Here is a 57,542-nt window from a genome sequence, read left to right on the forward strand (position 1 = left end):
CTTCGACCTTGAGGAAAACGAGGGTCGTGTCGTCGTCGGCGGGGGTGGCGGGGGTGTCGTGGTCGTCCACGGCTCGCTCCTGTGGGGCTGAGTTCATGGGCAGGTGCCGCCGCACAAACCGCAATATCCACAGAAACCCGGGGGAGGGTCGTTGACCTGCGGTGTTGTGGTGTGCGGGTGGTGGTGGGCGGTGCTCCGCAGAAACCCGCGATATTCCGCGAAAATCAGGGGCGGCCGTCGGCCGGCCGCCGGGTGCGGGGGTGGTGCTCGGTTTTTTGCGGAATATCGCGGGATTGTGCGACGGGACCCCGTCCGGGGTCGGCGTGGGGTCCGTCGCAGGTCAGCGGGGGTGTCCGGGGTTTTCTGCGATTTCGCGGTTTGTGCGAGGGGGGTTGTGTGCGCGGGCGGGGTCACCGGCCGCCGTGGCGCAGGGACGGGTGGGCCTGTAGACGGGGCGCCGGGGGGCGTCCGCGCTTGCCCGTGCGCTCGGGTTGGTAGGACCGCAGGTATCCGTGGTCTTCCAGCAACGCAAGGGCCGGTTCGAGGTCGGCAACGGTCGGCACCTCGCTGCGGGACAGGACGCTGAAGACGTCCCGTCGGCTGACGTCCTCCCACCCGTTGTCCCTCAGCGCTTCCAGCACGCTGCGGGCGCGGGACAGGACCGGATCGGCGCCCATGACGTCGAACACGGCGAGGGCATGGGCGGTGTAGTACTCCCCCAGCTCGATCGCCGCTCGCATAGTGTCTTCGGTGACGGGGTGGGCGTAGCCGTTGCCGCCGTGTTCGGCGAGGTGCAGCAACGCGGCCATGCGGGCGGTCGCCCCGGCCAGCTTTCCGGCCCAATTTGAGATGTGGCCCAGCTTGCCGCCGCGCGCCTTGAGCTGCGGTTCGATGCGCTTCTGATAGGCGATCAAGGCCGCGTCCGCGTCCGGGGTGAGCTGGATGACGGCCGGGTCCGTCCACTCCGCCAGGGACAGGGCGAGGTCGATGACGCGGGCGGTGTAGGCGGCGGCCGTCTCTTCCGGCACCGGGTCGGTGATGATCTCGCGGTCACCGACCGTGGACACCGGCAGGGAGTACAGGAAGCGGGCCAACAGTCCGCGTCCATCGAACCCCTTCACCTTCCCGATGTCCCGCAACACATCCGGCTGCACGGCGAGGCCGATGGTCAGCGCGGGGGCGTCGATGTACTCGCGGCGGGTCTGCCGGTTCACCCGCAGCCGGTCCCCGGCATGCCCCTTGAGGAACACCTCCATATTGGGGGCGCCTGAGTAGCGGCCGGCGATGATGTCGAAGATGCCGCCCTCAGCGCTCATCACCGACAGTCGGCCGCCCTGTTCGGCCATGAGCGAGGTGACCGTCTCGGGTGTCGAGTCGTCCGCCAACAGGACCGGTTCGGCGGGGACGGTGAGCGTGTCGGCGGTCTGCGCGAGGCCCACGGCGGTGGCCACCATGTCATCGCGCTTGTCGCCGTCGGCGGACGCGGCCTTGGCGGCGGCTTTGTCGGCCGCTTCCTTGGCCAACCGCGCCGTGAGTTCCGCTTCCACGATCACGGGCTTCATGGCCGTCTTGAGCTGCTTTTCCGCCTCGTAGAGGGGGTTGGTCAGCAGGGCGAAGACGGCGGACTTGCGGTTGGCGGGCGGGAGGGCCACCACGGTGTAGAGGTTGGTGGGCTCGCGCCAGTTACCGCGTACGTGGACCACCGACCGGCCGCCGGCCGCCGTGGCGAGCACGGCGAGGGCGATCGATCCGGCGAGGTCCACGGGGGTCTGCGTCTCTTCCGCGACGGCCGTCACAAACTCTCCCAGCCAGGCAGGGAGGACGTGGGCGGGGAACGGGGGACGCTCGCGGCGTCCGGTGAGGGGCATGGGGTTCTCCCACACGTCCGGTGCCGCGTCGTCCTCGCCGTGCGGGTCTTCCAGGGTGGGCAGTCCGGCCCACAGGTCGGGGCTGTCCACAGGCTGTGGAGTCATGAGGCGGCCCTCCCTTCGGCGGTGGTGGTGTGGGGGCAGACGTCGATGCGGACGCGGGCGGTCAGCCTGGCGACGGCGGCGCGACCCCGGGCGCGTTCGTGGTGCCCGCAGGCACAGAGCCAGTCCGCGACGGGTACGCCCTCGCACTGGATCTGAAGCCCCGGGGTGATGCCGGTGACCGTGACCGTCTGCGGGTCAGAACGAACGACAGAAAGGACGCCCTTGCGGGCGGCGACCTTCGGTTCGCCTACGCGCGGCCGTGGCGGGCGCTGTACGGCGCCCTGAGGGCCTTTCATGAGGGTTCGGGATGCTTTGTTCATGCCGCGCACTCCACAGCCGCCTCAAGGCCGTTGGCGACCGCGCGACGCGCGTAAGCTTCCGGGACCCCCACGGAGACGGCGGCCATCACGATCTCCTCGCCGATCGCGGCGAGGCCGCACGGTCCCGGGCATGCGGTGTGCTGGGCGGCGAGGAACCGGGCGACGCCGAACGCCTGTGATCCGGCGCCGGATTCGGTGCGGGCCCGAACCAGGGCAAGGCCGCGTTCCAGTCCGGTGCGGACATAGCGCTCGGTGTGGCGGCACCCGGTGGCCACCTGCCGCGACCACAGGGCGCGGGCGGGGAGAGAAGACACCACCCCGCGCCGGGCGGGGGTGGTGTCTTCCTTCACGACCAGGGCGCGCACGGCCGCCGGGAGGACGGCCATGGGGCCGGTTCCGGGTCCGAGCCAACGGGCGTACTGAATGAGGGACTTGATGTCGACGCCCGGCCGGACTGCGTTCGATGACGGCATGGCGCCCCGGTAGAGCCAGTGTTCGCCGCGCGTCGTCGGCACGGTTCGGGTGGCGGGCAGGGTCTCGCGGGCCCATGCGACGGCCGCGGCGTTGTCGAGGTCGACCACGGTCAGCCCGGCCCCGCCGGGGTGGTAGGCGACCGCCACCGCCTCACGCCACACCGGCGCCCACACTGGTGAGGCGAGGACGTCCCGGTCGGTCGTCGCGGCGGCCCACGCGTGGCACGGGGCAGGGCATACGCAGGGGCCCGCCGTCTTCATGTTGGGCCGTCCGCCGCACGCATTCCCCTTGCATGTACGGCAGTTGCCGAACGGGACCTTGCCCGCCCGCAGGGGCAGGACCGGGACCCCGGCCGCCGCGAGGGCGAGGGCGGTGCGCAGGTGGCTCCCGTCCGGGTGATTCCCGCCGGCGGGCCGCCGGGCCTTGCAGTCAGGTGTCATGCTGTAGGTCTCCTGTTCTGCTACGTCTGGATACGGAGACCGTGGGCGGCGGGCTGTCCTTGTCCGGGAGTGCCGCCGCCCACGGGCGAAGCTAGAAGGGCGGTTCGTCGCTGTAGCCGTCCGGCCCCCACGGGTCACGGACGGTGTGGCGCCGGCGCAGCCACCGGGGCCGACGCGGCAGGGGAAGCAGCGGCCAGCGACGGTTCTCGTTCCAGCAACCGCAGGGGTCCCAGTCGGTACCGGCATACTCGCCGTTGTGGTCGCCGTAGTCGTACTCGAAGCCGCCGATGCCCTCGCAGTCGCGGCAGTCGGGGCGGGGCGTGTCGGTCAGGACCAGGGCCCGGCGGGGCCAGTGGGCGACCTGAATGCGCAGACGGATCACGGGTGTTGGCCTCCTCAGCCGTTGAAGGTGCTGCGCTTGATCACGGCCTTGCGGATGTTGACCGTGCTGCCGTTGCGCCCGCCGGTCATGGCGCGCACGGGCATGCGCCAGGCGAGGACGGCAAGGGCGATCCACATCGCGGCACCGGAGGTGAACCCGGCGGCGGCGTTGATGACCTCGCCCACACCCCAGCCGACGCCGGCCGCGAGGGCGCCCCCGCCGATCCCTGCGCCGACGAAGCGCTGAGCAATCGGGTCAAGCAGGGGAAGTGGGGTCAGGTCGCGCGGCTCCGGCATGGCCAAGGGCAGCGGGGCGAGGTGCTTGGGCATGGGGACCATGCGGCCGTAGGCGTCGGGCACCCAGACGACCGGGCCGCGTTCGGCGGCGAGTTCGACGGCGGCCGGGGCGGGTGCGTACAGGTCCAGCGATGCCGGGTCGTACGCCGGAGCGGTGGACGTGTCCGGCCGCAGGGTCGGGAGGTGTTCGTTCACGGGTCGGTCTCCTCTCACTTGCCGAGTGCGGAGAGGGCGTCGGCGGACGCCTGCACGAGGTTGTGGATGGGCTCGTATGCGCCGGTCCCGGCGACGAAGAACCCGAACAGGAACAGGACGATGGCGGAACCGCCCCCGGCGGACTTGGTCTTGACGGCGAGGGCGGACGCGGCGCCGAACAGCAGGACGGCGGAGATGTTGAGGACCATGAGGAGCCTTCCGGTCAGGGGGTGTCGGTGCCGGCGCGGTAGATGCGGGCCCAGCGGTTGTAGAGCCAGCGGCCTACGCGTATGCGCTTGCCGGTCGCCTTGCAGCGGCGGCAGTCCTTGCCGCGCTTCAACCGGCCCTTGCGGTCGTGCTTGAGCTTGTGGCCCATGCCGTGGCACTTGCGGCAGTCGCCGAACGGCGAGGCCGCACACAGCCCGGCGTAACCGAGCGTGATGACGAGTAGGCAGGCGATAGCAAGGAGGATGGGGGTCACGAGGGGCCCTCCGGGGCGGTTTTCGAGGGTTTCCGCAGGTGGGCCGCTATCCGCTAGCGGCCTGATCAGGGCGGGTTTGGGGCGCTAGCGGGGCCGCTAACGTTAGCGGGGTGTGCCGCTAGCGCTAGCGGCCCCGGAGCGTCAGCCCGCGTCCCGGTTTCCGTCACGCTCCGCAATCACCGTGACGATGTGGGAGCGGTCGATGCCGCGCCGGTTGACGACCTTGCCGTTGACGCGGCGGCCCACCTGGATGGTGGCGATGCCGTGCGGCTTCAGGGCGGCGGCGAGTCCTTCGGGGTCCCAGCCGTCGTAGACCTCCGGCCGCAGTTCGGCGAGGCGGGCGACGACGGTTTCGGACCACACCTTGGGCTCATCGGCCGCCACGACGGCGAGGATGTCACGCAGCAGGTCATACGCCGCGCTCTCGTCCGGCTGCGGCTCTTCCCCGAGCGCGTAGCCGGACAGCGTGCCGGCGAGTTCGCGGGCCTTGCGGGCGCGGGCGCCGATGGCTTCGGCGGCCGGGGCGTCCACGTACACGGAACCGACGATCCGGGCGTCTGAGCCCTCGCCGACGAAGTAGTGAATGCCCTTGTCGGCCCAACTGAACATGGTGGCGCGCACACCCCGCTTGTAGGCCGACGTGCCGAGCACCATGTCGTTCTCCAACTGGCCCATGACCTTCAGGCAGAACCGGGCCGACGCGTTCGCGCTGATGCCCGTGGGCAGCGCCTTCGCGTCCGGGCGCTGCGTCGCGAGAAGCAGCACGATCCCGGTCGCCGGACCGCGTTTGACCAGGTCAGTGCAGATCTCTTCGAGTTCCTTGCCGTACTTGTCGTGCTCGAACCAGACCTGGCACTCATCCACCCCGACCACGATCGGGTGCAGTCCCAGCGACGTCTTGTTCGCCAGCTCCGACGTCACCTTGGACTCGGGGCAGATGTCCCGGGGCAGTGAGCGGATCATCTTCGCGCGGCGCCGCAGTTCCTCGCGCAGCGCGCGCAGGTCCCGCACCGCGTACTCGATGTCCTCCTCTTCGTCCCCGGCGCGGTGCCGGTAGCTCACGGCGTTGCCGACCGGGTCAAGGTCGCCGGTGCCCTTGAGGTCGTAGGTGTGCAGCTCAGCACGCGGGTCCAACGCCGCGATGAGCAGCAGGAGACGGAGCAGGAAGGTTTTGCCCATGCGTGGGATCGCGCCGATGACGGCCGCGATGTACATGAGCGTGATCTCGACCCAGCGTCCGCGCTGGTCGGTGCCGAACGCGACCGGCTTGAACAGGTCGACCGAACCGGACTTGAGCAGTGGCCAGACGGGCTTCTTGGCCTTGGACATGTCCTGGTCGCCGACCCACAGCACGAGGTGCCCGGTGTGCTCGTTCGGTACGGCTTCCGGCCACACGCACCCGAGCGGGCGGCGCAGACCCGAGGCGAGCCGCTCGCGCCGCTCGATGATGTCCGTCACCGTCACTCCGAAGGGGAGGTTGCCCTCCGCACGCCAACCGGGGCCGTCCCGGGTGATCGGGGCGGTGAACTCGAACCCGTCCCGGCCCTTGCCCTGCGCCTGGTTGATCGCAGGGATGCCGAGCGAGCCGAGCGCCCGCAGCACGATGTCCGAGGTGAGCTTGGACGCCGTGGGCAATTCCACCGCCCGATGGATGACCGGGTCATCCGCCTTGCGGCCGGCGTAGCCGAGCGCGAGCACCACCGCGCCGACCGACAGCGCCTGAAGCCAGTCGGGGGCGAGCACGTAGATGGCGAGCGCGGCACCCAGCCCGACGAACATCGCCAGCACGGCGACGAGGGTGCGCAGCCGGACCCGGCCGTCACGCTGCCGCGACAGCTTCAGGTACTCCGCCGCGTCCTCGCGCCGCACGGCGGCGAGGCGGACCGGTTCGCCCTCGCGGTCGGCCGCCCACCGCATCGTGCCGCCCACGAACTTCGCGGCCCCCGCGGGGGCTTGCAGGGTCAGGCGGGCGGCGTAGATCGGGGAGCGCAGCGCGTGATAGCCGACCGAGTGGGCGTAGTGGCGGGCCACCCATGCGGCGGCGGTGCGCAGTTCGGCAGTCGACCGCAACCAGACCGGGACCACGTCCCGGCGCTTCGCGGCGGCCAGTCGACCCAGGTAGCCCGGACCGGTCGCGGTCGGGGCGGGTCGGTCGACCATGACGGCCGTGGTCGGGTCATCCGATGCCGGGTCGGTCGGGGTCGACTCACGCGCGGCCCGGGCCTTGTCGAGGTCGACCACATCGGCCCCGGAGTCGGCCGTCATCTCGGCTTCCAGCCGGTTGAACAGTTCGTTGTCGTCGTCGGGGTGCTTCACTGAGACTTCCTTCCAGATGCATGGAGGGTGGGCCCGGCCGGACGCTGTAGGAGGTGGGCGGCCGGGCCCGAGGTTTCCGTCAGGGTCAGGTTCTGGTGGCTCTTGGAGACGCGGCCACCGACGTGTGCGGTGCCCTCCCAGTCGACGCCGGGTTCGACCTCAAGCCGTCTAGGGCGGAGCCGTGGCCGTGGATGAACACGCAAGTTGGGTGGTTCAGGCGGCGCGCTGTTCGTCGGCGCGGGTGAAGGTTGCGAACTGGTTGGGGGTGATCAGGCCGGTGTCACGCCATTCGCTGAGCAGATCGGTTTGACCGTCGATGACGTCGCACTTAGCGCACAGCCGCCCAGCGGACCGGCGTCGGCGCGAGCCAGGCGGGCGCTCGCCCCACTTGCATGCGATCAGCCCGGTTGCTTCCGCCTCGCGCTCCAACTCCCGCAGTGGCTTGGTCGCGTGGGGGTAGAAGAACTCGATCTCATCGAGTTCGCCGGGCTTAGCGAACGCCCCGCACAGGCATTCCCCGGACATGTGCAGGTGAACGGTGACCTCGTTCAGCGGCAGCGCTTCAGGAGTGCACAACAGGTGTGGGGCATGCTCGTGCGGCAGGTTGCAGCGGTGCCGGTCCCGGTATTCGCGCATGTGGGCGTCGGTCCAATGCACGATCGGGGACACCCAGATCAGGGCGCCCTCGCGGTCGACCTCTTCGGCGTTGCGGAACCGCCGGTCGGTCTCCGCCCATCGCATGCCGCCCAGGTAAACGACGTTGCGGCTACGCCCTTGCCTGCCGATGATCTGTCCTCGCAGACGCTGAAGCGGTTCGTCCTTCAGTCGGCGATACATCACCGAATGTCCTGCCGGGCCGGGGAAGCCCTTCCATACCTGCCGCCCGATGTTCTTGCCCCGCGTAGACAACACCCGCCCGAGGACCAAGTCCCGATAGCTGTGCTTGGGGCGGAGTTCATGCAAGGGCAAGCCCCACGAGGCGACCACATCGCGCACGTGCTGAGTGGTCTCCGGAATGCCGGTACCTGTGTTGACGTGGGCGATTGCATCCACCCGGCGGCGGAAGAGGTGGTTGACGACCACCGAGTCGTTCCCGCCGGAGAACAGTCCGATCGTGGCCACCACCGGGAAGGCGTTCAGGACCCGATCCAGGATCGCGAATGATCGGAGGATCGCTTGATCCAGGGTCATGGCTTCCGGCTCGACGTCCGCTTTCGGGGGGCGGCCGACGATGCGGTCGGCCATGCCGGGGAACATGTCCCCGGCCGGCTGACGGCGCTTGTTGCGGGCAGTCATGCAGCCACCTCGCCATTGCTCTCTGCCCGCTCGGCAAGGATCGTGTCCCGCAGCATCCGCGCGTTCGCCGGCGAGGTGCGGACCGTGCGGCGGATGCCCTCCGCCGTGATCCGGTCGGCGGGCCAATCGGCCGTAGCGGTACGGGCCTCAGCGAGCAGCTGTTCCGTCGTGCGCTTCGGCCGGGGCGACCGTGCCACCTCCGGAACCCGGCCGGTCGCCCGACGGGATCGGGGGGAGTCGGCCGCCACCGCCCGACGTCCGGTCGGCGCAGGATCGGCCTTGACCGGGTCGACCGCCGGGGCGATCGCGGCCACCGGCTTGAGCGGGAGAGTCGGCTTCACGAAGTCGACCGCCATCGAATCAGGCACCGACAGCCGGGACAGCACCACCGACGGCGCCGAGGTCGATTCCCGCAGATCAGCCGTAGACCGATTCCTCACGGTCTCGGTAGATTCCTCCGCATTCGCGTCCGTGTCGAGAATCGGGGCGAGGGCGGGGGCGGTGCCGCCGAACATCGACGCGAGGGCGGCATCCGCCCCGTCCGTGATCCGGTCGCGCTGGACATCCAACAGCCTCGATCCGAGCGCCGCGTCCCCGACCCCGACCTTGCGGGCCAGACGCCACGACGCCCGATCGGACCGCTTCCTGACCCGGTCGACCGGGTGATGAGCGGCACGGGCGCGGTGGTAGGCGAGGGCCTGAACGATGTCGGCGGTGCGCCGCTCGTTCTCCGCGTCCCGGCCGTCGGTGTGGACGACGATCCGGCGGGCGAGGAACGCCATGCCCTCCGCTGACACAGACATGCCCATCGGGGTCAGGGCGTAGATCACGGTCCGCCCCGGGTCGGGCGCGGCCATGGCGCCCATGACGGCGGCGGCGGCCGGAAGCGCCCACAGTCCGATCCGGACGATGCGCGGCGAGGACTGGCCCAACATGGTCAGCCCCAACAGGACCAGGGCGAGTACGGCCGTGGCGCCCTCGCCGGCACCGAGCGCACCGAGCGCGGTCCCCGTGCCGTAGGCGTGCCCGATGTTGCTGTACGTGCCGATCCCGCCGACCACGCCCGTGGCGAGCATCGGCGCGAACGCAGCGGTCAGGACCCCGATCTGAACCTTTGTCAGAGGCTTGCGGGTCTCGTTCACGCCGCTTCCCCCGTCCCCGACCGGTGGCCGCGCACGGAGCGCAGGAACGGCACCGTACGGGTCAGCGCGTCGGCGTACAGGGCGTCCCAACCGGCGATCTCGTCACCGGCCTCCGCCTCCGCCCGCAGGTCGGCGAGGACGTCACGGGCCGCGTCCTCGCGGGCGGCACGCTCGCCGTCCGTCTCGGCCTCCAGCGGGCCCCGGAACAGGTCGACGTCGATACCGAGCGCCAGTTCCGCGAACTCGATGTCGCCGTGGGCTTCCTGTCCGGCGACGAAGGTGCGCATACGCATGGTGGGTCTCTCCTTGATACGTCGGGAAGGGCGCGGGGCGGTCGGCTGTCCTGTCCGGGAGTGCGACCGCCCCGCGAGGGGCGAGGGAGAGGGTTAGCTGATCTGCACGTGGCCGCTGGTCACCCGGCGGCGGACGTTCAGGTGACCGGCGCCGGTGACGCGGACGCTGCCGGATGTGCCGTTCACGGCCAGACGGCCGCTGGCCTGCGAGGTCGCGGCCATGCGGACGCTGCCGGAGGTGACGTTCAGGCGGGCGTGATGGCCGCTGTAAGCGCCGACGTTGACACTGCCGGACGTGAGGCTGATGTCTAGCGGGCCGCTCACCTCGCCGACGATGACGCTGCCGCTGGTGACCGTGGCTTCCAGGTCGCCGACGCGGTCAGCGGTCAGCATCCCGGAAGTGCCGTCGTACTCCAGTCGGGCCAGCGCGCCCGTGACGACGGTGTTCGCAGTGTGCGTACTGATCGCGGCCACCGACTTGGCGGGCAGGTGGACTTCGGCGTTGATCGGTGTGACCGCGTCCCCGGCCGGACCGGTCGCGGTGACCTCGCGGCCGTTGACGAACACCTTGCCGCCGCCGTGGCCGGTGATGTGGACGTTGCCGTTGATGATCTGCACGCCGTTGCCGCCGGAGAACGTCATCGTGTAACCGCCCCGGCTGATGGTGGTGGTGCCGCCCATGGCGCCGGCGACGTCCGGGACGCGGACCCTGAGGCTCTGCCCGTTGAGGCTGACGGTGGTATCGCGAATCGCGTCGGCCGACGGGCCGGAAGCGGCCTCCGTCGTCAGCACCATGCGCGCCTGCTTCAGCGTGGGGTCGACGACGACGCGGATACTGCCGGTGTTCATCGTCAGATCCAGGGCGATCGGGCCGAAGACGTCCACGGGAATCGTGCGCTCGGTCATGGGAGAACTCCTGACTGCGTCGGGATAGAGAGACCAGGCGCGGCGGGCTGTCCTTGTCCGGGAGTGCCGCCGTACCGGAAGTCATTGATGAGGTGCGCGCCCGCGCATCGGGCGGGCGATCAGGCGCGAGGGTCTGCCCTCGTCAAGGTTCTGCGGGCTTTGGTTCAAGAAGTGCCGACTGTCACCCCGAGAGGCGGAGTCGGGCAGGTCACCCGGCCCGACATGGGCGGTCGGGGTGGTGACCCGCACCCATCGACCACCCGTGTTCAGGTGGCTGGGTCGGCACTCTGTTGAGTTCTTCGCAGGGCGGAATCCGGGCCTTGCTCTCCGGACCCTGCATGAGGGACATGTATTACATGTTCCTCATCTTGCAGAGGAAGGTTCGCCCCGTCAAGCCCTTCGGCTTTGTGGAGTTCGGCGAGACCCTCGCGCTCGATGTACCTACAGAGTGGCGCCGACGACCGCGACGCTCGACTTCGCACCTGTACGACTCAGGTCGTTCTTAGCTAGCGTGAAGTCGTACCAAGTCGTCCCGAGTGAGCGGAGGTTGGACGTGGCGAACGAGCGACTGCGCGGCGCGATAGTCGACTTGGGTCTGACCCTTGATGAGGTGGCCGAATGTCTCGGCGTCTCGGCCAAGACGGTCGAGCGCTGGATCAACGACCCGGAGCGCAAGCCGTATCGCCGCTTCCAGTACGCGACCGCTTCACTTTTGAAGTGCGAAGTCTCCTACCTCTGGCCGGACGAACGGACGTCGGCCGAAGTGTCCGCCGCTGGCAACGCAGAGTTGGTCAGGCTGTATCCGCACCGGTCCGTCGTGATGCAGACCCTTTGGACGAACCTGTACTCCAAGGCGACCCGGCAGTTTGACCTACTGGTGTACTCGGGGTTCTGGCTCACCGAGGACGCGACGTTTCATCGCATCGTGAAGGAGAAGGCGGCCGACGGAGTACCCATCCGCTTCATGCTGGGAGAGCCCACGTCGCCGGCCGTGGCCGTCCGCGGCGAGGACGAAGGGATCGGCGCCGCAATGGCGGGCAAGGTTCGCAACGCCCTCATCAACTACGGCCCACTCTTCGGCCTCCCCGGTGTCGAGTTCCGCTTGCACGGCACCACGCTCTACAACTCGATCTACCGGGCCGATGACGAGATGCTGGCGAACGGCCACCTCTACGGGGTCGGCGCCTACATGGCTCCCGTGCTCCATCTGCAACGCGTCCCCGGCGGTGAACTGTTCGACGCCTACGCTGAAAGCGTTGAAAAGGTGTGGCAGTCGGCCCGTCCGATCTCGTCACCCGCCGATTGGGAAGGCACACGCTGATGAGCCGGATTGACTACTTTCGCGACCCTCACGCCCCTAAGGCCAACTCGGTCGTCCCGTCTGTGACGGCGGTTGTCCGGGACGCTGCGGGGCGGCTGTTGCTCATCCACAAGACCGACAACGACCTGTGGGCCCTGCCCGGTGGTGGTCACGACATCGGCGAGCGCATCGCGGACACGGCCGTTCGCGAGGTCCGGGAAGAGACCGGTATCGACGTTAAGGTCGACAACATCGTCGGGCTCTACACCGACCCCGAGCACGTGTTGGCGTACGACGACGGCGAGGTCCGGCAACAGTTCTCCATCTGCTTCCGGGCCCACCCAGTCGGCGGTTCGCTACGCACAAGTAGCGAGTCAAAAGAGGTCCGCTGGATTGATCCGGCGGACCTTGACGGACTAGACATCCACCCTTCGATGATGCTGCGTATCAGGCACGGCCTCGATAACGCGCGGCGGGAGCCCTACATCGGCTGACCGCCAACGGAGACTTCCGCCATCCGATCCCCGATGCGCTTCGACGCTGCATGGATTTCGGGGGCCGCGCGTTGGATGAACCGCCCAACGATCGTGTCCGGGCCGTATCGCTGCACGATCTCATCCAGCCGCTCAGCCGGCGTCGTCCGCGTCCCGTCCGGTGTCGTCGTCATGTCGCAGTACAGCAAGGCGTCGACCAGGTCGGGACGCTCTAGCTCGAACTCGCCCTCAAGTTCCTGACGAAGTCCGCGTTCCTCCGCTTCCAGCAAGGCACAGGAGTGATGCGCCACGAGACGAACAACCCGTTCGTCTGCACCTTCCTGATCCCTGAGGAACCGGGCGCCGTCCAAGGGATGGAAGCCCGTGGCAGCAATGGCCGGCGAGTAGCCGATGTCATGCAGCACGGCCGCCGCTTCCAACAGCTCCGCGTCGTCCCCCAGGATCGGGCTCAGGGAGCGAGCCCGCTTGGCGACCCCGAGTGAGTGCGCCCACCGGCGCGGAAGCGGATCGGAAAGCAACGATTTAGAGAGCGTGTACGCCCACTCAGTCAGTCCCATGGCGGCCAAGACTACGGCCGGGCGGCGGACGCCGGGAGAGCGCGAACGGTCCGCCCCTTGCCGTGCACGGTGGCGAGCAAGCCGTTTCCCTCCATCTGAGCAAGGACACGGCGCACGGCGGTCCGGGACGCTCCAAACCGCTCACACAGCTTCGCTTCGGACGGGTATGCGTCTCCTACTGAGAGTGAATCCTCTTTGATCACGTCCGTCATGCGCTCCGCGAGCGACCGCCGGTCACCCCCTCGGACTACGCGCCACCCGATCCCGGGGGCGGACTCGACAACCCCGTCAGCTTCGAGAACCTTGAGCGCGCGGCGGATCGTGTTCCGGGAGACGCTGTGCGAGTCCATCAGGTCGGCTTCCGAGGGCAAGGTATCCCTGCCACCCTCCGCCTGGATCTCGCTTCGCAGCGTCTCGGCAATGATCAGGTAGGTTCCGCGCGGACTGGCCTCCGGCACCTCTGCCCCTCTCGCATCGCTCCATTGTTCGCTGCCAAGGGTCGCATGGCCGCGCCACACGCGGACCGGAGGCCTGGCCGGCCGCTCAACGCCGCGGGCCCTACTTCTTCTTTTCTCGCTTGAATGTCATTTGTATACGGGCAAGGGTCGGCACTGAACCGAGCATCTTTACGCGCTTACTGAAGCTCCGTAGATTGACTTTACTGAAGGTTGGCAAATCCTGCGGTATGCGCTGACTCCCGTCGAAGGCAACAACGTATGTGACGAACTTGGGCGGCACTTGAGATGCGGCCTCAACAAGGTCAGGATTGATTGATCTTACGGCCTCAATGAAATCGCTTCGATATTTGGCGTCAACGATTATAGTTTGCGCCGACACGAATCCCTGAGAGAAGAGATGACTTAGGGTCTGGCTCCCCGAGTAGGGTTTGACATGCACAAAATACCCATCGACATGCAGCAAGTCGCACGCCTCGATCTCGTCACCGTCTTCACTGTACAGCTTTTCCCTGTCGAGGCAGATTAGATCTGAACGACCTTTTACTGCATTGCGATTGTAGTGCTTCTCCCAATTGTTTTGCGCACCCCAGTCGTCCCAAGATATCAACTGTAGAGCGTCCGTGACATCCTCAAGGAGGGACAAATCCTGATCGAGCTTTTCCGTGTACTTCTCCGCAAGCGCATACCATTTGCCTAGCGTCAGAAGATAGCGCCTGTGCTGATCGCCCGCCTCGAAAACAAGCCAATGCTTCAACGGCTTAGCCGGACTCGCCGAATCACCATTCGCATCACGAGCCAATATTTTAATGTCACTCAAGCAAGAGACACCAAATTTACCCGGGAATGAGAACAGAGCAGCCCGTAGCGCGTCGAGGCCCATCGCCTCGAAAGTTTCCTCCAGGTCGCCTCTATAGATGAGGAAGTCGTGCACGTTCTCTACGGAAACATCGTCTGGTGGAGCGAACGAGAGTACGTGAACATTCAGCGCACTAACGGTAAGCTGCGCCAGTGGCTGCCCTTGCGGCTTCCGGGCACGCTCACCAAAAAGCTCATCCACTAGGAGCTTCTCCAGGTCCTTCACGATCTCGCTCTTGACCCGCAGCGGTTCAAGCGAGTCGATGAAGGCTAGATCCTTATGAGCGGTACCGCTTTCCGCGGTTTCCAGCATCTTACCCAAGATTTCGCGAACCTTATTCAAGTCCGTGTCAACTTTGAACGAGACTGAGTCTGTCGCTACTACGGCTCCCAGGTCAGGGAAGTCCAAGCCCGCATCAAGCTTGCCAACAAGTTTCTTCGTGAACTCGCCGTCCAGCTCAATCTCGAAGTCGCTGATTCGCGTGTTAGCCGGTATCTGCACCCATTGCGAACGGGAGGAAGCATCGATTCTGCGGCTACCGACCGCATTCATCGCCTGACTGTCGAACCGGCGAGCCGCGAACTTCAAACCAAAATTCGCTTCGACCCATGACCATTCGAGAGTGCTACTTCCATAACCGAAGCAGACAGCAAACACTCGTTGGGCCACCGGGAGAAAAATGACCAACCGATTCGAATAGTTTAGAACCGCCTCAAGTTCCTGGAAAACGGGAGCGAGAAGCTTGGCCCACGCCGGCTGCTTCTCCGACATATCCCTTAGGTAAGCCGCGCACCCTTTTGGAGCCAAAGGTGCGTCAGCAAGCTTCCTCATACCGTTCGGCTTCCCCGGCCGATACTGCGGCCGAAAAGCCTCCTCGTATGAATCGAGCCCCTCCCGCAAGAGGAAGCAATTGAAACGGAGCGTCGAAGCGTTACCGGCCATGGCTCACACCACCCCCCAGCGACGTAAGGGGATTTTTGTATCACACAGTGTCCAGCAATGGAATAGTTTCCGTCGCCACGCGCTCGCATGCGAACAAGAGTTCGCAGCGCGCCTGCAACACCACCCCGCCGCACACGAGGCCGATCGGCCCGTTCGGTGCGGTGGTGTCGCCCGGCACGTTGCTGTCTAGTCTTCCTTCTGAGCGAGTCCGGCGCTCACGGCCTCCGGTGATCCAGCCCAGCCGTTCTCTGTAGGCCAGACCGATGCGATTCCCTGGTGACTTAGTAGGCGCACATACACGTCACCGATAGCTTCAGTGAAGAGCGCCATACGGTGAGGCTGAGCATCGGCCGGGTAGAGCAGGAAGGCGTAGGTGGCGAGTTGTCCGATCGCCTCACGCACAGCGTGACTGACGTTGGGGTCTGCCGCACGATCGGGTGACATCTGAACTGGCTTGCCCTGTGGGGCGGGTGGGAAGGATGTCGCTGTGCCCAAGCCATATCCGGAAGAGTTCCGCCAGGACGTCGTGCGGGTCGCGAGGAACCGCGGGCCGGGTGTGACGGTCGAGCAGGTGGCCACCGACTTCGGAGTCCACCCGATGACGTTGTGGAAGTGGATGCGTCGCGCGGACATCGACGACGGGACCAAGCCCGGAACGGCCAGCCAGGACAGCGCCGAGCTTCGGGAAGCGCGTCGGCGGATCAAGCTGCTGGAGCAGGAGAACGAGGTTCTGCGGCGGGCCGCGGCCTATCTGTCGCAGGCGCATCTGCCGGGAAAAGGATCTACCCGCTCGTGAAGGAGCTGGCCGGGGACGGGGTGCCCGTCACGGTTGCGTGCCGGGTGCTGAAGCTCGCCAGACAGCCCTATTACCGCTGGCTGGACCAGCCGGTGACCGGTGCCATGCTGGAGGAGGCGTATCGCGCGAACGCGCTGTTCGACGCGCACCGTGACGACCCGGAGTTCGGCTACCGCTTCCTGGCCGACGAAGCCCGCAGCGCCGGGGCCGTGATGGCAGACCGGACTGCATGGCGGATCTGCCGGGACAACCGCTGGTGGAGCGTGTTCGGCAAGAAGCGCGGCAAGGGCAAGAAGGCCGGCCCGCCAGTGCACGACGACCTGGTCCGCCGTGACTTCACCGCGACCTGCGCGAACCGGCTGTGGCTCACCGACATCACCGAGCACGCCACCGGCGAAGGCAAGCTCTATCTCTGCGCGATCAAGGACGCCTTCAGCAACAGGATCGTGGGCTACTCCATCGACGGGCGGATGAAGTCTCGCCTGGCCGTGGCCGCCCTCGACAACGCCGTGGCCCGGCGTGGAGACGTCGACGGGTGCATTCTGCACAGCGATCGCGGATCGCAGTTCCGCTCCCGGAAGTTCGTCCGGGCGCTCGACCGCCACCGGATGGCCGGATCGATAGGGAGGGTCGGAGCTGCCGGCGACAACGCGGCCATGGAGTCCTTCTTCAGCCTTCTGCAGAAGAACGTCCTCGACCGCCGGGTCTGGGCCACCCGCGAAGAACTCCGGATCGCGATCGTGACCTGGATCGAGCGGACCTACCACCGACGCCGCAGACAAGCCTCACTCGGCCGGCTGACCCCCATCGAATTCGAGACCGTCATGACCACGCCGGCCCTCCAGGCCGCGTGACCGAACCTGTCACCCGAAGTTGCATCAGACCCTTGCCACGTCGGACCACCTTGGCTTCGATGAGCCAGTCGTCACCATCGCGCCTGGCGACAAGGTCACGCGGGTGCACGTTCGTCCCGGCGGTGAACCCTGTCTCAGCCAGGAATGCCCCATAGCGCTTAACCAGGGTCTCGTGCTTGCGGCTCTTCTTGATCAAGCGGGCGGTGATCTTCTGAACGTACTCGTCGTCGCTCTTGGGGGCGAAGTAGAGCAGCGGGTCTTGGTCGCCGCTCTCCTTCGGCTTGATCGTAGTGATCAGGTCGCGCGTAGTGCTTCGCAGGTCTTCCCGCAAAACCAAAGCGTCCTGGTAGAGCTGGATCATCCTGCGAAGGTCGGCCTTCAGCACCTCGTCGGTCGGCAGAGAGCCGATCTCGTAGGCGCGGGCGAGGATGTTCCCCGCCTCGTAGGCCCGTGGAAGGCCAGCCCTCCCACCCAGGTCGATGACGTCCACCAGCCCTCCGGTCATTTCGCCTGGGACTGCGTCTCGGATGGCCGCGGCCTCGCCTCGGAGGCGCTTCTCTGCCTCGGCGGCTCCGAATGTCGCACGCAACTCTGTGACGCCCTGGTTCAGGCTCAGTGAGACCGTCTTCATGTCCTCCGCGAAGAGGTAGACGAGGTACATACCTCGCGTAGCGGTGGTTGTCTCGTCGGGATCGAAGAACGACACCCACGGGCAGAACGCTCCAGCGCCGTTCCCCGCGCTTCCTTTGATGATGTAACTCGCGGGAACGTAGGGCTCGAAGACCATGGGCGCCGACCTGAACAGCTTCGCGGCCGGAGACCCGGTACCAGCCGTCCGGTCGTAGGTAGAAGCGACTTTATGCAAGTACTCCCGGAGTGTCATGGAGAGGATGCTATGCGGCCCCACTGACAGTAGGGCCCCTCTTGCGAAGGTTAAGGCGTCACTATCTACGTTCAGTTGACGAACCTCACCGCGTCCACCGAGATGGCTGGAGGCTTCCCGGCCGGCCCACCCGCCAATGCCCGGCCCTACGGGGGTTGTAGGGCCGGGCATTGGCTACGCGAGCTTCCTTCCTGGCGTGTCAGTCGTCCTCGGCATACTCATCGTCTTCGCCATCCTCCGGCGCCTCGCTGGCGATGAAGCCGGCCTGCGGGTCGGGTTCGTGCTTGACGAGGATGTCGTAGACCTGGTGTGCGTTGCTCTTCACGTGCTCCCACTCCTCGTGGGAGCCGAAGGGGTGCGGCGGAGGAGAGACCGGCGACTCCTTCAGTGCGGTGGCGGCGTCGTGCGCGATGTCCAGCGCCATGGTGAGGCGCTCGCGGTTGTCCCGGTCACGGTCCTCCGGCGTGGCGGCCTGATTCTTGGCCTTGCGGGTCTCCTGCTGCTTGAGGAACCCCGCCATGGCCTTCGCCGGGTTCGCGATCTCGTACAGCCGGTACTCGGTCAGCCGTTCCGGACGGCGGGTTTCACGGGTGTCTCCGGTGATGATGACACTGCCGTCCTCGCGAATGACGGGGATGTCGTACTCGTGAGCCGGCTGGGTCGGATCCCAGGCCTGCCACGCGGTGGCGAGCATGCGCAGACCATGCTCATGCTTGGCCAGGTCGGCGAGGATCGCCGAAGGCGAGCCGCGGAAGGGCGCGCTGCCCTCGTAGAACTTCGACTCACGGTCGCGGGTCAGGTAGCCGTCCATCAGCAGGACGAAACCGCCACCGATCATCAGCGTGATCCGCGCGTTCGGGTTCCCGGCGAGGGCGAGCTTCAGCAGCTGCGGCAGCGGCTCATACGTCGGCACCCAGTACTTGCCGGGCACGTCCTCGGTGAGGAACCCGCCATCGCCGAAAGCGTTGCGGGCCGTCTGCAGAGTCGCCGGTTTCCGCACGCCGGGGGCCCTGCGGTTCTTCGGCTGACGCACGTCCCGGTCGACCAGGACACCGAGCATGAAACTGAACTGCTTGGTGGTCACCGCACGGCGGGCCATGATGTTGCGGATCTCGTACTTCGTGTTGCCGAAGGACGAACCGGCGGTGAGCCGGTACGCGGTGTAGATGCAACGCCAGATGGGAGAGGCCTCCGGGCACCCGATGGCCGCAGGCAGCGCGTCCAGCGGGGTGAGACCGGTGACGATGTCAGCCTCCTCACGTCGCAGTTCGCCTCGGGCCACCAGCGCTTCGACGGTCTGGTTAGCGATGTTGTGCCACATCGCATCGGGCGTCCACGGGTTCTTCTCCAGGTGCTCGCCCGCGACGAGGTTTTCCACCATCGTCACGAACGAGAACCCGGCCGGCTGTGCGGTGGTCGTGGTCACGGGTTGACCTCCATGGTGTCGCCGTTGCGGGCCCCGACCACCAAGCGAACGGGCACGGTGGCCGCCTGGCCGACGCGCACCACCTTGTCGGTCAGACCCCGGTGGTAGGCAGCGTTGTACTGCGCGACCTCGTCCCGGACGGCGCGCCGCAGCGAGGCGGGGTCGCGCAGCAGGTCCTCCACGACCGCGTCAGCGGCGCCAACGTCGGTCTTGCCGGTGCGAGTCTTGGCGGCGGAGGAGAGCCGGGAGATGCCGTCGACGACCACCGGCAGGACCCGGCTGGGGGCGCCGTTGGCGAAGGTGATCCGCACGAGGATCACGAGCAGCGGCTCGGACACGCCCCGCTGCAGGATCGAGGCGGAGTAGTCGGCCTTGGGCACACGCAGCGTGTTGGCCACGGTCTCGCGGACCAGATCCGCGAGATCCTTGGGGCTGTCGAACTCACAGCGCGCCTGCGCCAGCGGGCCGCTCGCATCGTGGTCGTCCAGGAGCTTCGGCGGCTGAACGGCCAGGGATAGGGCCGCAATACGCGGCTGGTAGAGCGGGAAGAGCATCCGGGTCCAGGCCTGGCACTCGATGACGTACAGCGAGCCTCCCGGGACGGCCACCTTGCTCAGCAGCGAGACCCCGTTGGTCTGCTCCGTCACGAGCAGGGCGGCCCGCTCGGGCTCCACCTGCAGGGCCGCGGCGGCCTTACGTGCATCCTCGCTGAGGTTGGTGCGCTGGTTGTTCTTCAGCCGCTGCCCGACCTTGCGCAGAGCGGAGGTCTCAGGAACGTCCGGGAGGAGCGACGGCCACCGAGTGATGCTCAGCTCTTCCATGTCGCGATCGGAAGAAGCAGGCAGGCTCACGCGGGGCTCAGGCTCCTCCGGCTCGCGGAAAAGCGGGTTGTTCTCGGTCACTGGATCAGGTCCATCGTGACACTTCCGTTCACAGCCCAGTCGCTGCGACGGCTTCAGCGGTGCGACGCCAAAGAAAGAAGTTGATCGTCCGCCCACGAAGAGGACCACCGCCCGACGGCTGATGATGTGCTCCGTGGCGCCTGCCGCATCCCGTTTTCGCTGAACCTTCACCTTGATCCCGCCGGGGCCCCTTGCCCATGACGTTCCCGCGGTTCGCAGTGCCCCGACCGGGGCCACCCGGATTTGGTGGTCTAGGTGTCGAACGATGACGACGAATGCAGATCGACGCCCTTAAGTACTACCTCGGGCAGTAGATCTCTGTCAAAGCGGCTCTGGTGCCGTTGATACGGGACGGGAGTGAGATCCGAAGACCTACTAGGTTAGGTAGTCCTTCCCTGGGCACGGAGCCCGCACCCGGCCGTCTCAGTTTCCGTCTCGTTCATCGTCGTGCACGACCGTCCGGGGCCGTTCGCTCCGCCGCGACCGGCACAGCGTCCGCACGGGAATGAACGCCGGCGAACGCATCCGGATCACGCCCTGACCAGCACAGACAAACCTGCAAAGCGAGTTACGTGGGTTCGATTCCCGCCACGGCCTCCAACAAGACGTACCGAACGGCCGCGTGCCCGAGTGGTTCAGGGACTCGCCTGCGCCGCATCCGTCAGCGAGCTCCGCTCGCGGGGAGTCACGCGGGTCCGAATCCCGCCACGGCCTCCAACAAGACGCACCGAACGACCGCGTGCCCGAGTGGTTCAGGGACTCGCCTGCGCCGCATCCGTCAGCGAGCTCCGCTCGCGGGGAGTCACGCGGGTCCGAATCCCGCCACGGCCTCTACGCCGGCGTCGCGGTCGGCCGCTGGTGGGTGGTCGGCTGGACGGTCGGCGCCGGTGGTGGGTTCGTGGTGCTACGCGTACAGCCCGCCGCCCGCCTCGTCCTCGAACATCTCCGGCCAGTACCGCCAGCCGTCGTCGGTGGGGGTCGTGCGGGTCGGGTCGCAGGTGACGGGGTCCAGGGCGGCGAGGGTGCGGGTCATGGTGGCCGCCAGTTGGTCGTAGGCCTCGGTGAGTTCGTGGGCCGCGTCGAGGGACTGTTCGCGGTGGATGAGCCAGAGGGTGAACGCCAGGGTCGAGATGTCGGCGTTCAGCGGGCGGAGCCTGGCCTCGGCCTCGCTCCAGTGCAGGACCGCGCCGGTGGTGCCGTCGACGACGATGCTCGTGTCCTCCAGGAGGTGGCCCACACGGATCAAGTGGTCGGCGTTCTCGGGGAGTTCGGCGTCCGGCGTGTCGGCCCAGTGCTCGGCGAGGGTGGGCAGGGGCGCGTCCGTGTCGAGGGTGAACCAGACGCATTCCTCCGGCAGGCCCGTCTCCCGCAGGAAACGGCGGGTCGGCTCATGTGTGAGCGCGGCCGGGAAGTCGACCTCCTCGAAGCGGACGATCGCTCCGGTGTCGAACTCCTCGTCCAGGAGGCGCGGCGGCAGGTCCAGGGCCAGACCCGAGCGGGTGCCGGGGCCCGCGATCAGGGCGAGGGGGCGGATCACCGCGGCCAGCCGCCAGAACAGCGGCATCTCGCCGTCCGCGCCCGCCTCGTACAGCGCCAGCAGTTGTCCCGACGCCTCCGCCACCGCCTCCGGCCCGAAGCGTCCGGCGTAGGCCGCGAACTGGCCCCGCAGGGCGGCCAGTTCGTCGGCGGCCGTGGCGAACCGCACGAGCTTCTCCAGGGAGGGCGCGAGCGGGCGGCGGTCCATCAGGTCGGGACGGTCGTGGAGGAAGTACGTCGACGTGATCTCGCCGGTGGCACCGTCGAGCAGCACCGACTCCGTCTGCCGGCCGGCGAGGCCGAGCAGTCCGCCGATGACCAGTTGGTCGCGCAGCTCCGCCGCCAGGCGGCCCTCGGCGTCCCCCGTCGAGTCCCCGACCGTGCGCAGCCCGTCCGTGCGCAGTGCCTCGAACGTCAGCAGGCCGCCGGTGCCCGGCAGGCCGGGGCCGGTCAGCCAGCGGCGCGTCGGCGCGTGGGTGACGTACGGATCCAGCTGGTCCTCGGTGAAGGTGATCATCGCCGTGCCGGCGGCGGTCCCGGTCGTGCCCATTGGTTCCCCCGTGCGTGAAGTTCGCCGTCCCACTGCTCCGCACCCTACGCGGCCCCACTGACAACGGCCCTCACCTGGGAAGACGTCAGGCCACCCGCGCGCGTTCCCGTCCCGCGGGAATCGCCTCGACCGTCTCCCCCACCGTCAGCTCCGTGGTGGCCGGCCACAGTCCGACGCGCGGGCTGCGGGTGCGCAGTTCGGCGTCCAGGTCCCGCACCGTCCAGGCGGTGCCGTAGCCCGTCGTCTCGCGGCGCGCCTCGCGGGCCGTCACCGTCCGGCGGAAGACGTCCCCACGCACGTGTGCCGCCCGCGAGGGCCTGCGCGCGGGGGCCTGGGCGACCGTCGACTTGCCGGCGGGCATCACGCCGGTGACGAGCACGACGCCGTTCACGTCAGGAAGACGCCGCCCAGCACGACCACGACCGCCGCCAGCACGAACAGCAGGATCCACAGCAGCAGCTTGCCCACGCCCGGCGGGGGTTCGTAGCGCTGCGGATCCGGCTCGCTCACTGGCCCGTCACCACCGCCGCCTGCGGCCTTATCGGCAGCCGGTTCACCGGGCGGCCCGTCGCGGCCCGTACTGCGGAGGCGATGGCCGCCGGGGAGGTCACGACCGGGACCGCGCTGACCGCCTTCGCGCCGAAGGGGGCGACCACGTCCCGCTCCTCGACCAGCTTGACGATCTGGATGTCGGGCGCGTCCAGGGCGGTCGGAAGCGCGTACCCCGTGAGGTCGGGGTGGCGGATCAGGCCGCGCGGGGTGCGGAGGTTCTCCGTGAGCGCGATGCCGACGCCCTGGGTGACGCCCGCCTCGATACGGGCGGCCAGCTGGGCGGGGTTCAGGACCCGGCCGACGTCCTGGGCGACCGCCAGCTCCACGACCCGCACCGAGCCCAGCTCGATGTCGACGTCCACGACGGCGCGGATCGCGCAGAACGCCAGGCCCACGAAGGCGTCGCCCTGGCCGGCGCCGTCCAGCGGTTCCGTCGGATGCGGGCGGCACTGGGCCGTCGCCCACAGCTCCTTGCCGTGCAGCTCCTCGGTGACGGTGGTCGACAGGACGCCGTCGTACGAGGTGATCTTGCCGTCGGTGATCTGGAGCAGTTCGGTGGACATGCCGAACTTGTGCGCCAGGGGCTGGAGCAGCTGCGTGCGGACCATCTTGGCCGCGCGTTCCACCGCGCCGCCCGAGACCCAGGTGTGGCGGCCGCGGCAGCCCGCGCCGGCCGGCGGCTGGTCGGTGTCGACGGGTGCGACGTGCACCTCGTCGATGCCGAGGGTCTCCTGGACGATCTGGCGGGCCAGCGTGGTGAAGCCCTGACCGGTCTCCACCGCCGCGCACAGCACGGTGGCGACGCCGTTGTGGACCTTGACCGTGGCCGTGGAGACCTCGTCGGCGCCCTCCGCGCCGAGCATGTGCACCATGCCCAGGCCGTAGCCCACGCCCCGGCGCACCGCGCCCGGCTCGCCCGCGCCCTCGGGGCCGCCGGGCAGCAGCCAGTCCTCCTCCGGGGAGTCCTTCGGGAGGGGCGGGAGCGGGAACTCCTGGACGGCCTGGAGGAGTTCGGCGACCGGCGCGGGGCAGGTCACCGTCTGGCCGGTCGGGAGGACGTCACCGGTCGCCATGACGTTGCGCAGCCGCAGTTCCGCCGGGTCGACGCCCAGCTTCTTCGCCAGCTTGTCCATCTGCGCCTCGTACGCGGCGCAGACCTGCATCGCGCCCTCGCCGCGCACATGGCCGGAGGGCGGGTTGTTGGTGCGGACGGCCCAGCCCTCGATGAAGGCGTTCGGGACGACGTAGGGGCCGCAGGCGAAGGAGACGGCGGCGGCCAGGGCCTCGGCGGAGGTGTCGGCGTAGGCGCCCGCGTCCAGCAGGATCTGCGCCTCGACCTTGACCAGCTTGCCCTCGGCGTCCGCGTGGTGGCGGTATCTGAGCAGGGTGGGGTGGCGGTGGGCGTGGCCGAGGAAGGACTCCTCGCGGGTCGCCGTCAGCTTCACCGGGCAGCCGGTCTTCAGCGCCAGCAGGCCGAGCGGCAACTGGAAGCCCTGGTCCTCGCGGTCGGCGGTGGCGCCGGGCACACCGGTGACGACGACCTTCACCCGATCGGGTTCCAGGCCGTAGCACGCGGCGGCCGTGTCGCGGTCGGTGTGCGGGTCGGTGGAGGCCAGGTACAGCTCCACGCCGCCGTCGGGGCGGGGCACGGCGAGGCCGGCCTCGGCGCCGATCGGGGCCGGGTCCTGGCGGCCGATGCGGTACAGGCCCTCGACGACGATCTCGCCGGAGGCGGCCGGGTCGCCGTGGTGCAGCGGGATGTGCCGGATCAGGTTGCCGTCGGGGTGCAGCGGCTCGGCCTCGAAGGCCTGCTCGGGGTCGGTCACCGGGTCGAGCACCTCGTACTCGACGATGACGGCCGCGGCGGCCATCCGGGCGGTGTCGGGGTGGTCGGCGGCGACGGCCGCGATGGGCTCGCCGTGGTGGCGTACGACCTCGGAGGCGAACACCGGGCGGTCGGCCTTGCCGCGTCCGTGCAGCGGGCTGCCGGGAACGTCCTCGTGGGTGACGACGGCCCGTACGCCGGGCATCTCGCGCGCGTGGGAGGTGTCGATGGAGACGATGCGCGCGTGCGCGTGCGGGGAGCGCAGCACGGCCGCCCAGAGCAGGCCCTCGGCCCACAGGTCGGCCGCGTACGGGAAGGTGCCCTCGGTCTTGGCGCGGGCGTCGGCGGGCGGCAGGGAGGCGCCGAGGCCGTGCGGGAGCGGCTCGGGGGCCGCGGCGGCCTCCGCGGGGCTCGTCACGGTGGCTGCTTCGTTGCTCACGCCTGGCCTCCGTCCTGGCCGTACACCGGGTCGTGCGGATGCGGCTGGTTCGGGTTCTCGAACGCCGACAGGTGGACCCCGCCCGCGCCCGGACCCGCCTGGTGAGGAATACGGGCCTCGTCGCCGTCCGTCTCGGTCTCCGCCGCGGTGTGCGCCTCGCGTTCGGCGACGACGTCCTTGACGGCCTGCAGGACACCCCGGTAGCCGGAGCAGCGGCACAGGTTGCCGCACAGCGCCTGACGGGTCTCCAGTTCGGTGGGCGCCGGGTTGCCCTCCAGCAGGTCGTGCACGGTCATCGCCATGCCGGGCACGCAGAAACCGCACTGCACCGCGCCGCACCTGGCGAGCGCCCGCTGCACGTCCGAGGGCTGCCCGTCGACGGCGAGGCCCTCGACGGTGCGGACCTCGCTGCCGGCGGTGGTGACGGCCGGCACCAGGCAGGAGGCGACGAGCCGCCCGTCCACCTGCACGTTGCAGGCCCCGCACTCGCCCTGCGAGCAGCCGTCCTTGGCGCCCGCGAGCCCGAGCCGCTCGCGCAGGACGTAGAGCAGCGACTCGCCGATCCATGCGTCGGTGACGGGGCGGTCGGAGCCGTTGACGCGCAGCACGTAGGAGGCGAGGGGGTGTTCGTCGTGGCGGGGAGGGGCCTCGGGAGCCTCCTCGCCGTCCACGCGCGTGGACGGCCCCGTGACCTCGGCGGCGGGTTCGGCGTCCGCCCGCTCGTCGTGGGCCTCGGCCGGGCCGGACCCTGAGGCGGGCTCAGCGGGCTCCTGGACGGCCTCCGCCGCCTCGTGGGCGTCCTCGGTGGCCTCGGGAGCCTCACCGGCCTCAGAAGCGGTCTGAGAGGCCTCCACGACGTCCGGCTCGGGCGCCGTCGGGGAGCCGTACGACGACTCCGGTGCCGTGTGTTCCGACGCCGAGTGCTCCGGCGCGTGCCCGAAGGCGGGCGCCGCCGGCGCCGGCTGTCCCGGCTCCGGTGCGGCTTCCAGGGCCTGGCCGCCGAAGGGGACGGAACCCTCGGACGGCTGTCCGGTCCCGGTCGTCTCCTGCGCCCACGGCTGCCCCTGCGGGCCCGCCTCCTGCTCCGGCTCGGTCACCCAGGGCGCCGGCGCGCCTCCCGGCAGGGTCGCCGGAGGCGTGCGGCCCCACTGCTCGACCAGGGACGACGTGGTGAACTCGCCCGATTCGTCGGGCAGGTCCCCGCCGGCGACCGGGATCGACCACTGGCCGGTCACGTCGTGACCGGGGGCGGGCGCGACCTCCGGTGCGGTCGCGCCGACGTCGCCGAAAGTCCACTGCCCGGTCGCGCCGGGGTTGTACGTGAAGCGGTCGCCGCCGGACGTCCCGTCCGCCGCCGGGGCGGGCCACTCCGTCCCGCCGGCCGGGGCCGTCCACGCGTCCGTGCCGGTCGCCGCGGGGTCGGTCCCCTCGTGCGCCACCGTTATCTGCGGCGGCACGTAGCCGTGTCCGGGGGCCGCGAGCGGGCTGTCGCCGCGGGCGGCCAGGAGGGCGTCGATGCCGCCCTCGGGCAGCTTCACGAAGGCGGTGGCGCCGTCGTCGTAGTCGCCCTGGGGCAGCGGGTCCCAGCGGCCGCCACCCGGCGGTGTGCCCTGTCCCTGCTGGTCGTCGGTCACGACAGCGCCCTCCCCAGTGCTCGTCGGGCCAGCGCGGCGACGGTGCGCCGCAGGTGCAGTACGGCGGGCGGAAGCGGTTGCACGGAGCCGTCCTCGGCGGGGACCGGGTCCGGGATGCAGGCGGCGGCGACGTACTCCCCGAAGGCGTTGAGGGCCTCGGGGACGACCGCGCGGTTGTTGTCCCAGTCGATGAGCCGGGCGACCCACTGCTCGGCCTCCAGGGGCCGCAGCGGCATCGGCGCTATGGCGCCGACGGCGCACCTGACTCCGCGCCGGGCGGGGTCCAGGACGAGGGCGACGGACGCGACGGCACGCCCGGGCCCGGTGCGGCCGGTCGCCTTCAGGAAGACCTGCGGGGCGTGCAGCAGCGGCACGCGCACGTACCCGATGAGTTCACCGCCGCGCAGCATCTCCATGCCGGCCAGCAGGTGCGACACCGGGACCTCCCGGCGGGCTCCGCCCGGGCCCGCGACGATCAGGGTCGCCTCCAGCGCGGCCAGCACGGGCAGCGCGTCACCCGTGGGGGACGCCGAGGCGATGTTGCCGCCCAGGGTGCCCGCGTTGCGGATGTGCGGCGGGCCCGCGGCGCGCGCGGCGGCCGCGAGCGCCGGGATGAGGGCGGCGAAGTCGGGGCGGCCCATGCGCGCGTGCGTGAGTCCGGCGCCGAGCAGCGCGTGGCCGTCCTGGTACTGCCAGCCGCGGATCTCGCTGATCCGGCCGAGGCCGACCAGCGCGGCGGGCCTGAGCTGCCCGGAGTTGACGGCGGCCATCAGGTCGGTGCCGCCGGCCACGGGCACGGCGGCGGGCATGGCCGCCAGGGCCGCCACGGCCTCGTCGAGCGTCGTCGGCAGCGTGACGGCCTGCGCCGCCTGCGGTGCGTGCGTGGTCAAAACCGGCTGCCCCTTCCCGCTGCCCCACCTGGTCCCACCTGTGTTGCCGTACGGTACGTGCTGACAGGGCGGACGTGGCAACTCTGGCACATCTTCGCAAGGCCCGAACGCGGGGGTCCGCTAGGAGGCATTCGCCCACCTCACCCTGGAGATGGACCGTTTTCGCACGGCATCACCGGTGTGCTCGAATTGCCACTCTTCGGTGACCCTGTCGGGGTTTTTCCGTGACGCCCGGGAGGATCCCGCCGGCTACCGGTTCGGCGGCGGACCGTCGATCGGGCGCCCGGGGACACCGGGCCGCCGCTGCCACGGCCTGGGCCCGGTCGGCGGCCGGTAGGCGACGCCCAGGGCGTCGAGCCGCGCGTAGTGGGCGTCCATCCGCCGCTCGAAGTCCGCGAAGTCCCGCTCCGCCGGGGCGGGCAGCCGGCTCCAGGCGACCTCGGCGAAGGCGGCGAGCCGGGGAAAGGCCTGGTAGTCCACGCGCGCCTGGTCCTCCGTCACCTCGGTCCACACGTTGGCCTGCGTGCCCAGCACACGGGCCGCCTCCTCGGGCGTCAACTCCGGTGGAACGGGCTCGAACCGGTAGACGTCCTCCAGGGTGCGCACGTACCCGATCGGGACCGGCTCGTCCGGGTCGCCGTCCTGCCGGTGGTCCAGGTACACCTGCTGCTCGGGGCACATGACGACGTCGTGTCCCGCGCGCGCGGCGGCGATCCCGCCGGCGTACCCCCGCCAGGACGACACGGTCGCGCCCTCGGCGAGACCGCCCTCCAGGATCTCGTCCCAGCCGATGAGCCGACGCCCGCGCGCGGAGAGCCACTTGTCGAAGTGCCCGACGAACCACGCCTGCAGTTCGTCCTCGTCGGCGAGCCCGAGTTCCTGGATCCGGGCCTGCGCGGTGGGCGACCGCCGCCACTGGTCCCTGGGGCATTCGTCGCCGCCGATGTGCACGAACCGCGACGGGAAGAGTTCCAGGATCTCCTCGAACACCCCCTCGTAGAAGCGCAGGGTGTTGTCAGTGGGGGCCAGTACGTTGGGATTGATCCCCCAGGTGTCCCAGACGGAGAGGGCGGTGGTGTCGATGACGTCGGTGTTGCCGAGTTCCGGATACGCGGCGATGGCCGCCTGCGAGTGGCCCGGTACGTCGATTTCGGGGACGACGGTGATATGCCGCTCGGCGGCGTACGCGACGATCTCCCGGATGTCGTCCTGGGTGTAGAAGCCGCCGTGCGGCCTCTCGTCCCACAACGGCGAGGCGCGGTGGCCGAATTTCGTACGGGAGCGCCAGGAGCCGATCTCGGTGAGCCTCGGGTACTTCTCGATCTCGATGCGCCAGCCCTGGTCGTCGGTCAAGTGGAAGTGGAGGACGTTGAGTTTGTGCGCGGCCATCAGATCCAGGTAGCGCAGGACGCCTTCCTTCGGCATGAAGTGCCGGGCCACGTCGAGGAGAAGGCCGCGCCAGCGGAAACGGGGGGAATCCTCGATGGTCTGGACAGGGACGCCGAAGGAGATCCCGGGCCGCACGGGAGCGCGCCGGAAGGCGTCCGGGCCGAGGAGTTGACGCAGGGTCTGGGCGCCCCAGAAGACACCGGCCGGGTCACCGCCCCGGATTTCGATGCCCAGGTGGCCGGCCACCCTGAGCTGGTACGCCTCCGGGGCCAGGGAGTCGTCGACAAGCAGCCGCAGGGAGCCCGGGGCGTGCGCCGCGCCGGGCGGCAGGCGCAGCCCGTAGGCGGCGCCGAGGGTGGCCCGCAGCCAGCGCTCGGTGGTGGCCGTGCCGGGCCCCGCCCACAGGGTGGTGTCGTCGTCGACGACGAACCCGCACCGGTAGGGCCCTTCCGCGGCCAGCGGCGCCGGAATCAGTTCGGTTCCAGAAGTCACGTCGGACACTTCAGTCACGTCAGTCCTTCACCGCTCCGCCCGGCCCGGAGACCAGCCGTCGCTGTACGAGTACGAAGAAGACCAGCACCGGAATCGTCATCACCGTGGACCCCGCCATCACCCCGCCCGGTCGGGATCGTCCGGCTTGCAGAACACCGGCAGGGCCCTCGGCGGCGTCGACTGCGAAGTGTCGCCGGTGATGAACGACTTGGCGAACAGGAAGTCGTCCAGGCGGAGATGAAGGAAAACACGCCGGCCTCCTCCAGGGCCTCCGGGACGGCTTTCACGAAGCCCCTCGACATCCAGATCGCGAAGGGCGACGAGAAGGCGGGAACATGATCAGCAAGGGGGCCCGGAAGCGGAAGCGGAATCGCGTGACGGCGGTCGCGGCGAGAAACGCGATCACCGCCGAGGCGATCACCACGGTGCCCGCGACGACAAGGCTGTTGAGGAAGTGACGGCCGAATTCCTGCTGTTCGAACACGCGCCGGAAGGAATGCCGCGAGGGCGAGAGCGTTCATGGCCGCGGCTCGCTCGACTCGATCTCCCCGGCCGGTTCGGCGGCGCCGAGCACCATCCACCCTCCAGTGCGTTGCACTATGCGCAATGATGGTTTCGCTATGTGCACAACACTCGGGAGGCTAGGGACTTCATGGACACCGCCACAAGAGGTCTCCACCACTCTGTGACCGGCGAACGCACGCCGTGCACCGCGGACGGACACGGCGACACAACGACGCGAAGGCCTTCAGGGCGCACCAAAGCGCGCCCTGAAGGCCTTCGCGTCGTCAGTCGGAGCCGGACGGCGTCAGACGGTCACTTGTCGCCCTTGCCCTCGTCGTCCCCTCCAGAGCCCATGGAGTCGTAAATCTCCTTGCACATCGGGCACACCGGGTACTTCTTGGGGTCACGGCCGGGCACCCACACCTTGCCGCACAGCGCCACGACGGGGGTCCCGTCGAGGGCGCTCGCCATGATCTTGTCCTTCTGGACGTAGTGCGCGAAGCGCTCGTGGTCGCCGTCACCGTGCGACACCTGCGGCGTCGGCTCTACGAGGGTCCCCGTACCGGTGCCCCGCTCGGGCTCGAGAGTGCTCATGCGCACAAGGGTACTGAAGCGCGCACGGTTCAGTTGAGCGACGGGTCGTCCGGGTACGTCGCCACCATCGCCAGCTCGTTGCGCTGGCGTCGCAGCACTTCCCGCCAGAGTCTCTCCGGGGACGGCGAGGAGACGTCGCCGGGTTCGGACTCGACGACGTACCAGGCACCGTCCACCAGCTCGTCCTCCAGCTGGCCGGGGCCCCAGCCGGCGTACCCGGCGAAGATTCTCAGCGAGCCGAGCGCCGAGGCGAGGAGCTCCGGCGGGGCCTCCAGGTCGACGAGGCCGATCGCGCCGTGCACCCGCCGCCAGCCCAGCGGGGCGCCGTCGATCGCGGAGCCGCCGGGGATCACGGCGACGCCCAGCGCGGAGTCGAGGGACACCGGGCCGCCCTGGAAGACGACTCCGGGTTCACCGGTGAGGTCCGCCCAGCCCTCCAGGATGTCGCCCACGCCCACGGGCGTCGGGCGGTTGAGGACGACACCGAGCGAGCCCTCCTCGTCGTGGTCGAGAAGGAGCACCACCGCACGGTCGAAGTTCGGGTCCGCCAGGGCGGGGGTTGCCACGAGCAGCCGCCCTGTGAGCGAGGACACCTCGGTCATGCCAGACATGATCCCGCATCTTCCCGCCGCATGGGGAGCCAATGCGGCGAGGAGGGTGAGGCGCAGCTCAGGGCACGAGGGGTGCACCCCAGGCGCACGGCGGGCGTCCGTGACCGCATGTGCCCGCCGCAAAACAGTTCGTGTTGTGACACAGCTATGACGTTCCTGGGCGGTACTTGGGCTTACAGCAGGGGGGCACACGGCGATTACTCTGTCTCCTCTGGCCCTGCCCCACTCCATGGAACGCGAGATACATGACCGTCAACGACGATGTCCTGCTTGTCCACGGCGGAACCCCGCTGGAGGGCGAGATCCGTGTCCGCGGTGCGAAGAACCTCGTACCCAAGGCCATGGTCGCCGCCCTGCTGGGCAGCGAGCCGAGTCGGCTGCGCAACGTTCCGGACATCCGTGACGTGCGGGTCGTACGCGGCCTGCTGCAACTGCACGGTGTGACGGTCCGTCCGGGCGAGGAGCCGGGCGAGCTGGTGATGGACCCGACGTACGTCGAGAGCGCGAACGTCGCCGACATCGACGCGCACGCCGGCTCCAGCCGTATCCCGATCCTCTTCTGCGGTCCGCTGCTGCACCGCCTCGGGCACGCCTTCATCCCGGGCCTGGGCGGCTGCGACATCGGTGGCCGGCCCATCGACTTCCACTTCGACGTGCTGCGTCAGTTCGGCGCGAAGATCGAGAAGCGGGCGGACGGCCAGTACCTGGAGGCCCCGCACCGGCTGCGCGGCACCAAGATCCGGCTGCCGTACCCGTCCGTGGGCGCGACCGAGCAGGTGCTGCTGACGGCCGTCCTCGCCGACGGCGTGACGGAGCTCTCGAACGCGGCCGTGGAGCCGGAGATCGAGGACCTGATCTGCGTCCTGCAGAAAATGGGCGCCATCATCGCGATGGACACCGACCGCACCATCCGCATCACCGGTGTGGAGAAGCTCGGCGGCTACGACCACCGCGCCCTCCCGGACCGTCTGGAGGCCGCCTCCTGGGCGTCCGCCGCGCTGGCGACCGAGGGCAACATATACGTCCGCGGCGCCCAGCAGCGCTCGATGATGACCTTCCTGAACACCTACCGGAAGGTCGGCGGCGCCTTCCGCATCGACGACGAGGGCATCCGCTTCTGGCACCCCGGCGGCCAGCTGAAGTCCATCGCCCTGGAGACGGACGTCCACCCCGGCTTCCAGACCGACTGGCAGCAGCCGCTTGTCGTGGCCCTGACGCAGGCCACGGGCCTGTCCATCATCCACGAGACGGTCTACGAGTCCCGCCTGGGCTTCACCTCCGCGCTGAACCAGATGGGCGCCCACATCCAGCTCTACCGCGAGTGCCTGGGCGGCTCCCACTGCCGCTTCGGCCAGCGCAACTTCCTGCACTCGGCGGTCGTGTCCGGCCCCACGAAGCTCCAGGGCGCCGACCTGGTCATCCCCGACCTTCGCGGCGGCTTCTCGTACCTGATCGCCGCCCTCGCGGCCCAGGGCACGTCCCGCGTCCACGGCATCGACCTCATCAACCGCGGCTACGAGAACTTCATGGAGAAGCTCGTGGAGCTGGGGGCGAAAGTCGAACTGCCGGGCAAGGCCCTCGGCTGACCGTCACCCCGCAGCACCGGCCCGCAGCAGCACCCCCCGGCCGGGGGTCCGGGGGTCGCCCCCCGGGCGGGCACAGCATGGAGAAGCTCGTGGAGCTGGGGGCCAAGGTCGAACTGCCGGGCAAGGCCCTCGGCTGACCGTCGCAGTCGTACGTACGCCGATGGGGCGGCCACCGTTGATTCGGTGGCCGCCCCATCGGCGTTTGCTGCAGCGCCCGTGAAGGGGCGCGGGGAACTGCGCGACCGGCCGGAGGCGGCCCGCAGTCGCCCACGGCGCTCTCACGTCACGGCGCTGTCACCCGCGCTCTCAGCGGAGCGTCACTTGCCCTTGGCAGCTTCCTTGAGCTTCGAGCCCGCGGAGACCTTCACGCTGTAGCCGGCCGGGATCTGGATCGGGTCGCCGGTCTGCGGGTTGCGCGCGGTGCGAGCGGCACGGTGGGTGCGCTCGAAGGTCAGGAAGCCGGGGATGGTGACCTTCTCGTCGCCCTTGGAGACGATGTCGCCGACGACCTCGGCGAACGCGGCCAGCACGGCGTCGGCGTCCTTGCGGGTCACCTCGGCGCGGTCGGCCAGCGCGGCCACCAGCTCACTGCGGTTCATGTTGTTACTCCCGTGTTCTTCTTGCCATTGAGGCGTGCCACGCGGCGGAGCCGCATGTTGGGCGCCGTGAAGCCGTTGCGCTCGCGCCCAGGGACGCATCCTGCCCCTACCTGCGGCGGGAAAGCCAATCCGGCACCCGCAGGAGTCGTGAGAACACCCATGGGAGTCACACGAAGAGCGCCTTGCCCGGCCGCCACCCTAGAGGGCGGCTCAGGGCGCGAGGTTCCGCGACGCGCCGGGCCGGAGGCCGCCGTGGCGATCCTCACAGCACCAGCACAGTCGGTCTTCACGACCCCTGCAATCGTACGGAACACCTCGCTACAGGGCCGACGCGCCCGCCGCCTTGGCCGCCTCGCGCACCGCGCCGGCCACCGCGCCGGCGACCTTGTCGTTGAAGACGCTCGGGATGATGTAGTTCGGGTTCAGCTCGTCCTCGGTCACCACGTCGGCGAGGGCCTTCGCGGCCGCGAGCATCATCTCGGTGTTGACGGTGCGGGACTGCGCGTCCAGCAGGCCGCGGAAGACGCCCGGGAAGACCAGCACGTTGTTGATCTGGTTCGGGAAGTCGGAGCGGCCGGTGGCCACAACCGCCGCCGTCTGACGGGCGATTGCGGGGTCCACCTCGGGGTCCGGGTTCGCGAGCGCGAACACGATCGCGTCGTCGGCCATGGCGGCCACGTCGTCGCCGTCGAGGACGTTCGGGGCGGAGACGCCGATGAAGACGTCGGCTTCGCGCACGGCCTCCTTCAGCGTGCCGGTGAGGCCCTCGGGGTTGGTGTTGTCGGCGATCCAGCGCAGCGCCGAGTCGGGAGCGGCGTCCACGAGGTCCTCGCGGCCGGCGTGGACGACACCGTGGATGTCGGCGACGACGGCGTTCTTCACGCCGGCCGCGATCAGCAGCTTGAGGATGGCCGTGCCGGCCGCGCCGGCGCCGGACATCACGACGCGGATGTTCTCAATCGCCTTGCCGGCGACGCGAAGTGCGTTGGTGAGCGCGGCGAGGACGACGATCGCGGTGCCGTGCTGGTCGTCGTGGAAGACGGGGATGTCGAGGGCCTCGCGCAGGCGGGCCTCGATCTCGAAGCAGCGGGGCGCGGAGATGTCCTCGAGGTTGATGCCGGCGAACCCGGGGGCGATCGCCTTGACGATCTCGACGATCGCGTCGGTGTCCTGGGTGTCCAGGCAGATCGGCCAGGCGTCGATGCCGGCGAACCGCTTGAAGAGGGCCGCCTTGCCCTCCATGACGGGCAGGGCGGCCTTGGGGCCGATGTTGCCGAGGCCCAGCACGGCGGAGCCGTCCGTCACGACCGCAACGGAGTTGCGCTTGATGGTGAGGCGGCGGGCGTCCTCGGGGTTCTCGGCGATCGCCATGCAGACGCGGGCCACACCGGGCGTGTAGACCATGGAGAGGTCGTCACGGTTGCGGATGGGGTGCTTCGACGCCATCTCGATCTTGCCGCCGAGGTGCATCAGGAACGTACGGTCGGAGACCTTGCCGAGCGTGACGCCCTCGATGCCGCGCAGCTGCTCGACGATCTCCTCGGCGTGCGCGGTGGAGGTGGCCGCGATGGTGACGTCGATGCGCAGCTTCTCGTGGCCGGAGGCGGTGACGTCGAGGCCGGTGACCGAGCCTCCGTGGGACTCGACGGCCGTGGTGAGCTGGGAGACCGCGGTTCCGCTCGCGGGGACCTCCAGCCGGACCGTCATCGAGTAGGAGACGCTGGGCGCCGTTGCCATGGCCGACTTCCTCTGCTTTCACCTGTGACGCGGATTGCCGTCCGATCGTCGCACCTACTGTCGAGTAGGCGTTAGCCGCGCTGCATTGCGAACGTTTTGTTCACAACGAAAGAGGCCCACGTCACATCGTGACGTGGGCCTCTCGCACGTTCATGACACCGACCCGCCATGCTCGCCTCGCGGCAAGTGGTCGCTCGTAGCGACGAAGGTTGGGCCCGGGGGCTTGGATCGGGCCGGTGCCACACCCAGGCTAACAAACGGATCCCGCAAGGCCATTCCCGTCCGCGGAGTTCACAGGAACGGCCCCCCGAGTGGCTCCGCTCAGTCGCGCAGGAGGTCGGGCACCCCGTGCGCGTCGGGGTCGTCCCGCTCGCCCGAGACGACCGTCAGCTGCTGGGTGGCCCGGGTCAGGGCGACGTACAGCACCCGCAGGCCGGCCGGGGACTCGTCGGCGATCTCGGCGGGCGACACGACCACCGTCGCGTCGTACTCCAGGCCCTTGGCCTCCAGGCTGCCGAGGGCGACGACGCGGTCGCCGAGGCCGGCGAGCCAGCGGCGGGCCTCCTCGCGGCGGTTCATGGCGACGACGACGCCGACGGTGCCGTCGACGCGCTCCAGCAGCCGCTCGGCCTCCGCGCGGACGGTCGACGCCAGGGAGTCGGTCACGGCGCTGAAGCGGGGGACGACACCCGTGGAGCGGACCGCGGACGGGGACTCGGCGCCGGGCATGGCCAGGGCCAGGACCTTCGCGGCCAGCTCGGCGATCTCGGCCGGGTTGCGGTAGTTCACGGTGAGCTGGAAGCGGCGGCGCGGGCGGGTGCCGAGGGCCTCGTCGCGGGCCTCGGCGGCCTCGTCTGGGTCCGACCAGGAGGACTGGGCCGGGTCGCCGACGACCGTCCAGGTGGCGTGCCGGCCGCGGCGGCCGACCATGCGCCACTGCAGGGGGGTGAGGTCCTGGGCCTCGTCGACGATGACGTGGGCGTACTCAGTGCGCTCCTGGGCGAGGCGTTCGGCCCGCTCGCGCTGCGTCTCCTCGCGGACCGGCATCAGCTCCTCCAGACCGGTGAGCTGGTCCAGCGGGTCGAGCTCGCGCCGCTTCTTCGGGCGGGCGGGGGCGCCGAGGATCGCCTGGAGCTCGTCGAGCATCGCGATGTCGTGCACGGAGTGGCCGTCGCGCCTCAGGGAGCGGGCGACCTTGCGGACCTCGCCGGGGTTGAGGACGCGGCGGGCCCAGCGGCCGAGGCGCCGCTCGTCCGCCATGGCGGCGAGGACGGCCTTCGGGGTGAGCTCGGGCCACCAGGCGTCGAGGAACTCGACGAAGCTGTCCTCGCCGGTCACGTCGTCGTCGAAGGAGGAGCGCAGCTCGGCGGCGAGTTCGGGGTCGGTGTGCCGGCCGGCGGCGCCGGAGCGCTCCCAGAGGGCGTCCAGGAGCAGCTTGCGGGCGCGGGGGCGCAGCAGGTTGACGGGGGCGGTGCCGCCGAGGGCGGTGCGGCGGACGCGCTCCAGGTCCTCGGCCTCCAGCTCCAGCCGGCGGCCGAAGGCGACGACGCGCAGCCGGGTGGGCGGGCCGGCCGGGGCGCGGGTGGGGGCGTCGCCGTCCACGTCGTCCAGGGACAGCTGCCCGGCGGCCGAACCGGTCTCGCGCGCGCCGCCGCCGGCCCGCGGGGCCGCGCCGGAGCGCGCGCCGCCGCCCGGCCCCAGCTCCAGGGCGCCCCGCGCCGCCTTCCGCAGCACCTTCAGCATGCGGTACGACCCCTTGGCGCGGGCCACCGCCGGTGAGTCGTACAGGGTGGCCTCGACGCCGTCGACGAGGGAGCCGATGGCGCGGATGGCGACCTGGCCCTCCTCACCGAGGGAGGGCAGGACGCCCTCGGTGTACGCCACCAGCAGGGGCGTGGGCGAGACGATGAGGATGCCGCCCGCGTACCGGCGCCGGTCCTGGTAGAGGAGGTAGGCGGCCCGGTGCAGGGCGACGGCGGTCTTTCCGGTGCCGGGGCCGCCCTCGACGTAGGTCACGGAGGCGGCGGGGGCGCGGATGACCAGGTCCTGTTCGGCCTGGATGGAGGCGACGATGTCGCGCATGGTGTGGCTGCGGGCCTGGCCGAGGGCGGCCATCAGGGCGCCGTCGCCGATGACGGGCAGCTCGTGGCCGTCGAGGAAGGCCTTCAGCTCGGGGCGCATCAGGTCGTCCTCGACGCCGAGCACCCGGCGGCCCTTGGAGCGGATGACCCGGCGGCGCACGACGCGGCCCGGTTCGACCGGGGTGGAGCGGTAGAAGGGGGCGGCGGCGGGGGCCCGCCAGTCGATCACCAGCGGGGCGTAGTCCTCGTCGAGGACACCGATGCGCCCGATGTGCAGGGTCTCGGCGATGTCGGCGGTGTTGTCCTCCCGCACCGCGCCCTCGGCGGGCTCCACGGCGGTGTAGGCGCCGTCGGGTCCCTTCTTGCCGTCCTTGCCGAGCAGCAGGTCGATACGGCCGAAGAGGAAGTCCTCGAACTCGTTGTTGAGACGGTTGAGGTGGATGCCCGCCCGGAAGACCTGCGCGTCCCGCTCGGCCAGGGCGCCGGGCGTGCCGACATGGCCGCGCTGGGCCGCGTCGTGCATGAGGAACTCCGCCTCGTGGATCTTCTCCTCGAGACGCCGGTACACCCGGTCGAGGTGTACCTGTTCGATGCTGATCTCCCGGTCGCGAACTGAGTCCTGAACCGAGCCGACCGCGGTTTCCTGCTGAGCCTGAGCGGCCACCGGGCCCCCTTCTGACGTGCTGGGCAGCCGTCAACCGTACGCGATGGGGGCCCCGGGAAGCGAGGGGCCTGCCCGGCGGAAACGCCAGGCAGGCCGGGTGGTGCGTGCGGGGTGCGTCCTACGCGTCGACCTCGACGAGCTTCTTGCCGTCGAAGGTCATGACCTCGAAGTGGTCGATCTCGTTCGGGGCGAAGGCGGCGCCGCCCTGCACGTACAGGGGGTTCTTGGCCTGATCGGTCTTGGCGTTGGGCAGACCGTAGCCCCATTCCGGGACGGACCAGGACGAGATGGTCTCGCGCTCGCCGTTCTTGCCGACGGCGATGAGCGAGCACTTGTTGGGGCCGGCCACGTTCTTGAGCTCGACGACGGCCTCGGTGCCCCAGGCCTTCTCCTGCATGGCGACGGTCGCGGTGACCTTGGTGCTCGCGTCGGTCGCCGTGACCCGGTCGGAGAGGCCGTCGAAGACGGTCTTGGCGGGGTTCTTGTCCGCGAGAACCTGCGCGCTGCCGCCGCCGCTGTCGCCGGCGCTCGCCGCGACGGCCACGATCGGGCCGCTGACGATCAGCGCGGCCGCGGCCGCGATCATGTAGAAGCTGCGCCGGCGCTTCAGGGCGCGGCGGTCCGCGACCTCGTCGACCAGCTTCTCCACGAACCGCGGGCTGGGCTTGGCGGAGAGGGACTCGCCGATCGCAGGGGTTCCGGTGCCCGGCAGGTCCGCGAGCGCGGCCAGCATCGGCTCCATCCCGGCGAGCTCGTCGAGCTGCTGCGCGCACCACTCGCATCCGGCGAGGTGCGCTTCGAAGGCGGTCGCCTCGGCGTCGTCGAGGATGCCGAGCGCGTAGGCGCCCACGGTCTCGTGTTCGCTCGGGCTCGGAGATCCCTGCATAGATCCCTGCATGGGGCCAGACATACCCGCACCACCTGCTCCGAACCCCCCGTAAATGCTCATCACGCCGTCACCCCCCGCTCCTCCAGAGCCAGCTTCATCGACCGCAGTGCATAGAACACCCGTGAGCGCACGGTGCCGCTGGGTATGCCCAGCGTCTCGGCCGCCTCGTTGACGGTACGCCCTTTGAAATACGTCTCGACGAGCACCTCCCGGTGCGCCGGGGTCAGGTCGTCGAGCGCGTCCGACAGCGTCATCAGCCACAGCGCCTTGTCGATCTCGTCCTCCGCGGGGATGACCTCCAGCGGCGACGGGTCGACCTCCTGCGGCCGGGCCTGCCGGCTGCGGTGGCCGTCGATGACGATGCGGCGTGCGACCGTCACCAGCCAGGGGCGTACCGATCCGGTCGCTCGATTGAGCTGGCCGGCGTTCTTCCAGGCACGGATGAGTGTTTCCTGCACCACATCCTCGGCTCTCTGGCGGTCACCCGCGACAAGGCGAAGGACGTAAGCAAGGAGAGGTCCGGCGTGCTCCCTGTACAGGGCGCGCATCAGCTCCTCATCAGGTTCCGAGGGCTGGGACATGCGATGTCGGGCCCTCGTTCCACGTTCATTGGCCACGGCCGCATCCTTGCGCACGCCCACCTCCGGTGTCCGGGGGTTCCCCCGAGTCGGTCGCTCCACCACCCGTACGGAAGTGACCCGTTGAGTGTTCAAACCGCGCCGACAGTTTTCTCGGGGTGTCGTGACGGAGGGGGACATGAGAGCACATTCCCGCCCCTCTTCCTTTACATTTCCGCCACACAGTCAAGACGGCGCGGGCTGCCCGGTGGGTGCCGAAGGTAAACGGGATGTAATCGAAATCACTTCGACAGTGCTGTCACGAACACGGCATACCGGACAGGGAGTTGGCGGGGGTGAGTGACGAAGAGTCGGGTGAACGCGCTCACGCGCGCGTGAGCGCGGCCCGTCTGCGGTGCCGGGCGACCCGTTCGCGGTTCCCGCAGACCTCACTGGAACACCATCGCCTGCGGCGCCCCCGCGACGTGTCGACGTACACGATCGGGCAGTTGTCCCCCTCGCACTGCCGCAGCCCCGCCCGCGCGACGGGATCGGTGAGCAGCTCCACCGCGTCCCGGGCGACCACGGCGAGCAGCGCCGCACACTCCGGCGGCCCGTCCAACTCGCGCACGAGCACGCCGTCTTCCCCGTGTACGGCACGGGGGGCCGGGGGCGCGGCGCGGGCGAGGTCGTTGACGCGGGCGAGGGCGGGGTCGTAGGGGCGGGCATTGCCGGCCAGCCAGCCGTGCACCAACTGACCGACGCTCCCCCGCAGTTCCCGGAAGACGACCGTCCAGGACGGATCGGCGTGCGTCAGCGGCGTGCCAGGCGGGACGAGCCCGGAGCCGGTGATCCACGCGCACAACGGCGGGAGCGCGTCGAGACGTTCGAGGGGATGGCTGGTGGCGAGAAGGTCCAGGCAGATCCGTCCGGTGTCGAACCGCGGGTCATAGGGCGCCACGGGCGTAACCACTGCCATGTGCCTGTCACCACCTAGGGAAGGCTCCTGGAGGAAGCGTCCCTTTCACAGTGCCGGGTGGAACCACCTCCCCGGAACCCCTCGTACCGGGTACGGCTGCATCAACCCGCCTGACGGCACCCCCCTACGGGGAGTGCGAGGCCGAGGACCTCTTCCGGGAGTTCCAGGGCGGGGCCCGTCCGGGGCCCCCTACGGGGAGCACGATGGCGAGGCCCGTGCCGGAGCACCCCTACCGGGGGCGGGGCCAGGCCCGTGCCGGGAACACCCCACCCGGGGGCGGGGTGAGGCCCGTGCCGAGAACACTGCCACCCGGGACGGGGCGAGGCCCGCCCGCGGTTTCCCCTACAGGAGTCGAGGGCGAACGAGACCCCGTACGGGAGCACCCCTACCGGGGGCTTGGAGCGGGGCCGTCCGCAGGCCCCCTGCGGGGAGTTCGAGGACAGGCCCTGTTCGGGACTGGGGCGGGATCCGGGGCGGCAGCCCCGGTGTGGGTGGTGTGCACGCCGGGCGCCGTCACGTCCCGCTCACGCGTCCGCGTACTTCGCGTCTGCCGCCGGGTCCAGGGCCAGTCGGTAGCCCCGCTTCACCACCGTCTGGATCAGCTTCGGCGCGCCCAGGGCTGTGCGGAGGCGGGCCATCGCTGTTTCGACGGCGTGTTCGTCGCGGCCGGCGCCGGGGAGGGCGCGGAGGAGGTCGGCGCGGGGGACGACCCAGCCGGGACGACGGGACAGGGCCCGCAGGAGGGACATGCCGGCCGGGGGTACGGGCTTCAGGCAGCCGTCGACCAGGACCGCGTGGCCGCGGATCTCCACCCGGTGCCCGGCGACCGGCAGGGAACGGGCCCGAGCGGGCAGCTCCTGGCAGAGGAGCTGGACGAGCGGGCCGAGCCGGAAGCGTTCCGGCTGGACGGTGTCCACGCCGCGCGCCTGGAGCGGCAGCGCGGTGACCGGCCCGACGCAGGCCGGCAGGACGTCGTGCTGGAAGGCGGCGAGCAGTTCGGGGAGCAGGCCCCGCTCCTCCGCCCTCGACAGGAGCGAGGCGGCGGCGGGCGCGCTGGTGAACGTCACCGCGTCCAGCCCGCGCGAGACGGCGGCGTCGAGGAGCCGGTCCAGCGGCGCGACGTCCTCCGGCGGCATCCACCGGTAGACGGGAACCCCCACGACCTCCGCTCCCCCGTCCCGCAGCGCCTCCACGAACCCCGGCAGCGGCTCCCCGTGCAGCTGGACGGCGACACGGCGGCCGTCGACGCCCTCCTCCAGCAGCCGGTCGAGCACTTCCGCCATCGACTCACTCGACGGCGACCAGTCCTCCGTGAGACCTGCGGCGCGAATGGCGCCCTTGACCTTGGGACCGCGCGCGAGGAGTTCCACGTCGCGCAGCCGGGCGAGCAGCTGCTCGCCGAGCCCCCAGCCGTCGGCGGCCTCCACCCAGCCCCGGAAGCCGATGGCCGTGGTGGCCACGACGACGTCCGGCGCCTGGTCGAGGAGATCCTTGGTGGCGGCGAGCAGTTCGCCGTCGTCCGCGAGCGGCACGATCCGCAGGGCGGGCGCGTGCAGCACCGCCGCCCCGCGCCGCTGGAGCAGCGCTCCGAGCTCGTCGGCCCGGCGCGCGGCGGTCACGCCGACGGTGAACCCGGCGAGGGGCCCGTGCTCCTCGGTGTCCCGGACCGAGGCGGCTCCCTGGTCCGGTCCCTGCTGTTGCTCTTGCATAACTCTCGTCCCGCACTCGAGTCGTGGCACCTGCGCGAGGTGGTGTTCCACCTGCATGCCGATCGAGCCTGTCAACGAAGCGTGACAGGCTCGGTTCGGCTTCATGTCGCCAGTGTTACGTCACACCTCGGCGTAGCTGAGCTGCGGCTTCGCCTCGGAGGCGGGGCCGGAGGCCGTGATCCGCCCGGCGGGGCGGCGAAGGTATACGGCCCAGGTGACCGCGAAGCACGCGGCGTAGAAGGCGAGGAAGGCGACGAACGCGCCGGTGCCGGAGCCGTAGGAGAGGAAGGACTGCCGGAAGGCCATGTTGATGCCGACACCGCCGAGCGCGCCGACCGCGCCGATGAGTCCCATGGAGGCACCGGACAGACGCCGGCCGTAGGCGGCGGCCTCCTCGCCCTGGAGCCCCTTCGCGACGGCCTTCGCCTGGAAGATGCCGGGGATCATCTTGTACGTCGACCCGTTGCCGAGGCCGCTGAGCACGAACAGCACCACGAAGACGGAGACGAACAGCGGCAGCGACTTCTGCATGCTGGCGAAGACCAGGACGGCGGTGGCGGCGGCCATGCCGACGTAGTTGTAGAGGGTGATGCGGGCGCCGCCGTACCTGTCGGCGAGCCAGCCGCCCACGGGGCGGATCAGGGAGCCGAGCAGCGGGCCGATGAAGGTGAGGTAGGCCGCCTGGAGCGGCGTACGGCCGAACTGGTTCGTCAGCACCTGGCCGAAGGCGAAGGAGTAGCCGATGAACGAGCCGAAGGTGCCGATGTACAGGAAGGACATGATCCAGGTGTGGGCGTCCTTCGCGGAGTCGATCGCGGCGCCGGTGTCGTTCTTCACGGACGCGAGGTTGTCCATGTACAGCGCGGCGAGGGTCGCGGCGATCAGGATCAGCGGGATGTAGATCCCGAGCAGGACGCGCGGGCCGCCGCTCGCGCCGATCACGGCGAGGCCGACGAGCTGGAGGACGGGCACGCCGATGTTGCCGCCGCCCGCGTTCAGACCGAGCGCCCAGCCCTTCTTGCGCAGCGGGAAGAAGGCGTTGATGTTGGTCATGGAGGAGGCGAAGTTGCCGCCGCCGATGCCCGCGAGCAGGCCGACCACGAGGAAGGTGTTGAAGGAGGTGCCCGGCTCCATCACCGTGAACGCGGCGATCGTGGGGATCAGCAGCAGTCCGGCGGAGATGATCGTCCAGTTCCGGCCGCCGAAGATCGCGACGGCGAAGGTGTACGGCACCCGGACGACCGCCCCGACCAGCGTCACCATCGACGTCAGCAGGAACTTGTCAGCCGGGGTGAGGCCGTACTCCGGGCCCATGAAGAGCACCAGCACGGACCACATCGTCCAGATCGAGAAACCGATGTGCTCGGAGAGGACGGAGAAGAGGAGGTTCCGGCGGGCGATCTTCTCGCCCTTCTCGTTCCAGAAGGTCTCGTTCTCCGGGTCCCACTCCTCGATCCAGCGGCTCCCCTTCTTCGAGGGGGACGGGGGTGCGGGGGCTGTACCAGGGGCTGTCATGACGCCTCCACGTGCTCCGGGGCTCGGGTGGTTCGCGGTGATGAGCGGTGATGGTCCCGAAGGTAGGGAGGGCGCGTTTCCGGCCTGTGCCTGTGAGTGACCGGAAGGGAACGTTGCTCTCACCTTCGGCCGGGGCGGGGTGAGAGGTTTCGGGGAAAGGTCAGGAGCGGGGCGGCGCGCCGGAGGGGCGGGCGACCGTCCGGCGAGGCGCGCGCACGTTCACCCGCGCCCTGCCCTCCTCACCTGCGCTCTCCGGCCTTCACCTGCGCCCCTCCCCTCCGCACCCGCGCTCTCCCGCCTTCACCCCCGCTCTCCCGCCTTCACCCGCACCCCTCCCGTCCGCACCAGCGCCCTCCCGTCCGGCCACAGCCGCGGCCTCCTTCCCGCCGCCAGGTCCTCCACCCATCCGAAGCAGACCACGCACCCGGCGGTGAGCAGCCAGATGAACGGCAGTTGCGGCCAGGGGCTCTCCAGCAGCCACGGCGTGTTCTCCTCCAGCGCGGAGACGCTCCACAGGTGGTCCCACAGGGACTCGGCCACCACGATGCACAGGTTGTGCCACAGGTAGATCGTGACGGCGCGGGAGTTGAGCAGGGTGATCAGACGGTCCCAGCGGCGCAGGCGCGGCGGCCACTGACGCCAGCTGGGGCTGAGGTGGAGGAGCAGCAGGACGACCGCGAAGGACCAGAGGGACTGGGCGAACGGCATGTCGTCCAGGTCGTGGCCCTCCTCGAAGTCATGACTCAGGGCGTACCAGAGGCCCACCCCGGCCACCACCGGCGTCAGGGACGGGACCACGTACCGCGGCAGGCGCCGCAGGACGCCTTGCTGGTGGGCCATGCCCAGCAGCCAGCAGGCGCCGAACGCGCCGACGTCACTGAGAGCCGCCTCCAGACGCCAGCCGGGCGCCGACAGCCAGTCGAACTCCAGTGCCGCCGACAGGGCGATCGGGGCGAGGACAGTCGGCCAGGGGGCCGCCCGCAGGGCCCGCAGCAGCAGGGGAGACAGCAGGACGAACCAGAGGTACGCGCGGATGTACCACAGGGGCACCGCCATCGCCGTCGTCCAGTCGTCGCCGATCAGGCCCGCCACGCCGGGCAGGGTCTCGCCGTACGGCGGGTCGCTGAGCGGGAGGATCCAGTACGCGAGGTGGAGCCACCACCAGCCGGGATGGCCCTCCTCGTCCGGGCCCCAGCCGCCGAGCAGCATGCCCGTCACGCCCACCGCGCCCAGCAGCCACAGCGGCGGCAGCAGGCGGCGGAGACGGCCACGGACGACCTCCACCGCCCCGCGGCGGCCCAGGGAACGGGCCATCAGGTTGCCGGCCAGGGCGAACATCACGCCCATGGACGGGAAGACCACCGGCAGCCAGGCCCAGCCCATCAGGTGGTAGAAGACGACCCGGAAGAGGGCGACCGCGCGGAGAAGATCGAAGTAACGGTCCCGGCCCGAACCCGCCCCCGTTCCCGAGCCGGAGCCCGCGCCCGACGCCGCCCCCTCCCCTGTCTCCTTCGCCGGCCCGTTCCCCGCGGACAGCACCGGCTCGGGAACATCCGGCTCCGGGACGTCCGGCTCGGGGACATCCGACACCGGAACATCCGAGGACCGCGTGGTCATCGCGCCGCACCCCCGTCCACCGCCACAGCTCCCGGCGCCACCTCTCCCGGCGGCGCCGCCACCTGCCCCTTCCTGCGCAGCTTCTGCCAGCGCAGCCGACCGCCGGTGAGGGCCGTGATCCAGGACTGCAGCAGGACGATGTACATCAGCTGGCGATAGAGCAGTTGCTGCAGGGGCAGCGAGATCAGCGGGGTCAGACGCTCGCGGTCCAGGACGAAGGCGTACGCCGCGCACGCCGCCTGGACGGCCAGGACGCCGAACCAGGCCGCGATCGTCTTCCCGGTCGGGCCGAAGAGCAGGCCGTAGACCAGGAACAGGTCGATCAGGGGGGCCAGCAGCGGGGCCACCACCATGAACAGGGACACCAGCGGCAGGCCGACCCGGCCGAAGCGGCCCGACGGGCCCCGCTCGACCAGGGCGCGGCGGTGTTTCCAGATCGCCTGCATGGTGCCGTAGCACCAGCGGTACCGCTGGGACCAGAGCTGCTGCACCGACTCCGGCGCCTCCGTCCACGCCCTCGCCTTCTCCGCGTACACCACCTTCCAGCCGTCGCGCTGCATGGCCATGGTGATGTCGGTGTCCTCGGCGAGGGTGTCGTCGCTCATGCCGCCGACCCGGTTCAGGGCGGTTCGCCGGAACGCGCCCACGGCGCCCGGGATCGTCGGCATGCAGCGCAGGACGTCGTACATACGGCGGTCCAGGTTGAACCCCATCACGTACTCGATGTGCTGCCAGGCGCCGATGAGGGTGTCCTTGTTGCCGACCTTGGCGTTGCCGGCGACCGCGCCGACCTTCGGGTCGGCGAAGGGCTGGACGAGCTCACGGACGGTGGACGGCTCGAAGACGGTGTCGCCGTCCATCATCACGATGAGGTCGTGCCGGGCGTTGGCGATGCCCCGGTTGAGGGCGGCCGGCTTGCCCGCGTTGAGCTGACGGACGACGCGTACGCCGGGCAGGTTCAGGTCCTCGACGATGCGGGCGGTGCCGTCGGACGAGCCGTCGTCGACGACGAGGATCTCGACCGGGTGGTCGCTCCTCACCAGCGAACGGACCGTGTTCTCGATGCACTTGGCCTCGTTGTACGCGGGGACCAGCACCGACACCGGTTCGGTGACCGGCGCGTCGGGGCCCCAGACGAAGTCACGGCGGCGGGTACGGCGGGTGTGGATGCCAGAGAGCAGCAGCATCAGGCCGAAGCGGGCGAAGACGAGGACGCCGATGACGGCGAGGCCCACGACGAGGACGCCGGTGAGGTCGTCGGCGGCCTCGACCAGGGCGGTCCAGGCCCGGCCCTTCCACAGCTCGAGACCGGTGACCTCGGTGTGCGCGCTCGGGGCGTTCAGCGCCTCGGTGAGGTTCTCGAACGTGTAGCCCTGCTGCTCGAGTCGGGGCAGATACGTGTCCAGCGCCCGTACCGTCTGGCTGCGGTCGCCGCCGGAGTCGTGCATGAGGACGATGGCGCCCTTGCCGTCGGCCGGCGTGGAGTTGCGGATGATCCGCGCGGCACCGGGCCTGCGCCAGTCCTCGCTGTCGACGCCGGTGAGGACCGTGAGGTAGCCGCGGCTGCCGACGTACTCGGTCACCGGCCAGGAGTTGTTGTCCAGCGCGGAGGCGGAGGAGGAGTACGGCGGGCGGAAGAGCGAGGTGCGGATGCCGGCGGCGCCCGCGAGGGCGAGCTGGTTCTGGGTCAGCTCCCAGTCGATGCGCTTCTTCGACTGGTAGGAGAGGTCGGGGTGGTTGAAGGTGTGCAGGCCGATCTCGTGGCCCTCGTCCACCATCCGCCTGACCAGGTCCGGGTAGCGGGAGGCCATGGTGCCGGTGATGAAGAAGACGGCGTGGGCGTCGTGCTCCTTCAGGACGTCGAGGACCTTCGGGGTCCAGCGCGGGTCGGGGCCGTCGTCGAAGGTGAGGACGATCCGGCCGTCCGGCACGTCCATGCTGGTGGCCTGCCCGCCCCGGGTGTCGACCACCGGGCCGCCGTCGAGGATCGAGCGCGGCACCCGGTCGGCGGCGGCCTCGGGGCGGACGCGGTGGTCGGCGAGGACCTCGCTGTGGACGTAGCCGCGCAGCATCAGCATCGCCATCATCGCCCCGAGGACGAGGAGCGGGAGCAGGCGGCGCAGGCGTAAGGGCGGAAGCAGCCGCCGGCGGACGTTCGACCGGCCTCCGCCGGGAGCGCGGCCACCGCCGGACGCCTGGGCGGGTATCCGGCGACCGCGTGGACGACGCCGGGCGGAACGGCGCCCGGTCGAGCGGGGCTCGCCGCGCTCGCCGGTTGCCGGATGGGCGGACTGACCGGCGGACCGTCGGGTCGTACGCCGGCTGGTGCGTGGTGCCATGAGAGGTCGTTCTTTCGGGGATTCGGGGATGCGGGATGCAGGAATGCGGGGCTTCGGGGATGCGGGGCCTCGGGGATGCGGGCCGTCAGAGCTTCGAGCCGTCAGGGGTCCGGCCGTCCCGGGTGCTCGCGGCGCGGCGGTCGGCTTCTGACCGTCCGTGCCTGCGGCGGCAGCCGACTTTCCGGGGTGTCCCGGGACTCCGGAGGCTCCCGCAGAGCCCGAGAAGCCCCCCAGGCCTCAGGCGTCAGCCCCGGGCGGACCCAGGCCCCAGGCCACCTGGGGCCTCGGACCTCGGGCCTGGGGCCGGGGATCAGGCAACCGGCCCGTCCGCCCCTCCCGCCGGTGACGGTGAGGAGTCGGGGGAGGGCTGGGGGCTGGTCGACGGTGACGGGTCCGGTGGCGGGGACGCGGCCGGGCTGCTCGGCGCGGGGGCCAGGGACTCGCCGCTGGGCGCCGGGCTGGGCCGGCGCACGGAGGCGCTCGGTGAGGGCCGCGGAACCGCCGCGGACGCGCTCGGCGGTGCGGCGCTGCCCGACGCACGTGGCGCCGCGCCGGCTCCGGGCGCCCCCGACGCGGAGCCGGAGGCGGTGACGCCGGGGTGGACGGGCGCCGCGAAACCCGGCCGCGTCGGAGTCGCCGAGGGGCTCGGCGGCCGGGTCGTGTCGACCCGTTCGGCCGGCTTGTCGTCGTTCTGGCCCGGCACCGGCAGCCAGGGCGCGACGGCGCTGCCCGACAGGAGCGTGGCGGCGATGACGACGGCGTAAGAGGCGCAGGCGAGGGCGATAGCGATGCCGATCCGGCGGAAGGTACGGCTGCGGCGGCCGGACTCGTCGACGAACACGGGTACGTCGGAGGCCTCCTTGCCGTCGCCGCGCGCGCCCGGAACACCGTGCGCGGAGTCGATCTGGACGGTCACCTCGTCCGGGTCGTGGCCCTCCTCACCCGCGCCGGACGCCGCGGGCGATCCGCCGAGCAGCCCTTCCGAGGCCCCTGCGGACGCCTCCTCCCAGGGATCCCGGAGGATGCCGCTCGACCGTTCGTTTTCGGAAAGGGTGTTCGAGGTCGACGATCCACCGTTTTCCACCGGAACGTCCGGTAACGCTCTCCGCCCGTCACGGGGAGACCCATCCGGCGACACCCCCCGGGCGCCACCCTCCGGCACACCCCCCGAGGACTGCCTCACAGCCTCGGAGAACGCCTCGGTGTTCCCCTCCAGGACCGGTACGTTCCCGGTCGGTAATGCCGGTTCCGGCCACTCCGGTTGGGCATCTTCCCGCCATTTCTTCACGTGCGCGTTTCCCCCCACGGGACACCAGGGGCCGTTCTGCGGGAGCGCGTACGACGGCATGCCGGATGCCGCGGATACCGGCGAAACCGGGCCCCCACCCGGTTCGCGCGCCCCCTTTTACCCCTACTTGCTCAGGCTGCCGAATCTAGCGCAGGCACCCCGGCTTTGTTCACGTTGTCCTATTTATGCGGAGAGGTCATGCTCATGTCTATGGCTGGAATCCACCCCTTGACGGGCCGCCCGAGCCACGACTCGGCGAACCCGAGTTCGACCGCCGCCCGGCGCAGTGCGTCGAGGGCCGGATGGACCAGCCCCTTTCGCCACACCAGTGACACGGGGGACAGCGGGACCGGGTCGACGAGCGGCCGCAGCACCGTCCCAGGCATGGCCGGAAAACCCACCACCACAAGGATCGGATTGGCCTCTTTTGCCATGACTCGCTGGAATTCCTCGACCCCGACGGCCAGCGGCACCGGCGGCGCGACCTCGATTCCCCGTCCCGCGAACAGCAGGCGGGCGAGGTCCGTCCACTCCGGTGTGCGCGGGTTGCCGGCGCCCGCGTACACGCTCTCCCCCGCCAGCGCGTCCAACGGCACCTGCGCCAGTTCCGCCAGCCGGTGCCCCTCGGGCAGCAGGACCGCCATCGGCTCATGGCGCACGAGCTGGTGGTCCAACTGGGCGCGCAACGCCGGGTCCAGGCCCGCGAACCGACCGAACGACGCGTCCAGCCGGCCCGCGAGGATCTCGACGGCCGCGCCGGTCAGCCCGCTCTCGTAGCGGGCCATCAGCTCGTGCTCGGGGGCGAGTTCACGGGCCCGGTACAGCACTCGGCGCCCGGTCTCCAGCTCCGGCGAGTTCAGGTCGACCAGCAGCGGGCGGGCCTGGGCGAACGCCGCGAGCAGGTCGTCCTGCGCCTGGAGCACCCGGCGCGCGTGCGGCACCAGCCGCTCCCCGTCCGCGGTGAGCGTCACCTGCCGGGTGGTCCGCACGAACAGCTCGGCGCCCAGCTCGCGCTCCAGCCGCCGTACGTCCCGGCTGAGCGCCTGCTGGGCGACGTAGAGGCGGGCCGCGGCACGCGTGAAGTGCAGTTCCTCGGCGACAGCGAGGAAGGCGCGCAGGAGTCGGGGGTCGAGATGAGCGGGCATCCGGTGAACCTACAACGCACCCGCCGACTCACAACACAGGTGCGTGAATCGGTGGGCGGAAGGTGTTGGACCCCTTGATCACCGACGGGCGACGGTGGACGCATGCCGCAATCCAGCCCCGAGACCCGCCTCTACACCGTCACCGCCGACACCCTCGTGGCCGTCGACCTCACCCCGAGAACCCGAACACCCGGAAGCGGAACACCCGGAACCCGAACACCCGGCACGCCACCTCCTCAGACCGGAACACCCGGACCACCCAGGACCCGCACCCGCACCCACACCGGCATCCGCCCCCTCGCCCCGTACCGCCGCCTCCTCGCCGTCCCCGGCGCCCGCGCCTTCACCGCCGGGAACCTGATCGCGCGCCTGCCCATGGGCATGTTCAGTGTGAGCGCGGTCGTGATGATCGCCGGCTCGCGCGGCTCGTACGCCCTCGCCGGCGCCGTCACCGCCACCGGCCTCGCCGCGACCGCGCTGGTCGCGCCCTGGACCGCGCGGCTCGTCGACCGGTACGGGCAGGCCCGGATCGCCGTACCGGCCACGCTGCTTGCGGCCCTGGGCAGCCTCGCGCTGGTGCTGTGCGTGCGGTACGGCGCCCCGGACTGGACCCTGTTCGCCGCGTACGCCGCCACCGCGACCACACCCAACACCGGCGGCATGTCCCGCGCCCGCTGGAACCACCTCCTGAAGGGCGACCCGGACGCCCTGCACACCGCGAACTCCTTCGAACAGGCCGCCGACGAGCTGTGCTACATGCTGGGCCCGGTCGTCGCGGCCTTCCTCTGCGGCACGTTCTTCCCGGAGGCGGGCACGCTGGTCGGCGCGGTACTGCTGGTCACCGGCGTCCTGGTCTTCGCCGCCCAGCGCTCGACCGAGCCGCCTCCCCACCCCCGTACGAGGGCCGTGTCGCCGCTGCGCTCCCCCGGGATCCCGCCCCTGCTCGCCGTCTGTCTCGCACTGGGGGCCGTGTTCGGGGCGACGGAGGTCGCGACGCTCGCTTTCGCGGACGCGCGGGGGCACTCCGCGGCGGCCGGGGTCGTGCTCGCGCTCCAGGCGGCCGGCTCGTGCGCGGCCGGGCTGGTGTACGGGGCGCTGAAGCCGGCCGGTCCGGCCGCCCGGCGCCATCCGTGGACCGTGGCCGCGATGACCGTCCTGCTCACCCTCCCGCTGCTCGCGGCCGCCGGCGTCGGCTCGCTCCCCCTGCTGGCCGCCGCCCTCCTGGCCGCCGGGACGGCGACCGCTCCGGCGATGGTCACCACCATGGCCCTCGTCCAGGAACGCACCCCCGAGGGCCGCCTCAACGAGGGCATGACCCTGGCCGTGACCGGCCTGCTCGGCGGCATCGCCTGCGGCAGCGCGACCGGCGGCTGGGTGGCCGAGCACCTCTCCCCGGCGGCCGGGTTCGGGGTGCCCGTGACGGCGGCCGCGACGGCCCTGCTGATCTCCCTCGCCGTCACCTCGAAAGCCGCGCTTTCCCGCACGCCCCATTGACGTGCCTTCCGCGGCCACCTACCTTCGCCCGTCGAAGCGCTTCGACGTCACGCATCGAATCGATTCGACGGCCCCTGCGTGACGACCGTTCCTGCCCACAAGGCTCGAGAACCATCCGGCTCCCCTGGAGGCACAGGATGTTGACGGCACGAAGGCGTGTGGTGGCGAGTGCGGCGGCGGCCCTTGCGGGGACCCTGCTCCTGGCTTCCTGCGGTGACTCGGACGGCGGCGGCTCCGCCGACGCCAAGACCCTGCGGCTGTGGCACTACGAGGGCCCGAACAGCGCGATGGGCGTCGCCTGGGCGGAGGCGATCAAGGAGTTCGAGGCCACGCACCCGGGCGTGAAGGTGACGTTCGAGGAGAAGAGCTTCGAGCAGATCCAGAAGACCGCCCCGATGGTGCTGAACTCCTCCGACGCCCCCGACCTCATGGAGTACAACAAGGGCAACGCGACGGCGGGCCTGCTCTCCAAGCAGGGCCTGCTGACCGACCTGTCCGCCGAGGCCACGAAGCGCGGCTGGGACAAGCTGATCGGCCCGGGCGTGCGCACCACCAGCCAGTACGACACGAACGGTGTGATGGGCTCCGGCAAGTGGTACGGCGTGCCCAACTACGCCGAGTACACGATGGTCTACTTCAACAAGGACCTCTTCGCCAAGTACGGGATCCCCGAGCCGAAGACGTTCGACGACCTGGTCTCGGCGATGGACACGTTCGTCGAGAACAAGGTCACCCCGCTCGCCAACTCCGGCGCCGAGTACCTCGCGCAGCAGTACGTCTACCAGCTGGCCCTGTCGAAGGCCGACCGCTCCTGGGTCGACTCCTACGAGCTGTACAAGGGGAAGACCGACTTCCACGACGCGGCCTGGACGTACGCGGCCGACACCTTCGCCGACTGGGTGAAGAAGGGCTATATCAGCAAGAACTCCACCAACACCAAGGCCGAGGAGGCCGGCGTCTCCTTCATCCAGGGCAAGGCGCCGATCCTGTTCTCCGGCAGCTGGTGGTACGGCCGCTTCCAGGACGAGGCGAAGTTCGACTGGGGCACGACCCTGTGGCCGGGCTCGAACCTCACCCTCGGCTCCGGCGGCAACCTCTGGGTCGTCCCCAAGAGCGCCGAGAACAAGGAACTCGCCTACGACTTCATCGACATCACCATGTCGAAGAAGATCCAGAACCTCCTCGGCAACAAGGGCGGCGTCCCCGTGGCGGCCGACGCCGCCGCCATCACCGACCCCAAGGCCAAGGAACTCATCACCGACTTCAACACCCTCTCCGGCCGCGACGGCCTCGCCTTCTACCCGGACTGGCCGGTCCCCGGCTTCTACGACGTCCTCGTCTCCGAGACCCAGAAACTGATCACCGGCAGCGCCGAGCCGGACGCCTACCTGGACGCCTTGCAGGAGGCGTACGACAAGGGCGCGCCGAAGCGATGACGGTGGCCGTCGAACGGGACGGGCGGGTGACCGGCGGGCAGGACAGGGCCGTTCACCCGCGCCGGCCCCGGAACTCGTACGCGCTGTTCCTGCTCCCGGGCGCCCTCGCCTTCCTCGCGGTCGTCGTCGTCCCGTTCCTGATGAACACGGGCCTGAGCTTCACCGACTGGCAGGGCGTGGGCAGCCCGAACTGGTCCGGGCTCGCCAACTACCGCGAGCTGATGGGCGACTCCGAGTTCTGGGAGTCCTTCCGGCACAGCCTGTTCATGGTCGTCGCGATGGCGGCGGTCCCCACGGCGATCGGCCTGGTCCTGGCGGCCGCCCTGTTCGACTACGTCGGCAAGCACTTCGGCAGCCGCACGGCGGCCGTTCTCCGCGCCTGCTTCTACCTCCCGCAGGTGCTGCCGATCGCGGTCGCCGGCATCGTCTGGAGCTGGATCCTCGCCCCCGAGAACGGCTCGCTCAACGAGTTCCTGAAGGCGATCGGCCTGGACTCCTGGCAGCAGGACTGGCTCGGCGACCCCGACCTCGCCCTCTATAGCGTGATGGGTGTGATGGTGTGGGTGCAGCTCGGCTTTCCGCTGGTCGTCTTCATGGCCGGCCTCCAGCGCGTCGACCCGCAGCTGTACGAGGCGGCCGAACTGGACGGCGCCGGCTGGTGGCGCCGCTTCTGGCACATCACGCTGCCGCAGATCCGCCCGGAGATCCACGTCGTGCTGACCTGGTGCACGATCGCCGCGCTCAAGGTGTTCGGCGCGGTGTACGTCCTGACCAAGGGCGGCCCCGGCGGCGCGACCGACGTGCCCTCCTACTTCTCCTTCACCACCTTCTTCGAGAAGACCCAGGTCGGCTACGGCGCCGCGATCTCCACCGTGCTGACCGTGATCATCCTCGCCCTGTCCCTGGTCGGGCTGAAGCTGCAGACCAGGGCGGAGGACGCGGAGGAAGGGGTACGCGCATGACGACGGCCCTACGCCGTTACCCGGTCCTGGTGGCCCTGTGCCTCGCCGCCCTCTTCATGATCGTCCCGTTTCTGATCGTGGCGGTGAACGCGGTCAAGTCCCCGGCCGAGTACTCCCAGAACGGCCCGCTGAGCCTCCCCGACGGCCTCTACCTGGACGGCCTGAAGGACTTCTGGGAACGCGTCGACTACAGCCAGAAGCTGGTCAACTCGGTCCTGATCAGCGGCTCGGTGGCGCTCCTGGCCGTGGTCCTGTCCGTCCTGAACGCGTACGCGATCGGCATCGGCAGGGTCAGGGGCCGCACCTGGGTCCTGGCCTTCTTCGTGCTGGCGAACATGCTGCCGCAGGAGGCGCTGGTCTACCCCGTCTACTACCTGAGCAAGCAGGCCGGCCTGTACGACACCCGGCTCAGCGTGATCATCGTGTTCACGGTGATCCAGGCGGCCTTCGGCACGTATCTGCTCTCCTCGGTGCTGGGGAAGTTCCCCCGCGAGATCATCGAGGCCGCGCGGATCGACGGCGCGACCAGGTGGCAGGTGCTGTGGCGGATCGTCGTCCCCGTGAGCCGCCCCACCCTCGGCGTCCTGATGGTCTTCTTCTTCATCTGGACCTGGAACGAGTTCCTGCTCCCGCTGGTCATGCTGATCTCCAACGACAACCAGACGGTGTCGGTGGCCCTCGGCGTCCTGCAGGGCCAGCGGCTGATGGACGCCACGATGACCAACGCGGCCGCGCTCCTCGGGGTGCTTCCGGCCCTCGTCTTCTTCCTCGTCTTCCAGCGGACGCTCACCCGCGGCATCGCGGTGGGAGCCGTGAAGTAAGGACCCCCCACCTATGAAGTTCACCGATGGTTACTGGCTGCTGCGCGAGGGCGTCACGGCCGCCTACCCGGCCGAGGTGCTCGACGTGAGCGAGTCGGACGGCGCCCTGGAGATCCACGCGCCCACCCGGCCCGTCCGATCACGCGGCGACCTGATGACGGGACCGGTCATGACGATCACCGTCCACACCCCGATGCCCGACGTCATCGGCGTCACCCTGACCCACTTCACGGGCGAGCAGCCACGCGAGCCCGCCTTCGACCTCACCCGGAGCGAGACGGTCCCCCAGGTCTCCTACGACGACGAGCACGCGACCCTGACCTCCGGCGCGCTCTCGGTGCGTGTGAGCCGCGGCGGCCCCTGGCACGTCGAGTTCCTCGCCCACGGCCGGGTCCTCACCTCCAGCGGTCCCAAGGGCATGGGCATCATGCGGGACTCGACCGGCGCCCACTACCTGCGCGAACAGCTGGGCCTCGGCGTCGGCACCAGCGTCTACGGCCTCGGCGAACGCTTCGGCCCGCTGGTCAGGAACGGGCAGGTCGTCGACGTCTGGAACGCCGACGGCGGCACCGCCACCGAACAGGCCTACAAGAACGTCCCCTTCTACCTCACCGACGCGGGCTACGGCGTCTTCGTCGACCACCCGGGCAAGGTGTCCTTCGAGGTCGGCTCGGAGACGGTGTCGAAGGTGCAGTTCAGCGCCGAGACCCAGGAGCTGACGTACTACGTCGTCCACGGCCCCACCCCCAAGGACATCCTCCGCAGGTACACGGCCCTCACCGGCCGCCCGGCGCTCCCGCCCGTCTGGTCGTTCGGCCTGTGGCTGTCGACGTCCTTCACGACGTCGTACGACGAGGACACCGTGACCTCCTTCATCGAGGGCATGCGGGAGCGCGAACTGCCCCTGTCCGTCTTCCACTTCGACTGCTTCTGGATGCGGGAGTTCCACTGGTGCGACTTCCGGTGGGACCCGCGGGTGTTCCCCGACCCGGAGGGGATGCTGACCCGGCTGAAGGCGAAGGGCCTGCGGGTGTGCGTGTGGATCAACCCGTACATCGCCCAGCGCTCCCCGCTGTTCGCGGAGGGCAAGGCGCTCGGGCACCTCCTGAAACGGCCCGACGGCAGCGTCTGGCAGTGGGACCTGTGGCAACCGGGCATGGCACTGGTCGACTTCACCAGCCCGGCCGCCCGTGACTGGTACGCCTCGAAGCTGGAGGCGCTGCTCGCGCAGGGCGTCGACTGCTTCAAGACCGACTTCGGCGAGCGCGTCCCGGTCGACGTGGCCTGGTCCGACGGCTCCGACCCCGAGCGGATGCACAACTACTACACCTACCTGTACAACCGCACCGTCTTCGACGTGCTGCGCAAACACCGCGGCGAGGGCGAGGCGGTCGTCTTCGCGCGGTCGGCGACGACCGGCAGCCAGAGGTTCCCGGTGCACTGGGGCGGCGACTGCGAGGCGACGTACGAGTCGATGGCCGAGTCACTGCGGGGCGGGCTGTCGCTCGGCCTGTCCGGCTTCGGCTTCTGGAGCCACGACATCGGCGGCTTCGAGGGGACGCCGACACCCGCGCTGTTCAAGCGCTGGCTGGCCTTCGGCCTGCTGTCCTCGCACAGCCGCCTGCACGGCAGCTCCTCCTACCGCGTCCCATGGCTGTTCGACGAGGAGTCCGTGGACGTGCTGCGGCACTTCACCCGGCTGAAGCTGCGGCTCATGCCCTATCTGTACGAGGCCGCGCGCGTCGCCCACGAGGAGGGGACGCCGGTGATGCGGGCGATGGTCCTGGAGTTCCCCGACGACCCCGGCTGCGCGCACCTGGAACGGCAGTACATGCTCGGCCCCGACCTGCTGGTCGCGCCCGTCTTCAGCGACGAGGGAGACGTCACCTACTACGTCCCCGAGGGCACCTGGACCCACTACCTCACCGGCCGCGAGATCACCGGACCGCGCTGGGTGCGCGAGCGGCACGACGTCCTCAGCCTGCCCCTGCTGGTACGGCCCGGGGCGGTGATCCCGGTGGGCGCCCACGCCGACCGGCCCGACTACCCGCACGCCGACGGGGTCACCCTGCGCACGTACGGCCTCCGGCGCGGCGCCCAGGTGACCGCGCGGGTCGGGGAGGTCACCTTCACCGTCGTCCGGGAGGGGGACACCCTGCGGGCCTCCTGCAGTGATCCCTCGGCGCCGTGGGCGCTGGCGGCGGGCGACCGGCTCGCCCGGGCCCGGGCGGGCACCGGCTTCCTGACGCTGGAGCTGGACTGATGGTCAAGATCACCGACGTGGCACGGCACGCCGGGGTCTCCCCCAGCACCGTGTCCTACGCCCTCAGCGGCAAGCGCCCGATCTCCGAGGAGACCCGGCAGCGGGTCGAGTCGGCCATCCGCGAGCTGGGTTACCGCCCGCACGCGGGCGCCCGCGCCCTGGCCAGCAGCCGCTCCAACGTGCTCGCCCTGGTCGTGCCGCTGCGGACCGGCATCCACGTCCCGGTCGTCATGCAGTTCGCCGTGTCCGTGGTGACGGCAGCCCGGCGCCACGACCACGACGTCCTGCTGCTGACGCAGGAGGAGGGCGAGGAGGGCCTGCGCCGGGTCGCGGACACGGCGCTGGTGGACGCCCTGATCCTGATGGACGTCCAGCTCCACGACCCCCGGCTGCCACTGCTGCGCTCCCTGGACCGGCCGTCCGTGATGATCGGCTTCCCGCAGGAGGCGGCCGGGCTGACCTGCATCGACCTCGACTTCCGGACGGCGGGCGAGGTGTGCGTGGAGCATCTGGCGCAGCTCGGACACCGGGTGGTGGCGCTGGTCGGGTCGCCGCCGGAGGTGTACGTGCGCGGGACGGCGTTCGCGCAGCGGGTGGTGCAGGGCTTCACCGCGGCCGCCGACCGCGGCGGGCTCGCCTCCGCCGTCCACCCCTGCGAGGCCACGCCCGCCGCGGCCCGCCGGGTGGCGGAACAGCTCCTGCGGGAACAGCCGGCGTTGACGGGTGTGGTCGTCCACAACGAGGCGGTCCTGGAGCCCCTGGTCGACGCCTTCGAGCAGCTCGGACTGCGGGTCCCCGGCGACCTGTCGGTCACGGCGATCTGCCCCGACGAGCTCGCCGCGAGCCTCCGCGTGCCCGTCACC

49 protein-coding genes, 2 tRNA genes and 1 pseudogene (2 of these 52 cut by a window edge) are annotated in these 57,542 nt (G+C 70.2%); 12 read left to right on the forward strand and 40 right to left on the reverse strand.

Going from position 1 to position 57,542, the window contains the following annotated elements; all coding sequences use genetic code 11:
• The 12 genes from ACPT94_RS22300 to ACPT94_RS22355 form a co-directional block, all read right to left on the reverse strand.
• Nucleotides 1-70, reverse strand: the 5' end (the start) of a protein-coding gene (locus tag ACPT94_RS22300) for an excisionase family DNA-binding protein (RefSeq protein ID WP_425246650.1). Its footprint begins 158 nt before the window's first position; the window shows 70 of its 228 coding nt (coding positions 1-70); its start codon is at nt 68-70; its stop codon lies off the left edge, out of view.
• Nucleotides 71-410: 340 nt separating this feature from the next.
• Nucleotides 411-1,973, reverse strand: a complete 1,563-nt coding sequence (locus ACPT94_RS22305; protein ID WP_425246651.1) for a YfjI family protein — start codon at nt 1,971-1,973, stop codon at nt 411-413.
• Between the two features lie 316 nt (nt 1,974-2,289).
• Nucleotides 2,290-3,207, reverse strand: coding sequence for a bifunctional DNA primase/polymerase (locus ACPT94_RS22310; RefSeq protein ID WP_425246652.1), 918 nt, complete (start codon nt 3,205-3,207; stop codon nt 2,290-2,292).
• 91 nt (nt 3,208-3,298) lie between these two features.
• A complete protein-coding gene (locus ACPT94_RS22315) occupies nt 3,299-3,589 on the reverse strand; it encodes a hypothetical protein (RefSeq protein ID WP_425246653.1) in 291 nt (96 codons plus the stop codon).
• A gap of 14 nt (nt 3,590-3,603) precedes the next feature.
• Nucleotides 3,604-4,080 carry a hypothetical protein gene (locus ACPT94_RS22320; RefSeq protein WP_425246654.1) on the reverse strand — a complete coding sequence of 159 codons (477 nt, stop codon included), beginning with the start codon at nt 4,078-4,080 and terminating at the stop codon, nt 3,604-3,606.
• Nucleotides 4,081-4,094: 14 nt separating this feature from the next.
• Nucleotides 4,095-4,289 carry a hypothetical protein gene (locus ACPT94_RS22325; protein WP_030585650.1) on the reverse strand — a complete coding sequence of 65 codons (195 nt, stop codon included), beginning with the start codon at nt 4,287-4,289 and terminating at the stop codon, nt 4,095-4,097.
• A gap of 14 nt (nt 4,290-4,303) precedes the next feature.
• Entirely contained in the window at nt 4,304-4,561 is a 258-nt protein-coding gene (locus tag ACPT94_RS22330) for a hypothetical protein (protein WP_425246655.1), read from the reverse strand.
• A 141-nt stretch (nt 4,562-4,702) separates the two neighbouring features.
• The gene (locus tag ACPT94_RS22335; protein ID WP_425246656.1) at nt 4,703-6,877 is read right to left on the reverse strand and encodes a cell division protein FtsK; all 2,175 of its coding nucleotides are present in this window, start codon (nt 6,875-6,877) and stop codon (nt 4,703-4,705) included.
• A 213-nt stretch (nt 6,878-7,090) separates the two neighbouring features.
• Nucleotides 7,091-8,173, reverse strand: coding sequence for a phosphoadenosine phosphosulfate reductase domain-containing protein (locus ACPT94_RS22340; RefSeq protein WP_425246657.1), 1,083 nt, complete (start codon nt 8,171-8,173; stop codon nt 7,091-7,093).
• Nucleotides 8,170-9,315, reverse strand: a complete 1,146-nt coding sequence (locus ACPT94_RS22345) for a conjugal transfer protein (RefSeq protein WP_425246658.1) — start codon at nt 9,313-9,315, stop codon at nt 8,170-8,172. Before ACPT94_RS22345 ends, ACPT94_RS22340 begins: the two co-directional genes overlap by 4 nt.
• Nucleotides 9,312-9,602, reverse strand: a complete 291-nt coding sequence (locus ACPT94_RS22350) for a hypothetical protein (RefSeq protein ID WP_425246710.1) — start codon at nt 9,600-9,602, stop codon at nt 9,312-9,314. Before ACPT94_RS22350 ends, ACPT94_RS22345 begins: the two co-directional genes overlap by 4 nt.
• A 99-nt stretch (nt 9,603-9,701) precedes the next feature.
• The gene (locus tag ACPT94_RS22355) at nt 9,702-10,514 is read right to left on the reverse strand and encodes a DUF4097 family beta strand repeat-containing protein (RefSeq protein ID WP_425246659.1); all 813 of its coding nucleotides are present in this window, start codon (nt 10,512-10,514) and stop codon (nt 9,702-9,704) included.
• A gap of 553 nt (nt 10,515-11,067) precedes the next feature.
• Here ACPT94_RS22355 and ACPT94_RS22360 point away from each other — a divergent pair.
• Both ACPT94_RS22360 and ACPT94_RS22365 read left to right on the forward strand, forming a co-directional pair.
• Nucleotides 11,068-11,835: a helix-turn-helix domain-containing protein gene (locus tag ACPT94_RS22360; RefSeq protein ID WP_425246660.1), complete on the forward strand. Its 768-nt coding sequence runs from the start codon at nt 11,068-11,070 to the stop codon at nt 11,833-11,835.
• Nucleotides 11,835-12,308, forward strand: a complete 474-nt coding sequence (locus tag ACPT94_RS22365) for an NUDIX domain-containing protein (protein ID WP_425246661.1) — start codon at nt 11,835-11,837, stop codon at nt 12,306-12,308. Before ACPT94_RS22360 ends, ACPT94_RS22365 begins: the two co-directional genes overlap by 1 nt.
• Here the strand turns inward: ACPT94_RS22365 and ACPT94_RS22370 are convergent.
• The 3 genes from ACPT94_RS22370 to ACPT94_RS22380 form a co-directional block, all read right to left on the reverse strand.
• Complete coding sequence (locus ACPT94_RS22370; RefSeq protein WP_425246662.1) at nt 12,296-12,865, reverse strand: HD domain-containing protein; 570 nt, start codon at nt 12,863-12,865, stop codon at nt 12,296-12,298. The genes ACPT94_RS22365 and ACPT94_RS22370 overlap by 13 nt on opposite strands.
• 11 nt (nt 12,866-12,876) lie before the next feature.
• Nucleotides 12,877-13,323 carry a GntR family transcriptional regulator gene (locus tag ACPT94_RS22375; protein WP_425246663.1) on the reverse strand — a complete coding sequence of 149 codons (447 nt, stop codon included), beginning with the start codon at nt 13,321-13,323 and terminating at the stop codon, nt 12,877-12,879.
• A 100-nt stretch (nt 13,324-13,423) separates the two neighbouring features.
• Nucleotides 13,424-15,121: a DUF6119 family protein gene (locus tag ACPT94_RS22380; RefSeq protein ID WP_425246664.1), complete on the reverse strand. Its 1,698-nt coding sequence runs from the start codon at nt 15,119-15,121 to the stop codon at nt 13,424-13,426.
• Nucleotides 15,122-15,608: 487 nt separating this feature from the next.
• Between ACPT94_RS22380 and ACPT94_RS22385 the strand changes: the two genes are divergently transcribed.
• A protein-coding gene (locus ACPT94_RS22385; RefSeq protein ID WP_425246665.1) for an IS3 family transposase occupies nt 15,609-16,771 on the forward strand; the annotation gives its coding sequence in 2 pieces (ribosomal slippage) (nt 15,609-15,893 and nt 15,896-16,771; 1,161 coding nt in all).
• Here ACPT94_RS22385 and ACPT94_RS22390 read toward each other — a convergent pair.
• From ACPT94_RS22390 to ACPT94_RS22400, 3 genes are all read right to left on the reverse strand, one after another.
• Nucleotides 16,740-17,654, reverse strand: a complete 915-nt coding sequence (locus tag ACPT94_RS22390; RefSeq protein WP_425246666.1) for an MrcB family domain-containing protein — start codon at nt 17,652-17,654, stop codon at nt 16,740-16,742. The genes ACPT94_RS22385 and ACPT94_RS22390 overlap by 32 nt on opposite strands.
• A gap of 199 nt (nt 17,655-17,853) precedes the next feature.
• On the reverse strand, nt 17,854-19,080 hold the full coding sequence (locus ACPT94_RS22395) for a hypothetical protein (protein WP_425246667.1): 1,227 nt from the start codon (nt 19,078-19,080) through the stop codon (nt 17,854-17,856).
• On the reverse strand, nt 19,077-19,982 hold the full coding sequence (locus ACPT94_RS22400) for a hypothetical protein (protein WP_425246668.1): 906 nt from the start codon (nt 19,980-19,982) through the stop codon (nt 19,077-19,079). The genes ACPT94_RS22395 and ACPT94_RS22400 overlap by 4 nt, the downstream gene beginning before the upstream one ends.
• Nucleotides 19,983-20,598: 616 nt before the next feature.
• On the opposite strand from ACPT94_RS22400, the gene ACPT94_RS22405 reads away from it, so the two are divergent.
• Nucleotides 20,599-20,699 (forward strand) — tRNA-OTHER (locus tag ACPT94_RS22405).
• A 16-nt stretch (nt 20,700-20,715) separates the two neighbouring features.
• Nucleotides 20,716-20,813, forward strand: a tRNA-OTHER gene (locus tag ACPT94_RS22410).
• A gap of 73 nt (nt 20,814-20,886) precedes the next feature.
• Here ACPT94_RS22410 and ACPT94_RS22415 read toward each other — a convergent pair.
• The 10 genes and pseudogenes from ACPT94_RS22415 to ACPT94_RS22460 all read right to left on the reverse strand — a co-directional run bounded on the left by ACPT94_RS22415 (nt 20,887) and on the right by ACPT94_RS22460 (nt 30,989).
• The gene (locus ACPT94_RS22415) at nt 20,887-22,068 is read right to left on the reverse strand and encodes an SUKH-4 family immunity protein (RefSeq protein WP_425246669.1); all 1,182 of its coding nucleotides are present in this window, start codon (nt 22,066-22,068) and stop codon (nt 20,887-20,889) included.
• 85 nt (nt 22,069-22,153) lie between these two features.
• Entirely contained in the window at nt 22,154-22,459 is a 306-nt protein-coding gene (locus tag ACPT94_RS22420; RefSeq protein ID WP_425246670.1) for a nucleoside/nucleotide kinase family protein, read from the reverse strand.
• Nucleotides 22,456-22,578 carry a hypothetical protein gene (locus ACPT94_RS22425; RefSeq protein WP_360348539.1) on the reverse strand — a complete coding sequence of 41 codons (123 nt, stop codon included), beginning with the start codon at nt 22,576-22,578 and terminating at the stop codon, nt 22,456-22,458. Before ACPT94_RS22425 ends, ACPT94_RS22420 begins: the two co-directional genes overlap by 4 nt.
• On the reverse strand, nt 22,575-24,884 hold the full coding sequence (locus ACPT94_RS22430) for a xanthine dehydrogenase family protein molybdopterin-binding subunit (protein WP_360348536.1): 2,310 nt from the start codon (nt 24,882-24,884) through the stop codon (nt 22,575-22,577). The genes ACPT94_RS22425 and ACPT94_RS22430 overlap by 4 nt, the downstream gene beginning before the upstream one ends.
• Nucleotides 24,881-26,518 carry a 2Fe-2S iron-sulfur cluster-binding protein gene (locus tag ACPT94_RS22435; RefSeq protein ID WP_360348533.1) on the reverse strand — a complete coding sequence of 546 codons (1,638 nt, stop codon included), beginning with the start codon at nt 26,516-26,518 and terminating at the stop codon, nt 24,881-24,883. Before ACPT94_RS22435 ends, ACPT94_RS22430 begins: the two co-directional genes overlap by 4 nt.
• Nucleotides 26,515-27,408, reverse strand: coding sequence for an FAD binding domain-containing protein (locus tag ACPT94_RS22440; protein WP_360348530.1), 894 nt, complete (start codon nt 27,406-27,408; stop codon nt 26,515-26,517). The genes ACPT94_RS22435 and ACPT94_RS22440 overlap by 4 nt, the downstream gene beginning before the upstream one ends.
• A gap of 249 nt (nt 27,409-27,657) precedes the next feature.
• The gene (locus tag ACPT94_RS22445) at nt 27,658-29,289 is read right to left on the reverse strand and encodes a beta-N-acetylhexosaminidase (protein WP_425246671.1); all 1,632 of its coding nucleotides are present in this window, start codon (nt 29,287-29,289) and stop codon (nt 27,658-27,660) included.
• Between the two features lie 19 nt (nt 29,290-29,308).
• A pseudogene (locus tag ACPT94_RS22450) lies at nt 29,309-29,869 on the reverse strand (carbohydrate ABC transporter permease); the annotation flags it as partial.
• Nucleotides 29,870-30,105: 236 nt separating this feature from the next.
• Nucleotides 30,106-30,387: a DUF3039 domain-containing protein gene (locus ACPT94_RS22455; RefSeq protein ID WP_360348524.1), complete on the reverse strand. Its 282-nt coding sequence runs from the start codon at nt 30,385-30,387 to the stop codon at nt 30,106-30,108.
• 29 nt (nt 30,388-30,416) lie between these two features.
• Nucleotides 30,417-30,989 carry a YqgE/AlgH family protein gene (locus ACPT94_RS22460; RefSeq protein WP_360348521.1) on the reverse strand — a complete coding sequence of 191 codons (573 nt, stop codon included), beginning with the start codon at nt 30,987-30,989 and terminating at the stop codon, nt 30,417-30,419.
• Nucleotides 30,990-31,243: 254 nt separating this feature from the next.
• Between ACPT94_RS22460 and murA the strand changes: the two genes are divergently transcribed.
• Nucleotides 31,244-32,584: a UDP-N-acetylglucosamine 1-carboxyvinyltransferase gene (gene murA, locus ACPT94_RS22465; RefSeq protein WP_360348518.1), complete on the forward strand. Its 1,341-nt coding sequence runs from the start codon at nt 31,244-31,246 to the stop codon at nt 32,582-32,584.
• 317 nt (nt 32,585-32,901) lie between these two features.
• Here the strand turns inward: murA and ACPT94_RS22470 are convergent, their stop codons facing one another.
• The 12 genes from ACPT94_RS22470 to ACPT94_RS22525 all read right to left on the reverse strand — a co-directional run bounded on the left by ACPT94_RS22470 (nt 32,902) and on the right by ACPT94_RS22525 (nt 49,703).
• Nucleotides 32,902-33,183, reverse strand: coding sequence for an HU family DNA-binding protein (locus tag ACPT94_RS22470; protein ID WP_004000874.1), 282 nt, complete (start codon nt 33,181-33,183; stop codon nt 32,902-32,904).
• Between the two features lie 318 nt (nt 33,184-33,501).
• Nucleotides 33,502-34,920 carry an NAD-dependent malic enzyme gene (locus ACPT94_RS22475; protein WP_360348515.1) on the reverse strand — a complete coding sequence of 473 codons (1,419 nt, stop codon included), beginning with the start codon at nt 34,918-34,920 and terminating at the stop codon, nt 33,502-33,504.
• Between the two features lie 321 nt (nt 34,921-35,241).
• Nucleotides 35,242-37,665 carry a HelD family protein gene (locus ACPT94_RS22480; protein WP_425246672.1) on the reverse strand — a complete coding sequence of 808 codons (2,424 nt, stop codon included), beginning with the start codon at nt 37,663-37,665 and terminating at the stop codon, nt 35,242-35,244.
• Between the two features lie 118 nt (nt 37,666-37,783).
• Complete coding sequence (locus tag ACPT94_RS22485; protein ID WP_360345607.1) at nt 37,784-38,563, reverse strand: anti-sigma factor family protein; 780 nt, start codon at nt 38,561-38,563, stop codon at nt 37,784-37,786.
• Nucleotides 38,564-38,613: 50 nt separating this feature from the next.
• Entirely contained in the window at nt 38,614-39,135 is a 522-nt protein-coding gene (locus ACPT94_RS22490; protein WP_010039908.1) for a sigma-70 family RNA polymerase sigma factor, read from the reverse strand.
• Nucleotides 39,136-39,496: 361 nt separating this feature from the next.
• Nucleotides 39,497-40,090, reverse strand: coding sequence for a CGNR zinc finger domain-containing protein (locus ACPT94_RS22495; RefSeq protein WP_360345609.1), 594 nt, complete (start codon nt 40,088-40,090; stop codon nt 39,497-39,499).
• Nucleotides 40,091-40,614: 524 nt separating this feature from the next.
• Entirely contained in the window at nt 40,615-41,799 is a 1,185-nt protein-coding gene (locus ACPT94_RS22500) for a uroporphyrinogen-III synthase (protein ID WP_425246673.1), read from the reverse strand.
• A gap of 120 nt (nt 41,800-41,919) precedes the next feature.
• Nucleotides 41,920-43,314 carry a nitrate/nitrite transporter gene (locus tag ACPT94_RS22505; protein WP_360345613.1) on the reverse strand — a complete coding sequence of 465 codons (1,395 nt, stop codon included), beginning with the start codon at nt 43,312-43,314 and terminating at the stop codon, nt 41,920-41,922.
• A gap of 300 nt (nt 43,315-43,614) precedes the next feature.
• Entirely contained in the window at nt 43,615-44,931 is a 1,317-nt protein-coding gene (locus ACPT94_RS22510; protein WP_425246674.1) for an acyltransferase family protein, read from the reverse strand.
• A complete protein-coding gene (locus ACPT94_RS22515; RefSeq protein WP_425246675.1) occupies nt 44,928-47,270 on the reverse strand; it encodes a bifunctional polysaccharide deacetylase/glycosyltransferase family 2 protein in 2,343 nt (780 codons plus the stop codon). Before ACPT94_RS22515 ends, ACPT94_RS22510 begins: the two co-directional genes overlap by 4 nt.
• Nucleotides 47,271-47,580: 310 nt before the next feature.
• Nucleotides 47,581-48,354 carry a hypothetical protein gene (locus ACPT94_RS22520; protein ID WP_360345617.1) on the reverse strand — a complete coding sequence of 258 codons (774 nt, stop codon included), beginning with the start codon at nt 48,352-48,354 and terminating at the stop codon, nt 47,581-47,583.
• Nucleotides 48,355-48,737: 383 nt separating this feature from the next.
• Nucleotides 48,738-49,703 (reverse strand): LysR family transcriptional regulator, encoded by a 966-nt coding sequence (locus ACPT94_RS22525; protein WP_425246676.1) that lies wholly within the window; start codon nt 49,701-49,703, stop codon nt 48,738-48,740.
• A gap of 102 nt (nt 49,704-49,805) precedes the next feature.
• Here ACPT94_RS22525 and ACPT94_RS22530 point away from each other — a divergent pair, with 102 nt between their 5' ends.
• From ACPT94_RS22530 to ACPT94_RS22555, 6 genes are all read left to right on the forward strand, one after another.
• Nucleotides 49,806-51,197, forward strand: coding sequence for an MFS transporter (locus ACPT94_RS22530; protein WP_425246677.1), 1,392 nt, complete (start codon nt 49,806-49,808; stop codon nt 51,195-51,197).
• Between the two features lie 137 nt (nt 51,198-51,334).
• The gene (locus ACPT94_RS22535) at nt 51,335-52,633 is read left to right on the forward strand and encodes an ABC transporter substrate-binding protein (RefSeq protein ID WP_360345623.1); all 1,299 of its coding nucleotides are present in this window, start codon (nt 51,335-51,337) and stop codon (nt 52,631-52,633) included.
• The gene (locus ACPT94_RS22540) at nt 52,630-53,595 is read left to right on the forward strand and encodes a carbohydrate ABC transporter permease (RefSeq protein WP_360345624.1); all 966 of its coding nucleotides are present in this window, start codon (nt 52,630-52,632) and stop codon (nt 53,593-53,595) included. The genes ACPT94_RS22535 and ACPT94_RS22540 overlap by 4 nt, the downstream gene beginning before the upstream one ends.
• Nucleotides 53,592-54,416, forward strand: a complete 825-nt coding sequence (locus ACPT94_RS22545) for a carbohydrate ABC transporter permease (RefSeq protein WP_360345626.1) — start codon at nt 53,592-53,594, stop codon at nt 54,414-54,416. Before ACPT94_RS22540 ends, ACPT94_RS22545 begins: the two co-directional genes overlap by 4 nt.
• A gap of 13 nt (nt 54,417-54,429) precedes the next feature.
• Complete coding sequence (yicI, locus tag ACPT94_RS22550) at nt 54,430-56,679, forward strand: alpha-xylosidase (protein ID WP_425246678.1); 2,250 nt, start codon at nt 54,430-54,432, stop codon at nt 56,677-56,679.
• Nucleotides 56,679-57,542: the 5' portion of a LacI family DNA-binding transcriptional regulator gene (locus tag ACPT94_RS22555; protein WP_360345630.1), read on the forward strand. Its footprint extends 144 nt past the window's final position; only the first 864 of its 1,008 coding nucleotides appear in the window; the start codon lies at nt 56,679-56,681; its stop codon lies off the right edge, out of view. The genes yicI and ACPT94_RS22555 overlap by 1 nt, the downstream gene beginning before the upstream one ends.

Source organism: Streptomyces aurantiaciflavus (genome assembly GCF_049808595.1).
Lineage (GTDB): Bacteria > Actinomycetota > Actinomycetes > Streptomycetales > Streptomycetaceae > Streptomyces.

What these genes read in the sequence shown, in the direction of transcription:
- ACPT94_RS22305 (WP_425246651.1), bottom strand. Translation starts at nt 1,973, where the DNA reads ATGACTCCACAGCCTGTGGACAGCCCCGACCTGTGGGCCGGACTGCCC.
- ACPT94_RS22310 (WP_425246652.1), bottom strand. Translation starts at nt 3,207, where the DNA reads ATGACACCTGACTGCAAGGCCCGGCGGCCCGCCGGCGGGAATCACCCG.
- ACPT94_RS22325 (WP_030585650.1), bottom strand. Translation starts at nt 4,289, where the DNA reads ATGGTCCTCAACATCTCCGCCGTCCTGCTGTTCGGCGCCGCGTCCGCC.
- ACPT94_RS22340 (WP_425246657.1), bottom strand. Translation starts at nt 8,173, where the DNA reads ATGACTGCCCGCAACAAGCGCCGTCAGCCGGCCGGGGACATGTTCCCC.
- ACPT94_RS22350 (WP_425246710.1), bottom strand. Translation starts at nt 9,602, where the DNA reads ATGCGCACCTTCGTCGCCGGACAGGAAGCCCACGGCGACATCGAGTTC.
- ACPT94_RS22355 (WP_425246659.1), bottom strand. Translation starts at nt 10,514, where the DNA reads ATGACCGAGCGCACGATTCCCGTGGACGTCTTCGGCCCGATCGCCCTG.
- ACPT94_RS22365 (WP_425246661.1), top strand. Translation starts at nt 11,835, where the DNA reads ATGAGCCGGATTGACTACTTTCGCGACCCTCACGCCCCTAAGGCCAAC.
- ACPT94_RS22370 (WP_425246662.1), bottom strand. Translation starts at nt 12,865, where the DNA reads ATGGGACTGACTGAGTGGGCGTACACGCTCTCTAAATCGTTGCTTTCC.
- ACPT94_RS22380 (WP_425246664.1), bottom strand. Translation starts at nt 15,121, where the DNA reads ATGGCCGGTAACGCTTCGACGCTCCGTTTCAATTGCTTCCTCTTGCGG.
- ACPT94_RS22390 (WP_425246666.1), bottom strand. Translation starts at nt 17,654, where the DNA reads ATGACACTCCGGGAGTACTTGCATAAAGTCGCTTCTACCTACGACCGG.
- ACPT94_RS22415 (WP_425246669.1), bottom strand. Translation starts at nt 22,068, where the DNA reads ATGGGCACGACCGGGACCGCCGCCGGCACGGCGATGATCACCTTCACC.
- ACPT94_RS22455 (WP_360348524.1), bottom strand. Translation starts at nt 30,387, where the DNA reads ATGAGCACTCTCGAGCCCGAGCGGGGCACCGGTACGGGGACCCTCGTA.
- ACPT94_RS22460 (WP_360348521.1), bottom strand. Translation starts at nt 30,989, where the DNA reads ATGACCGAGGTGTCCTCGCTCACAGGGCGGCTGCTCGTGGCAACCCCC.
- murA (WP_360348518.1), top strand. Translation starts at nt 31,244, where the DNA reads ATGACCGTCAACGACGATGTCCTGCTTGTCCACGGCGGAACCCCGCTG.
- ACPT94_RS22470 (WP_004000874.1), bottom strand. Translation starts at nt 33,183, where the DNA reads ATGAACCGCAGTGAGCTGGTGGCCGCGCTGGCCGACCGCGCCGAGGTG.
- ACPT94_RS22475 (WP_360348515.1), bottom strand. Translation starts at nt 34,920, where the DNA reads ATGGCAACGGCGCCCAGCGTCTCCTACTCGATGACGGTCCGGCTGGAG.
- ACPT94_RS22485 (WP_360345607.1), bottom strand. Translation starts at nt 38,563, where the DNA reads ATGCAGGGATCTATGCAGGGATCTCCGAGCCCGAGCGAACACGAGACC.
- ACPT94_RS22490 (WP_010039908.1), bottom strand. Translation starts at nt 39,135, where the DNA reads ATGTCCCAGCCCTCGGAACCTGATGAGGAGCTGATGCGCGCCCTGTAC.
- ACPT94_RS22495 (WP_360345609.1), bottom strand. Translation starts at nt 40,090, where the DNA reads ATGGCAGTGGTTACGCCCGTGGCGCCCTATGACCCGCGGTTCGACACC.
- ACPT94_RS22500 (WP_425246673.1), bottom strand. Translation starts at nt 41,799, where the DNA reads ATGCAAGAGCAACAGCAGGGACCGGACCAGGGAGCCGCCTCGGTCCGG.
- ACPT94_RS22505 (WP_360345613.1), bottom strand. Translation starts at nt 43,314, where the DNA reads ATGACAGCCCCTGGTACAGCCCCCGCACCCCCGTCCCCCTCGAAGAAG.
- ACPT94_RS22510 (WP_425246674.1), bottom strand. Translation starts at nt 44,931, where the DNA reads ATGACCACGCGGTCCTCGGATGTTCCGGTGTCGGATGTCCCCGAGCCG.
- ACPT94_RS22515 (WP_425246675.1), bottom strand. Translation starts at nt 47,270, where the DNA reads ATGGCACCACGCACCAGCCGGCGTACGACCCGACGGTCCGCCGGTCAG.
- ACPT94_RS22525 (WP_425246676.1), bottom strand. Translation starts at nt 49,703, where the DNA reads ATGCCCGCTCATCTCGACCCCCGACTCCTGCGCGCCTTCCTCGCTGTC.
- ACPT94_RS22530 (WP_425246677.1), top strand. Translation starts at nt 49,806, where the DNA reads ATGCCGCAATCCAGCCCCGAGACCCGCCTCTACACCGTCACCGCCGAC.
- ACPT94_RS22535 (WP_360345623.1), top strand. Translation starts at nt 51,335, where the DNA reads ATGTTGACGGCACGAAGGCGTGTGGTGGCGAGTGCGGCGGCGGCCCTT.
- ACPT94_RS22540 (WP_360345624.1), top strand. Translation starts at nt 52,630, where the DNA reads ATGACGGTGGCCGTCGAACGGGACGGGCGGGTGACCGGCGGGCAGGAC.
- ACPT94_RS22545 (WP_360345626.1), top strand. Translation starts at nt 53,592, where the DNA reads ATGACGACGGCCCTACGCCGTTACCCGGTCCTGGTGGCCCTGTGCCTC.
- yicI (WP_425246678.1), top strand. Translation starts at nt 54,430, where the DNA reads ATGAAGTTCACCGATGGTTACTGGCTGCTGCGCGAGGGCGTCACGGCC.